Source organism: Clostridium sp. MCC344 (assembly GCF_018785365.1).
Taxonomy (GTDB): Bacteria; Bacillota; Clostridia; order Lachnospirales; family Lachnospiraceae; genus Pilosibacter.
In genome coordinates, this window is sequence record NZ_WQPQ01000011.1 from 1 (window position 1) to 57671 (window position 57671).

A 57671-nucleotide genomic window follows, 5' to 3' on the forward strand; every position below is an offset into this window, starting at 1 on the left:
ATTGAAGATCTGGATCTGAAGACGATGAGCGGGGAACATCATTTTGGAAAAAGTGTTCATGACAACGGTTGGAGAATGTTTACAGATTTTTTGCAGTATAAACTGGAACGGGAAGGGAAGAAGCTTGTCCGCATCGACCGCTGGTATCCCAGTTCCAGAACATGCAGCTGTTGTGGAAAAATAAAACATGATCTGAAACTGGAAGAGCGGGTATATCTTTGCAGCTGCGGAAACCGGATGGACCGTGATGAAAATGCGGCGATTAATATCTGCCGGGAAGGTCTGAGAATATCCGGGATCATATTAGAAAAAAGCGAAAAAGCATCATAAAAAGATATCAGCCAAAAAGAGCCGTGGGACACACGGGGATCGCTCGTGAATGCTTTGCCCAACGGGGCAATCGAACGAGAAGCCCCCACTTCAAGCGTGAGCTAAGTGGTGGGAGTATGTCACGAATTTATTGTATACTATCACTATATAGTATGAAATAGCTTGCAAAGAAAAGGGAAGTATGATTATGCCAAAAGGAACCAATCAGAAATTAAAATTATATCGTCTGGCTCAAATTATGCTGGAACAGACAGATGACGAGCATTATATCACGATGGCAGAGATCATGGAGGCGCTAAGACGATACGACATCACTGCGGATCGAAAAAGCCTTTATAATGATCTGCGTGACCTGTCCTCTTTTGGAATCGAGGTTGAGGGTGAGTCTGTCGGCAATCGTTACCATTATCATGTGGTCAGCAGACCATTTGAACTGCCGGAACTGAAGCTGCTTGTAGATGCCATTCAATCATCTAAATTTATTACAGAAAAGAAAACGAATATTCTGATCAAAAAGCTCGAGAAACTGGTAAGCAAATATGATGCCCAGAAGCTGCAGCGTCAGGTTTATGTATCCGGCCGGATCAAAACGATGAATGAAAGCATCTATTATTCGGTCAATACGATTCATGCCGCTATTTCTGAAAACCGGAAGATCAAATTTCAATATTACCAGTGGAACGCGAAAAAGGAAATGGAATTGCGGCATAATGGGAAATGGTATCATATCAGCCCATGGGGACTCCTGTGGGATGATGAGAATTATTATATGATCGGTTTTGATTCAGAGGCTCAAAAGATAAAGCATTACCGTGTGGACAAAATGCTGAAAATCAATTTATCAGAAGATCCCCGTGATGGAAAAGAAGCTTTCTCAAAACTCAATATGGCAGATTATACCAAAAAAAGTTTTGGCATGTATGGCGGTAAGGAAGAAAAGGTTAAGCTTTTGATCCATAATGATCTGGTCGGGGTTATCATTGACCGATTTGGGAGAGATATCATGCTGTTCCCGGCAGATGCAGATCATGTCACCGCCAATGTAGATGTCCGTGTCAGCCGGCAGTTCCTGGCCTGGGTATTTTCACTGGGCCCAAATGTAAAAATTCTCGGACCGGAGGATGTTGTGGAAACCATGAAGAGAGAAGCTTCCCGGCTGATGGAACAGTACGGAGGCTGATATGTCAGTCCTCCCTCAATCTCACCACATTCCGCGCCGATCGTCTGCGTTCTTCCTCCTGGGCGGCATAATGTTTCCGGGTCGTATTTACGTCGTTGTGGCCCAGGACAGAGGCGACAAGATAGATATCGCCGGTTTCCCGGTAGAGACTGGTACCGTATGTGCTACGTAATTTATGCGGTGTGATCTTCTTAAGAGGTGTGACAAGCTTCGCATATTTCTTTACAAGGTTTTCCACGCTGCGGACATTGATCCGTTTCCGCTGCATGGAGAGGAAGAGAGCATCCTCATTTCCCGGGACCGCATCGATCATTTCCCTCTCATTCAGATAATTTTCCAGCACGTCACGGACCTCGTCGCTGAAATAGATGACGGATTCTTTTCCGCCTTTCCGGTAGACTCTGGCGCCGCAGGTGTCGAGATCCACATCGTTGATGTTTAAGCCGACGCATTCCGAGACACGGATCCCGGTCCCGAGAAGAAGTGACATCATCGCGAGGTCCCGAACTTTTGTTCGTTCATGGTAAAGCTTCTGCTTTTCCGTCAATTTATCGCCTTCCTCAACTTCATCGAGGAGTTTTGCAACCTCATCGATCTCCAGACGGATGATCTCTTTTTCATGAAGCTTCGGCATGCGGACAAGGGCAGCAGGATTCTTCTCGATCTGCTCATTCCGGAAAAAATAGCTGTAAAAGCTCCGGAGAGAGGAGACTTTCCGCATGAGTCCGCGTTCGGTGTTGACAATATCATCACTTGTCTCGCCCGGATGGCATTTCAGGTAGTCGATGTATTCTTCCAGATCGGTTACCGTCAGTTTTTCGAGATCCGCCGGTGTGAGCGTATGAGCCGGATTATTAAAAGTTCCCGGATTCGCCGTCTTTAAAAACTGGAAAAAGATCTTCAGATCATATGCATAGGCAATCCTGGTCCGTGTGGACGTGCTCGTTTCGATCCCGCGGAAGAAGTCAGAGCAGAAAGATGGAAGTTCTTTCTGAAGCTCCCGCAGTTTTTTGATGTTTTCGATATCTTTTTGTTCATGGTAGGAGAGTGTAGCCATCAAAATTCCTCCTTTGTTACAGATGAAGCTTTCGGCAGATCCTGACCGGCAAGATCCTGACCGGCAGCAGGAGAGTGCTGTCCGGGAAGCGCCCATCCATCAATATTACCGGATACCACCGCATGGAACAGCCGTTCTTTGATCCCCGGATTTTCTTTATTTAACTGTTTGGTTAAATTTTTAACATATTCGCGTTTTGTGTGACCATCAGCCGGACACGGATTTTTGCACACCGGAAGCTGATACTTGTTTTTGAAACCGATCACATCCGCCTCGGAGACATACATGAGCGGGCGGATCACTGTGAGTTCCGTGCGGTCCAGAAAGGTCTTCGGAGGAAATGTGTAGAACCGGCCTTCATACATCAGTGACAACAGCATAGTTTCGATAATATCGTCCTTATGGTGCGCGTAGGCAATTTTATTGCATCCGGCGGTCTTTGCCTCAAGATTGAGGGCGCCTTTGCGCATTTTAGCGCACAGAGAGCACGGATTGGACTCATGACGGGTCTCAAAAACGATTTTACCGATTTCGGTAGGGATTATCGTGAGCGGCACCTGAAAGCCGTCGCAAAAGGCCTTTATGCCGCTGAAATCCTGAATTCCGAAACCGAGATCGACCGTGAATGCGTGAAGTGTAAAATGTTTCGGATAAAAACGCTGCAGCTCATGGAGTGCATAAAGAAGAGCCAGGCTGTCCTTACCGCCGGAGACACCGACAGCAATATAGTCTTGATCATCGATGAGATCGTAGTCATCAACGGCCTGACGGACCAGACTTAAAAGACGTTGTAATTTCATAAAAAACCTCATTTCATGGAATATATTGGAAATATGGGTGCTTTTGCGCGGAACTATTCGATAAACTGTTCTTTCACGAATAGTTGGGAATCTATGAATAGAGTACTCTCTTTTTGCGTTTTTGTCAATTGTTGTCAATGTAGGTACTTTTGTCACAATGATGTAGGTAAATTGTCACAAAGTGCTCCTTTTCGACCATTTTGACCTGCTTTTGATGAAAATACTGTGTGCCATTCTGTCACAAAGTCGGCAAATATAGGTAAACTTATCACAAAGTCGACACTTAATATAGGTGTATTTGTCACAAAGTCGTTATTTTGAAGGTCATTTATCACAAAGTCGACACTTTTGTGTGTCCTAAATATCACAAAGTCGTTATTTTCGTATAGGTGAAGTTATCACAAAGTCGTTAAATATGGGTGAAAATATCACAAAGTCGGCACTTTTGTGCGTTCCAAATATCACAAAGTCGTTAAATATGGGTGAAATTGTCACAAAGTCGGCTTCATTCTGAAGCCGACATTTTTCCACTTTCGTCATATCTGTATACATGAAGAATCCCTGAAGAATCCTCTACCATAAGATACCACAGATTATGAAGCCTGTCCAATAGATTCCATATGCGATCCTTCTTGCATCGCCATGAAAGATTCTCTTGCTGCAGCCAACTCTCTTCCATCGCCATTTTCTTTAATTCATTCCAATGATATCGAATATGATCATCGATGCACACTAATTCCCAGTCACTTTCGTTTAAATGTTCCCACGGCAGCGAATCCTGTCTCTGTTCAAGGAAAAGATCCACATAAGCCGGTGTAATTCTGAGCTTATCATATAACCCTGTACATGGACGGGAAATCAGCCTTAGACTTGATTGAAAACTGCCCTCCCTCCTGATGACAGCCATTTGGTATCGTTCCAGAAGTTCTTTGATCATTTCCGACTCATCGATGTTATAAGTCCCTGCCGAGCCTGGACAACTTTATTATTCTCAGCAGATTATTACATACCAATATTGAAGATATCCTCGTCATTGACGGGGATATTCCTCGTTTATGGGCTTCTTTAAACCACAGGTTCAATGACATCTTCCATCTCCTGCCTTATAATCATGTCATAAGGAATTGATACGAAGGAGGCGAACATATCATGAAAATGACTTCGGCTTATGCCAATAAACTGCTCAAGAACCTGGCGGACGAAAAGTCCTACTGGACAGGCAAAGAAATATCATCCAGAACTTATATTGCTGCCATCAACGAGGAACCGGTCATCCCGGAGTATGACTACTCCGCCATGTCAGAGACATTAAATGAAATCGACCGCAAGACCATCATCATCAAGCACGCCCTGAACCTGGCCAATGCCACCGCAAAAATCCCGATCGGCGATACGGAAATGAGCGTTGACAGTATCCTGGTAAGAATGGCACAGCTTAATTCCCGCAGGACAACCCTGGACATCATGCGGAAATGCCTGCCTAAAATGAGGGAAAAAGAATACTCTTTCAACTCCAGGAATGCCGTTCCTGAATACCGCTATACCAATTACGATCTGGATCTGGTAAAACGGGATTATGAACGCATCTCCAAGGAGATCATGGAAATGCAGATTGCGCTTGACCGGTACAATCAGACATTTCTGTTCGAAGTGGATATTTAGATTTATTCCGTACAGGGGACTTTTTAAATGCAAATACGATGGTTAAACGTTCAATGGCATGGATTATTTTGTTATTTTTTATCCGTTGTATCTTAAGGTTCATGGTACGCTAATCAGATAAATAGAAATGGGAATCATCCTCCTGTAGAAAACCCGTGAGAGATCACATCGGTGCCGGGGTACGGTTTCAGGTACCACAGGGTGCGGGATGTAAGTTCCGCATCCTTTTCCTTGCAGACAATCACAAAAAGGAGCATACATGAAAAATTTTCTGAGACTTGGCGGTCTCTCCATTCTGTCCGTCCAGTATATGTACATTGATCATAAAAACTACCTTGCGGATTTCCTGCTCGCGCAAAACCATGTTTCTGTGCACTTCGGAGACGAATTTTCTCGGGAAGATTCCCCGTACCGCATCATTCTTTGCAAAGTCAGAAGGAAGGATACGGCAAAATTTGAGAAATCCATGGAATCGCTCTACAACAAGATGCTGCTTTTCGGACACAACGACTACATGGATTTCTGCCATGACATCATGGAGATCCTTGAGCAGAATCGAGGTGCCGCATGAAGAAATCATTTGTCCCGATCAACAAGCAGAGTAAAAAGGCAAGAAAAGCATATCATTCCGCACAGCGTTCCACCTGGGGCGTCCTGAATCCGGCAACGCGGACCATGCCAAACGGCAGGGCATATAACCGGAAGAAGCAGAAAGCCAACGACAGAAGCGGCAGGGAACCATCCTTCGACTCCCTGTCGCTTCCTTTTTGTCTGGCTCTGCTGATCAATCCCACAGATTCCAGAAATACTTTGTCATAAGCTCCATGCCCCGCCTCAGGCACTGGTCCCGGTACTTACGCAGTTCTCCCTCAGACACCAGCCACTTTTCAGAAATCTCCGCATATTCTGGCACATCGCTCATTGTATACAAACGGAGAGTATGCTCCCGCTTTTCCCGTGCAAGATCCTCTTCCGTTTTCAATTTTTCTCCGAACATGCCGTATTTTGCTATAAATTCTTCCTGTGCCAACTCATGTTCTTCCTCGTACCGATTCTTCTTTCTGCACGTACCCTCATTTGCTTCCCGGAACAGAAATTCCATTCTTCTCAGAATACGGTCCCATTTTCGGATGTTTTCTTCTTCCAGCCCCTCAAAAGAGCCAGGGTAACCGTGGCTGTTAATGCGAAGATCATGAATTATGTTCGGAACAACCGTAAGGAACCATTGATCAATCGACCAGGTATCGCGATAGCAATATCCGTACCGCAGTCGCTGGTAAATGCAGATCAGGTCCTCCTTGTACATGGACAATCTCTTCAGGATCGGTTCATGTTTCATATGCGGCAGAAACACAGAATATGTTTCTTTCCGAATCTTCTTTGTTTTGCATGGATGAGTCCGTTCCGCAATTCTTCTGACATTCATCATTCCATGCACCTCCTTTTCTGCAATACTTCTGATACGATCATTATCGCACATTGCAGAAAAATCCGCATTGAACTTTTGGTTTAACGCAGAACTTATAAGTTCCCTTTGTCTTTTAAAATTTTGCAGCACTCACCGGTTCCAGACTGAAAGTTGATCAGGATGCATGTCACGACATTACGGCATCGCTGATCAGCCAGCACGCCATTGATATTACGTCCAACGAAAAAATGATGCACACGGTTATCACTGCAGCTGATCACATCACCATCAGTACCGACTCCAGTGAGGTGGAACTTTCCCTCATCTTTGGATTCCCGGATGACGAAGAATAAGGAAACAGGGATGTACGGGTCGTTTCCGGCTCGACATCCCTGTTCTTATTCTTTTCCTGGTTTTTTGATTTCCTTAATATCTATCTTCCGGATTTTCTGATTCTTCTGCTGTCTTTGTTTCACTCGCCTGATCAGTTTTAAAGATCATCATTCTTTTGACTGCTTTTTCCTTCTCATAATGATCAAAGCAATCATGCCGATCAAGGATCCTTCCATTAGTATCAGATTCATCCATGTCATAGATTCATCCCCTGTTTTCGGTGTAGAATCGATAGATGATTCATCCGAAGTAGAATTTTCCTGGAGTGTCTCGGTAACTGTGTCCGTCTGCGTCTGCGTTTCTTCCTGACTGGATGTTTCCGTTGTTTCTGTGGTCGTACTCGTCTCGTTTGTTGTTACTGTCCGGGATTTTCTGCTGTTCGTCGAGGAACCTGAATCATCAGAATCATCCGAAGAATCCGAGTGGCTCGAATTACTCGGAGTCTGCTTGTTCGCATTGCTTGGAGAAGCAGGTTTTGTCGGATCTATCGTCCCTGGTTTATCCGTTGTTCCAGGCTTATCCGTCGTCCCTGGGGTGTCTGTTGTTCCGGATTCTTTTTCATATAACAGAGCAAACGGAGAAAATGAATCAACGGTAAATTTGACAAATTTCTTTCCATCAATGACCGCTGTTTCACATTCTTCCTCTTCCGGAATACGGGTTGTCAGTAAATCATTGATATCCGCATTGCTTTCCCGGTCAAGACCTTTAAAGTGAACAATATGGAACTCTGAATCTTCTTTTGCATCTGCAGGGACCGGCCAGTAAATGTTCATTTTCTGGCCATCGGCCATTGTTACATAGGCATTGCCATTATGTGTATCAACCAGATCAAGATATCTGAACTGATAAGCATATTTTCCTTCCGCATTCTTGTTCTGATCCAGATAAGCAGTCAGGAGCGCATCATCAAGGCTGTGATCAACCAGCATTTTTACTCCTGACAGGTCTGCATTGACACCACTCTGATTGATAAAGTACTGCGTATCATTCTGCGCCGCTTCTACCAGCAAAACGTCTTTATTTTCCGGATCAACGCCTAGCTTAGTATAGGAAATCTCCCGATATGTCTGATCTTTATTTCCACGTACTCTTAAGCTTCCACTGTTTAAAATAACCGGATATGTTTGTATGCTTCCGTTAATCTGGATTGTGACGTTATAAAGCTTCGAATCCAGCTCTCCGAAATAGAAATCGACTTTATAATCACGGAACTGATCCGTTTCACTGACAGGGAATTTGGAATCTACGATAACGTTACCAGCTTTATCCGTAAACTGCATGCGAAGCGGTATCTGCTGATCCGTCCCGTCTATTTTACTTGGCATCAGTTTATAAATATAAACGTGCTGTCCATCAACACTTGTCTTGCTGCTATCCTCTTTTCCATATAATTGCAAAGCCCAGTTCCGTGTTGTACTTCCAGAATCACCCTTATAAGTAAGGGCAATTTTATCACTAAGATCCTCTGGCTTTTCTTCCGTACTCCCAAGCTGTTCATTTAATTCATCCGGAAGAGTCAGATAAAATCCGATTTCCGGCAGATCGTTCGTAGCAAATTGACCATCAGAGCCAATTACACCCTCATAGCCATTACCGCCGACGTAAATGGTGATGTCCATCGGGGTAATCTCCACAGCATGCTTTCCGTACAGAACCAGGCTCTTATCATGGGGTGTCCCAGTCGGGACCTGCTTTAAGTAGTCTGTATTGGTAACGATTCTCTTATGATTCTGCTTAAAGTGGGACACATATGGCTCAGCATCAGCAACTGCATAATCCGTTCCATCATATGTAATATTTCCTGGAACTACAACGGCTCTTCCATCCAGCGATTCATCCAGTGTGGATGAAAGTTCATAGTCATGCATATCTTCCGATGCACCGACTAATGTTACAAAACGATTTGTTAAAATTCTGTTTCCAAATCCCTCGCATTTAATCCGGATATCTCCGTTGACGTCCGCACTTACGCCATTCAGGTACAGATCACCATCTTGATCAATTGCATTGCCATAATAAACACGTTCTGTCGGATCATCCTGCGTCGGATAGCCATCCTTAGCTTTGTTGTTCACAATTGTGCCGCCAAGTACATATGCTTCAGCTTTTTTCTTTCCAGTTATATCGGAATTGATTGAAATAGCACCACCCCAACCAGCTTCATTCTTCTCAATTGCACCGTCTGTCAGATAGAGCTTGTCACCGCGTCCTGATAAATAGATACCGCCGCCTTTGCTTCCAATATTTGTAGCTTTATTCTCAGAAATAGTACCGCCTGTTATTTCCAGATTATTGGTATAGTTTTCTGCATTATTGCTTTCTAAATAAATGGCACCACCACGACTTCTTGCTTTATTCTCTGTTATAGCAGCATCATCTGAAATCTGAATTTCTGCATTTCCCTGAAAATAAGCATCTGCAACATAAGCAGAAACAGCACCACCGCTGATAGCATAATTGTCTGATATGGAACCACCAGACATTTCAAAAACATTTGGAACGTTCGATGCTTTTGGCGCCCCAAGAATCGATATGGCACCTCCAAACGCACTGGCTTCGGCAGTAGCTGCATTATTCTTAATTTCTCCACCATTCATGATAAGCTTCGCCGGTTTATCGTAGGTTATGTCATAATCAGCTTTACATGCTCGAATCATAATGGCGCCGCCATGTGCACTTGCAGATCTGTCTACTCCGTTAATATTGTAAATATCTCCAACGGCTTTATTATTGCTTACTTCACCTCCGTTTATTACCATTTCACCGCTTACATATACTGCACCGCCCCATTCTGCGGAACAATTTGTAATTTTAGATCCATCCTCCATTGTCAGCGTTGCTTTGCCATCTACGACAATGCCGCCACCCCAGTCGTTGGATCCTGTAGTTCCATCTTGGTTGATTGCCCGGCCGTTTGTTACGGTCACTCCATCAGCAAGAGTCAGGCTGGCACCGGAGCAAACTCTCAGACACCGCATATCCTGATCCGCAGCATCTATCGTCAGATTTTCAAATACCATTTTCGTCTGGTCTGAGCCACCCGTTTCATCACCTATCTTGATCATATAATTGTCTTGCTTCGGCTTCGGTTTAATGGCACTTGAATATGTAATCGTATGTTTTTCATCACCAGAAATACTTTCCAGTGTCACAGACTTATCGCCAGTCAATATCGCCGGGCACTGCAATACAATATCAGAAAGCAAATAAATGGTACCTCCATTTTCAGCCAATTCATAAGCTTTCTCCAAAGTTTGAACCGCAGTGTCCGCGCTCGTACCAGCCTGAGAATCGTTTCCTCCTGCATCAAGATAAATTGCATCGGATACCTGAGCACCTCTTGCAAGCATCAACGGATCAATCTTTGTGTTCGAAGGTTGCATCGTTTCCTGTTTGGTTCCATTACTTCCGCTTGCCTTAGTTTCTGTGGCATTTCCAGGCGTTGCGATTCTTAAATCTCCAGTTTCGGGATTTTTTGCTTCTGCGCTGTCTTCATCTGTTGCTGCTACATTCCTCCGTTCTGTATGATCCTCAGCTGCAACGGCATTTCCATACATTAAAGTACATGCCATGCTGATCGACATTGCAAAAGCCAGCCAACGTTTTTTCATAATCCTTTTTTCTTCTTTCTTTTTTCTGCTGTATTCAGTCCTGAATTTTCTCTCGTCAACTCAGGACAAGTTTCTTATGATTTTTTTAATTCCCTCCTCTTTTTCTTAAGATTTATCTGGTGCTAGTCTTATACTCCCCTAGGTATTTTTTGTTTATAAAAATGGCCCAATCTGGTCAAGATTTAATGAAGCCACTTACGATAAATCTTTTATCTGCAAATTAACAATGCATTCTCTTATCGAGCGGCCATGCCAGAGTAAATCCATATCATTTCCGTTTAACTTAAGAAGTATTCAATTTACATACATATTACATTATATCACTATAATACTGTAAAGCAATAGTTTTCCCTTCCCTTTTTCGTAAGCGGCGGATTATTCGCATAATTTCTCTGATCCATAACTTTAAATCCGGATAAAGAAGGAACAATGAATGGATACGTCACCTCTCATTATGAGTCCCTGCCTCATGAGCCGACAGAGTGGTAACGACTTTGTATCATGTTCTACCCACATAAAATTCGACTTTGTGCCATGTCTATCTACATTGACATTATCTTCTGCGTGTGATTGATGAAAATGGAAGAGTCAAGACTGCAACTACTGATCAGATTGATACCGACTCCGAAGGTGGAAAGATTCGTGATGTGGCATACGATTCCAATTATCCATTAAAGTGCGTCGTCGATTTTTATGCACTGAACATCAAACAGTTGACATACGAGAATGCGGACTCCGCAGAAATGAATCATCATGGCATGCGCAAACACAACAGCTATCTTATCAATAATGCTTATGTCATCAGCAAGTTGTCCGGCCAGCCTAATAATTTTCATGAAGACAGCTGATATACAGAAAAAGAAAGAACACCATATAACGCTGTTGTTGATGTGATCCGCAACTGGCTGACCCGTACGGAAGCGATAACGGACTGATTTCTCTCAAGCAGGATTGGCGTGAAGAGACAGACCTCGGCACCAAGCAGTCCTTTAACTACCATTTTGGAGAGTATATTACCTATTATTAAATCGTAACTACAAAATTACAACATCCCCCCCAAAAAGAACAAGCGCCGGAAGACAGAAGTTGCCCCTGGTGCTTGTTTTTTATCATCCACTATAGAAAATCTGTGAGCAATCACATCGTTGTCAGGATATGTTTTCAGACACCATAGATTACATGATGTAAGTTCTTAGGTAATTATAAAAAGAACATACATGAATATGATGCTTTCCGGGCATGACATTTGTCCAAATCTGCAAGCAGAGTAAGCGAAAATCGTGAAGAAGTGACGACTTTGTGACAAGTCCACTTACATTTACCAGCTTTGTGATATTTGCAACGCAAAAACGCCGACTTTGTGATATTTGCAACGCAAAAAATGTAGGTGAAATTTGCCACAATGATGTAGGTAGTTTCCGGAAATCCAGCCTTTATAACATAGTCTGTTTCTGCAGGATCTATAACAAACACCCGCTTTCCGGCCGCCTGCAATCTTTATCAAGACCACATGCATACCGGAAAGCGGGTGCTGTATCATCTCATATTTTAGTCCAGAAGATTTCTGTAATACGGCCAGTTCGCGTTCATAACACCGATCGTTACATTGTTCGCGGAACCCGTCTCATGGACACACTGGATCTGTCCGTTTGAGGTGAATCCAAGGAACATGATCACGTGCGGCGTTGATCCGGTGATCACGACGATGTCACCAGGCTTCAGATCCCGACGTTTTACCTGACGGCCAAGCGTCTTTAAGCCCTCCGTGCCTTCATACGGCAGGTGTGTTCCCGTAACGGACCAGTATACCCAGTTGACCCATCCGGAGCAGTCGAGTCCCTTTAAGATACGTCCTTTGTGATCCGGGATCGTGACAGAACCGAAATTGTTGCCGGTGTAATTCTGGGCGCTGGCTTTTCCGCCCCAGTAATACGGGACTTTTCCGACAGACTGGAGTGCATACCGGATAATGTCCTTTCTCGTCTCCGACAGGTCTTTCGGAAGTTTGCTCATGTAGGTGTCGATCTCAGCAGTGGAAAGCGGCGCTCTCGTTCCCTCCACGACTACGTTTAATCCGTAAGTCGCTGTCCAGTCCTGACGGTTGATATGACTTACGAAAGAAGTCATTCTGCGGTTCCAGCCTTCCCAGCCGGTTCCGTCTGCGGTTACTGATGCAGTCTCTCCCACCGCATTTCCCGCATCATCGATGCTGTAAAGGTTTGCGCTCTCGCTGAGGGTCCGGATGATCGCCGTGATCTTAAGATCGACATGTCCCGGGCAGATCAGCGCATGGGAAGCGGCCGCATGGACGGTGTACTGCTCCGCTGTTTCAGCTTGTTCATCAGAAACAGGGATGAGCTCCGGATCGGTTTTCGGATCCTCACTTTCCTCGGATGCTGCTATCTCCGCAGGTGCTGCAGTTTCCGCGGCCGCATGGACGATATAATCGGAGCTTGCATCGGAATCTCCGTTGTCACTGACACGGATAACCTTTACCGTGGTCTCTTCCGCTGCCTCAGAAGAAGGTGCTGTTGTCTGCGGCGCTGTCTCCGCCTGTGTCGAAGGTGCCGCTGTCTGCGGTGTTGTCTCCGGAGCTTTTGTCGTCTCAGCCGCTGTAGTGGAATCTTCCACACGGACGATCGTCGTCTTCTTCTTCGTCTCCTGGATCACGCTCTCTGCTGTCTCAGCCAGGGAATCCAGGGCACTCGTGGTCGACTCCTTTGTCTCAGCTCCTTCTGTGTGGTTTGCAGCTGACGGCGGTACCGTTGTTGTCTCAGCTGCCGTTGTGGTGCCTTCCGACGCCCCCTGCGCGGAGGAGGCGGACGAAGAGCTGCCGCTGTAGCTCTCCCCGTTCACGGAAACCGTGTCTCCGGCCTGGTCGATGACCTCATCTCCCACATCTGTCCGGATCTCGGTATCGATATTCCGCCCGGATACGAATGTATCCTCTCCTTCCAGCTCAGAATCTCCCTCTTCCGCGGACGCGTTCGGATCCACACAGCCATCACAGTAGTAGACGTTTCCCAAAACTGCCTGGTAGGAATGTGATTTTGTCCAGAGATCATTGACGTAGGCACGGATCGAATCAAGGTCCGTGATCCCGTTGTAATAAGCATATACACTCGCCATGGAAAGAATGTCCTGGGCATTGGAGACCGCGGATGTGACCTCTCCGTCTCCGTTGTAGAACGTGATCTTTACATTCTTAAAATGTTCCACATACCAGGTGGACGGATCATTTTTATTCTGGGTCTTTGATGTCGGATTGTACTGTCCGAGAACGGAGGATGCCTTGCGTCCAAAGGCAGGCGCCAGCTTTACCGGTGCCGTATTTGCCATATCGTAGATCGCAGCAAACCATTTGGAATCCTTCTGGATCAGCTCCTTCATCAGGATCTCCGCATAGCTTGTCTCCGATCCCTCTGCGTACATATTTGCGAGATTTAATTTATACGGGGCCGGAGCATCCGGGTCGATCTCCGCTGTGGTCTCCTCAGTCTCTCTCTCCGTCGGATCCTCGAGGATATCAAAGGTCTCCGGTTCTGTGATCCTCTCTGTACTGATCTCAGCCGGGGCGGCCACCGGAATATATGGCACCATCGCGGAAAACGCGATACAGGTGCACAAAGCCATCGCCAGAAGCGGTCTTGCATTCTGTCTGCGCGTCACCCAGCGCATACAGTCCGCCGCGATCTTTTCGACCTGTTCACGGATCTTTTCTTTATCGAAAGGTAATTTATGAAAATCTAAATGGTCTTTGAACTTCATTTTCGAGCGTACATCTCCTGCATTATGTAAATATAACGGTGTAAGTATAACATATAGAGGAAGGAAAATTGTTTAATTTTTTTTTAATTTTTCTCATCCCGCCGATACACCAAAACCAGTCACCAATTGACTTTCCTGACATTTAATACTATAATCCTATCAAATTGGCTCTGCCTGGAAACAATGAAAACAGATTCTTTCATCAGGAAATGGAGATGATATATATGTGTGGAATTATCGGATACTGCGGTCCTTTAGATGCGCAGACAGTATTGCTAGACGGCCTTACCCAGCTCGAATACCGTGGTTATGACAGCGCCGGGATCGCCCTGTTTGATGAGAACTCAAAGATCCATTTTATCAAAAAAGTCGGAAAAGTTGCCGCTCTCCGCAAGGTGTGCAAGGAAAATCCGGTCGTGTCCCACTGCGGGATCGGTCATACCCGCTGGGCAACGCACGGCGGCGTCACCAGTGAAAACGCCCATCCGCATGTTGCAGGGAAGGTGACGATGATCCATAACGGCATCATAGAAAACTATCACGCCCTGACGGAAAAATACCGCCTGGAAGGAAAACTTCACTCCCAGACGGACACGGAAGTTGCCGCAGCAACCTTAAACGAGATCTACAACGGTGACCCGATCCCGTCGATCCGGAAATTTTTAAACCAGCTGGAAGGCTCCTACGCCTTCTGTATCATGTTTGAAGACCGTCCCGGCGAGATCTATGCGGTGAGAAACGTAAGTCCGCTCGTAGCGGCTTACACGGCTTCAGGCGCCATGATCGCCTCCGACCTGACCGCACTTCTCCCGTACTCAAAGAAATACTTCGTTGTTCCGGAAGGAAAGCTCGTACAGCTCACCGCCTACCACGCTGATCTCTACGAGCTTGACGGCACAAAGACTGAGCCTGAGATCCTGGAGGCATCCTGGAACACGGACGCTGCCATGAAAAACGGGTTCCCTCACTTTATGATGAAGGAGATCCACGAGCAGCCGGAAGTGTTAAAGAAAACGATCCTGCCGCGTCTCACAAAAGGTCTCCCGGATCTCACCGACGAGAAGATCCCGGATGAGCTCTTAAAACGGATCACAAATATCCGCGTCATCGCCTGCGGAACTGCCATGCACGCCGGGATGGTCGCAAGAGCCCTGATCGAGCCACGTCTCAGGATCCCGGTCACAGTGTCCATCGCCTCCGAGTTCCGCTATGAGGAGCCGCTGATCGATGACTCCACGCTCACGATCGTGATCTCCCAGTCCGGCGAGACGATCGATACCCTGGCGGCGCTGCGCCTCGCGAGAGAATGCGGCTCCACCGTGATCTCGGTTGTAAATGTAAAAGGTTCCACGATCGCCCGCGAAAGCGACTATGTGATCTACACGCATGGAGGCCCTGAGATCGCCGTGGCGAGCACGAAAGCCTACACGGTACAGATTGCCGCCCTCTATCTTCTTTTCTGCCGTATGGCGCTTATACGCGGCGTATACACGGAAGAACATGCAGAGCAGTTCATGAGTGACCTCTTAAACTGTGCCACCTCCATGGAGACCATGATCCGGGAGGAAAATACGATCAATGAGATCGTCACCCATATCGTAAACTACCCGGATGTCTTCTTTATCGGCCGCGGAATGGACTACGCATTCTCCCTGGAGGGCGCGTTAAAGCTGAAAGAGATCTCCTACATTCATGCGGAGGCTTACGCAGCCGGTGAGTTGAAGCACGGAACCATCGCTCTGATCACAGACCATGTTCCGGTCATCGCGATCGCGACCCAGAAGCATATTTTCGCAAAGACGATCTCGAATATCCGCGAGGTGAAAGCGCGAGGTGCTTATGTGATCCTCCTCGTCACGGAAGATACCGCTGTCGACGAGGGCATTGCAGACGTGATCATCCGCATTCCAAGGGAAGATGACAAATTCACCGTGTTCCCAATCGCCGTTGTCCTTCAGCTCATCGCCTACTACGCTTCCGTCCAGAAAGGTCTTGATGTGGACCAGCCGAGAAACCTGGCAAAATCCGTGACGGTGGAATAAATAAAACAAGTTTATACAAAAAACCACCGGTTCAGGCAGATACATCCTCGCCCGGACCGGTGGTTTTTTACGCTTTATTCTTCTTTTTTATCCATTCTGATCCTTCTGTACGTTCGCCGGATGGCTTCCGTCAGAACCACTATTTCTTATAAGCGCCCTTGATCTTCGCAAATTCCTGGATCATCTTCACAACTCCGTCATATCCGATCTTGCTGCTGTTCATGCAGAGATCATAGCTCTTGGAATCGCCCCAGCGCTTGCTGGAATAATAGTTATAGTAACTGGAACGCTTTTTATCGGTCTTGATCATGAGATCCTTCGCCTGAGATTCCGTGATCTTATGGCGCTCCATCAAAGTCTTGATCTTCACATCCTCATCGGCGGTGATAAATACCGATATCACATTCGGGTAATCCGCCAGCGCGTAGTCAGCGCAGCGTCCGATAATTACGCAGGATTCTTTATCCGCAAGATTTTTGATCGTATCAAACTGCGCAAGGAAGATCTTATGGTTGATCGGCATATCCATATATGCAGAGTTCGTATATCCAAGGGAATACGTATCCATTACCAGAGAATATAAGAAACTGCTCGTCGGTTTCTCGTCATGGGTCTCAAACAGCTCTTTGCAGAGACCGCTCTCTTTTGCAGCCAGATTCAGGAGCTCTTTGTCATAACATTTTATACCGAGTTTTTCTGCTAACGCCTGCCCGATATGTCTTCCTCCGCTTCCGCATTCTCTTCCGATCGTAATAATAAGGTTATCACTCATATGCCACAGCTCCTTTCTGTCATCAAGCTTTCCGATAGCTATATTATACAAAAATTATAGGCGATATGCAAGAGTTATTCCATAAATTTTCTGAATTTTTGTATCAGTATATGCATAAAGCAGAATAAAAAAAGCCGGGAAAAATTATCCCGGCAATTTTCTTAAAAGCTCCTCAAAATACTCCGGCAGCGGCGCCGAAAACTCCATATATTCCCCAATCCGCGGATGAACGAACCCTAAAATCCCTGCGTGCAGTGTCTGCCCCTGGAGCTTATACGGACATTTTGCCGGACCATAGACGGCATCCCCCAAGAGCGGATGTCCAATGCTCGCCATGTGGACACGGATCTGGTGCGTTCTCCCCGTTTCCAGGCGGCACTCGATATGGGTGAAATCCTTGAATCTCGCGATCACCCGGTAATGGGTCACCGCGGATTTTCCGTTATTGTAATTGATCGCCATCTTCTTCCGGTCTTTCGGACTTCTTCCGATCGGCGCGTCGATCACGCCCTCATCGTCCTTTAAAACGCCGTGAACGATCGCCTGGTAGCGGCGGGTGATCGAATGTTCTTTCAGCTGTGCTGCGATGGAATTGTGGGCGAGATCATTCTTGCAGGCGATGATGACGCCGGTCGTGTCCATATCGATCCGGTGGACGATCCCCGGGCGCAGAACCCCGTTGATCCCTGAGAGATCTTCCTTACAATGGTACATCAGCGCATTCACCAGAGTCCCTGTGTAATGTCCTGCTGCCGGATGGACCACCATGCCCTTCGGCTTGTTCACCAGGATCACATCGTGATCCTCATATAAGATATCGAGCGGGATATCCTCCGGAACGATCTCTGGCTCCACAGCCTCCGGCACCTCGAAGGAGATCGTATCCCCCTCTGCCGCCTTGTAGCTCGCCTTCACCGGGCGCCCGTTTACCATGACTTCCCCGGATTTTAACAGCTTCTGCAAAAACGAGCGCGACAGATCTTCATACTGTTCCGCAAGGAACTTGTCGATCCGGTCTCCAGCCGTCTCCTCGGTCACAAAACATTCTTCTCTCACTGCTCATTCTCCTTTTTTGATGAGAGGAAGGAAAGCTCATCCTCCTTGTAGAAAAAGCCGATCAGCAGGATCAGAAGTCCGGCCGCGCAGACCACGTAGCAGTCCGCCACGTTAAAAATCGGGAAGTCGATGAGGCTAAAATAGAAGAAATCCACCACGAACCCCCGTACCGCACGGTCGATCAGGTTTCCGACAGCTCCGGAAAGGAGAAGGATCATGGCGATATAAAGAGGCAGGTACCGGCTTCCGGACGGAAGTTTTGCCACAAAGACAAGGACCGCGATCACAACGGCCGCAGCCACCAGGAAGAAAAACCACTGTTTTCCCTGGAGGATCCCGAAAGCCGCTCCCCGGTTTTCCGAGTATAAAAGCTCAAAGACTCCCTTGATCAGCACCAGCGGTCCGTTGACGCGCAGCGTGCTGTAAGCCATACTCTTCGCCCACTGGTCCAGGGCGATGAGCAGGGCAGAACAAACGGCAAGAATGCCGTAGCGTTTTCCGATCGTATTCATAAAACACTCCTATCTGAAAATGGCTGCAAGGGCGCGCTCCATCTCCTCTTTTGTGACGGTCCGGTCGATGTAGGCATGTCCCACACGGTCCAGAAGGATGAACTTGATCACGCCGGCCTCCATCTTTTTATCATTTTTCGTCGCCGCGATCACTTCCTCCGGATCGAGACCGGAAACAGATGTCGGTATGGAGAAATACTCCATCAGTGCCCGGTATGCATTGATCTCATCCTGGTTCACAAGACCGCGCTCCTTACAGATATTCATGGCTGCAAGGGCACCGACCGCAACACAGTGACCGTGGAGCATCGTAAAATTCTTTAATTTCTCGATGGCATGCCCCAGCGTATGACCAAAGTTTAAGGTCGCACGCTCATTCTGCTCGGTCGGATCGATCTCAACGACCTCACGTTTGATAAAATCGCTTCCCTGGATCAGAAGTTTTAATGTATCCGCATCCTTTGCGAGGATTTTTTCTTTGTTGGCCGCGATCCAGTCAAAGTATTCCCGGTCACGGATCAGACCGTGTTTGATGACCTCTCCCATGCCGCCGGAAAACTGGTTGTCCGGAAGTGTGCGAAGAACGGACACGTTCGTGTATACAAGTTTCGGCATATGGAAAGCGCCGACCATATTTTTGTAGGAATCAAAATCAACCCCCGTCTTTCCGCCGATCCCGGAGTCCACCTGGGATAACAGGGTTGTCGGGATCTGGACAAAATCAACGCCGCGGAGATAGGTAGCTGCGACAAAGCCGCAGAGATCGCCCGTAACGCCGCCGCCCAGTGCGACGAGAAGATCTTTCCGGTCATAGTGGTTTAAGATCAGATGTTCGTAAGCTCCCTGGACCGTCTTTAAATTCTTGTTCTCTTCCCCTGCCGGGAACACATAGGAAGTGACCTCGCGGCAGCAGCCGAAGAGGATCCTTGTCACCTCATCGAGATAGATGTCAGCGACATTGGAATCCGCGATGATGCAGATCTTCTTCTTTTCGGTGCCGAGAACGGAGATCTCCTTTGCAAGTGAATCAAACGAGTCCTCCAGGACAATATCATAAATAGTCTTCCCGTCCATGTGGACCGGGATCCGGTTTACATGTTCTTTGATCATAAGGATAACCTCCTATTTGTAGCGGTACACCACGACGGATGTACGCCCCTTTTTCGTAAGATTTCCCGGCTCTCCGAACCGGAATTTTCCGACCCCGCGGATTGACAGGATCTCTCCGCCCCGCAGGTTTAACGATACATTTGTGCAGACAGCTCCGTTTACGGAAACCTTCTCACCTTCAATATAGACTGCTGCCTTTGTCCTGGAAAGTCTCGCGCACAGTGCGACGACCGAGTCCAGGCGGACCGAGCTCACCGTTCCGGAAACCTCCTCCGTCTCCGGTTCCGGGAGATCCGAAAAATCCGACGTGATCTCTGTGATAACAGAAGTGTGCCGGATCATCGTGAGGTTCTCCGCAAGGTATCTGCTCATCTTTTCCATGACAAAAACCCAGGCATTCCCCTCCTGCAGAACAATATCTCCGATCATGGACCGCTCGATGCCGAGATTCATGATCGCACCGAGATAATCTCTGTGTGTCAGCTCCTCCGCAAAACGCCGGTTCGCGGGCGCGATCTTTAAACACACAAACGGCGGAGCGTAGAGTTCCTCCTCGTAGGACGCCAGAAAACATAAAACCTTCCGTTCAGACATCGGAAAGCCGCCGGAAAGTACGAACTTCACCGGCGGCAACGTAGCCGACATATTCTGGAAGACAGTCTGTTCTGCAAGTGTCAGAAAATCTGTGTGAAGCGGGATATCGCGGGAGTAGGCATTCTGCGCCAGTTCCTGGATCCGCTTTTTAAAAAGCTGTTCTTCCTTTTCCATATCGATCCTTTTTACAGATGAATGTTGAGTCCGGATACGTCTAAGTTTCCTCCGGAAAGAAGATCCTGGAAGTCACCGGACAGTTCAACGGACTGCGGGGTCGCAATAAAAATGTAATTGGAAATCTTCTGGAGATTTCCGTTCATGGAATAGGTGGATCCGGATGTGAAATCGATGATCCGCTGTGCGGTCTCGGTGTGAATCCCCTCCATGTTAAGGACTACTGCCTTTCCGGCAAGCAGATAATCGCAGATCTCCTTTGCGTCATCCAGGGATGTCGGTTTGATCAGAGAAACCTCCATCCCGTTTCCGCGGCGCATCGGAACGACTTTATTGTTGTTTGTGGCGCGAGGTAAGAATCTCGGTTTCTCCTCCTCATAATCATCCAGATCATCGGCTGCCTGTTTCTTAAAAAGGCTCTTTCGTGCCGGTTTTTCATCCTCATAATCGTCATCTAAGAAGTAATCGTCATCTTCATCGTCGTTCAGACGCATCGTATCCATAATCTTGCCTAAAAAGCTCATATCTAGTTCTCTCCAATCTATCTGGAACCAAAGATTCCGGTCCCTACTCTAATCATGGTTGCACCTTCCTCAACAGCCACCTCGAAGTCGCCGGTCATACCCATGGAAAGCGCAGTCATAGTACCATTATCAATGTTTTTACTTTTGATGTCAACATATAATTGATATAATTCTTTAAAATATTTTCGATTTTCTTCCGCGTCTTCGACGTTTGGAGCGATCGTCATCATCCCCTTTACGCAGACATGCGGGAATGCCTGGATCTCTTTCAGGTTCGGGATCACATCCTCTAAGAACATGCCGAATTTGCTCTCCTCCCTCGCTACGTTGACCTCGAGGAGCACGTTTGCGATCATATCACGCTTCGCCGCTTCCTTCTCGATCTTCTCTGCGAGATGGACGCTGTCACAGGAGTGGATCAGGACCGCCTTATCGATGACCTGTCCGACCTTGTTTGTCTGGAGATGTCCGATCATATGGAATCTCGCATCCTCCGGGATCTGCGGACGTTTTTCCGTGATCTCCTGCACCTTGTTTTCACCGAAATCACGCTCCCCGGCCTCATAAGCTTCCATCAGCATGGAAACCGGCTTCGTCTTGCTGACGGAGATCAGGGTAACTTCCTTCGGGTCTCTTCCCGCACGAAGGCAGGCCGCATTCACGCGTTCTCTCACATTTTTTATATTCTCTGCAATTGACATGATAAAACCTCCTACTGATAGATGATCATTCCGTTTCCGGTCACGGCATTCGCGTCAAGGACAATGTGGTCGTAGACGGACAGACCGTAGTCCGTTCCCTTTTTGATCGTGTAATATTCATCATTCGAAGAAAGAATCTCAATTCTCCGGAATACCGTATAACCGCGGTTGATATTGTAGACACCCTGTACAGACTGGGTCATTCCGATCTGATAGCGCTCCCCGGAATCATCCTTCGTGAGGAAGTCCCCGGCTTTCAGCTCGCTGTTTTCCCCGGCGTCCACGTAATAATATTCGTCATCCGCATAGTAGATCGTACACGGAGTGACAACTCCCACCGTCTTTCCGTCCGCATATGTCTCTTTCCGGAAACCGCTCTGAGAGACTATCGAGGTGTCGGAAGAGTCTTTCTTCCCGCTCACATAGTAGTCTTTCGGGATCACATAGAACGTCACATCGGTCACGGAACTTCTCGGGATCTTGAGTCCGCGCACTTCATCCGTCACGATCTCAAAGTCCACATAGCGGTCCGATACAAACTGCTCCATATATTTGGAAAAATCGAGTTTTCCGTATGTTTTTCCGTCTCCCCCAGTCACGGTGGAGAATGCCCCCGAAGTCTCCAGGTCACGCCCTGTAAACTTTACTGTCAGGGATGTCTTCCCATTATAAGTGGTAAGATCTTCATCGGAAAGTGGAAATACGATCGACCAGTCCTCGGAGGTAATGATCTTATAAGCCGGAGCCCCCGTCTCCACGAGCTGCCCGGAACGGATCCCGGATTTTTTATAGCTGCTCTTGTCAAACATCTCAGCAGTCACCTGGTTTGGTGTCAGAGTCTCCATCGAATCAATGGAGTACGAAACAACACCGGCCACATCGGACCGCACCTGGGTAAAATTCCCGCCGAGTTCTGAGATCGCGCTGTCCAGATTTTTCAGTGTATCCACGCTGACATACTCCAGGACTTCTGAATCCAGAGTATTCTTTGTATCATAGATTTCGCGGAAATCCTCGTTGGTGAATGTCTGGCTGAAGCTCGACAGCTGTTTTTTTAAAGAAGCAAGATTCTCCTTTGAGAGCGCGACCGATCCGTCTGTTTTCTCCGCGAGCAGAGCCGAAAGTGTTCCGGTCTCATCGATCGAGTAGACTCTTGTGCCAACGGCTGCTCTCTTTCCCTCACGCATATAGAAGTTGATGTTTCCGGCACGGTCCGTATATTTCGGCTCCTCCGTCCGGAGAATGATCCCGGTGTGCCTCGTATCATTTACGATACTTCCTTCCACAACTTCATAAAACTCCACCTTGTCCCTGCGAAGGTAGGTATAGAGATAAAACGCCATATATAAGAAAATGAGGGCAAAAATGATCATGCCCACATTGATATTCAGGGGCCGGCGATAACGAACGACTTTCCTGTTCTTTTTCTTCGCCAATTGATAAAACCTCCCAACGGTCATATTCCGCTTTATGATACCATCATTCAGAAAAAAGTTCAAGCGGACAGACAAAAAAGCAGAAAAAAGCCGGTCCACGGAAAATTCCGAAGACCGGCCTGCAATTTATCTCTGGATCGAGATTATTTCTCTTCTTCTTTCTTTACTTCAACCGGACGGTTGATGCGTGCTGTGATCTCAGCCTTGATATTTGCGATAAATACATTCAGATCCTCTGCACCCTCATCGCCTTTGAAGCGGCTTCTTACGGATACGGTTCCGTCTGCCTGCTCTTTCTGTCCGACAACTAACATGTACGGGATCTTCTGACCCTGTGCCTCACGGATCTTGTATCCGATCTTCTCGGAACGGAGATCGATCTCGGAGCGGATATCCGCTGCGTCAAGAGCTGCCTTGACGGATTTTGCGTACTCCTCGTATTTCTCGGAGATCGGAAGAACCTTGACCTGAACAGGTGCAAGCCATGTCGGGAATGCGCCTGCAAAGTGCTCGATCAGGATACCGATGAAACGCTCGATGGAACCGAAGCATACACGGTGGATCATGATCGGTCTGTGCTTCTCACCGTCAGCTCCGATGTACTCAAGTTCGAAACGCTGCGGAAGCTGGAAGTCAAGCTGGATCGTACCGCACTGCCATGTTCTGCCGATCGCGTCTACCAGATGGAAGTCGATCTTCGGGCCATAGAATGCGCCGTCGCCTTCGTTGATCACATAGTCGAGTCCAAGGTCATCAAGCGCACCCTGTAAGGAGCTTGTTGCAAGCTCCCAGTCCTCGTCGCTTCCCATGGAGTCTTCCGGTCTTGTGGAGAGCTCTACATGGTACTTGAATCCGAACAGGGAATATACCTGATTGATGAGGCCTGCTACGTTCTTGATCTCGTCGCGGATCTGCTCCGGAGTCATGAAGATATGGGCATCATCCTGTGTGAAGCAGCGTACACGCATAAGACCGTGAAGCTGACCGGATTTCTCATGACGGTGAACGATACCAAGCTCGCCCATACGGAGCGGAAGGTCACGGTAGGAACGCGGCTCGGAAGCATAAACAAGAACGCCGCCCGGGCAGTTCATCGGTTTGATCGCGTAATCTTCGCCGTCGATCACAGTTGTATACATGTTGTTCTTATAGTGATCCCAGTGACCGGATGTCTCCCAGAGACTTCTGTTTAAGATGATCGGTGTGGAGATCTCTACATAACCGGCTTTTTTGTGGATCTCGCGCCAGTAGTCAAGCAACGTGTTCTTTAATACCATTCCCTTCGGAAGGAAGAACGGGAATCCAGGACCCGCATCGCTCATCATGAAGAGACCGAGCTCTTTGCCGAGCTTTCTGTGGTCACGCTTCTTCGCCTCTTCCATCATGGTAACGTAAGCTTCCAGGTCTTCCTTCTTTGCGAAAGCTGTCGCATAGATACGTGTGAGCATCTTGTTCTTTTCGCTTCCGCGCCAGTAAGCACCGGCGATGTTCATGAGCTTGAATGTCTTGCCGACTTCCTTTGTGTTCATGAGGTGCGGGCCTGCACAGAGGTCTGTGAACTCGCCCTGTTTGTAGAAGCTGATGATCGCATCTTCCGGAAGATCCTCGATGAGCTCTACTTTGTACGGCTCATTCTTTTCTTTCATGAATTCGATCGCCTGCGCTCTCGGAAGCTCGAAGCGCTCTAACGGAAGAGCTTCTTTGATGATCTTCTTCATCTCAGCTTCGATCTTTGCGAGGTCATCGGATGTTACCGGCTCATCGCGGTCGATATCGTAGTAGAAGCCGTCAGCGATGGACGGACCGATCGCAAGCTTTGTCTCCGGCCAGAGTCTCTTGATCGCCTGAGCCATCACATGGCTTGCTGTGTGGCGGAGTGCTGCAAGACCTTCCGGATCCTTTGCTGTGAAGATATTTAATGTGCAGTCCTTGTCAACAATCGTGCGCAGATCCTTTACTTCTCCGTCGATCTCTGCGACACAGGCCATTCTTGCAAGGCCTTCGCTGATATCTTTTGCGATGTCGATGACAGCCATCGGCTGTGCGTACTCTTTAAAAGAGCCATCTTTTAATGTTACTTTCATGGTCATTCTCCTCTTTCTTGTGGAAAAATTTTATGCTGTTTTCCGTTTCGCGAAAAAAAAGTCCCTTGACTGTACACGAAATACAGTCAAGGGACGAGATTACCCGTGGTTCCACCCTGCTTATATAGAAAATCTATACCACTTCATTTGATGATAACGGAATCACCGTTCCCGATTAAGGGACACTCCAGGGCGGTCTTCGGTTCGTTCCGTGCAGGATATTCTCACCAAACATATCCCTCTCTGAGCATTTTCCGAACGTACTCTTCCTGTCAACGTGTTATTTTTTTCACTTGTAAATCAGTATATCACCGGAATCAGATTTGTCAAGATTTATTTGCTGTAATTTTCCGAGTTCCTTCGCAGACCGCCAAAGCTCGCGGTTCCTGCTGTTCATGGTCCCGAAGACTGTGAGCGGGCAGAGAACGGCTTCGCAGGAATCCAGAAGTTTTTCTGCCTGAAGATACGCCTGCTCTCCCACCGGCTCAAACGGGATCTCGGAGACCACCTCTGCCGCCAGCGCCTTCGCCGTCTGGTACTCCACATCATTTTCATGGATGACCCCGGCCGCAAACGCGATCCCGGCTCTGTTTAAGGCGTGGTACACAGGGATCCCACTCCCCATCCCGCCGATGACAAACACCTTCGGAGTTCCGTCTGTCCGCGGAAGCTCCGGAAAACCAAGTGAAGTCAGATAGCTCCCGTGTCGGATCCCGTAGAGGTTCGCGATATACTCCTTTTCAAAGACTTCCTCCGGGGTTCCTGCTCTTCCGATCGTCCCGTGTTCTGCACAGAGCACGTAATCGGAGATCCGCTCCGCAAGGTCCAGCTCGTGGAGCGACATGAGGATTGCCATATTTCTTTCGTGAACCAGCCGTTTCAAAATATCAAGGAGCTCGAGTTTATGCCGGATATCAAGAAAGGAGGTCGGCTCATCGAGGACCAGGAGTTCCGGTTCCTGGCAGATGGCGCGAGCCAGAAGAACGCGCTGCTTCTGTCCATCACTCGTGTTCCGGAACAGGATGTCCGCAAGGTCTTCGCACTGCACCATGGAAAGGGCGTCCCGGACTTTTTTCTTATCTTCCCCGGACAGGATCCCGAACCGGCCGGTATACGGATACCGCCCGGCAGCGGCCACATCAAAACACGTCATAAGCTCCGGATCCGGCCGCCCGGTCATGACCACGGCAGTCTTTTTCGCAAACTCATGGTCGGAATATTCCCCGATCCCCCTGCCGTCCAGATAAACACTCCCGCCCAGAGGAGAAAGCTCACGGATGATGCTCTTTAAGATCGTGGACTTTCCGGCCCCGTTCGGTCCGATCAGCGTGACGATGGAGCCGCGGCGGATGTTCATGGAAATATCGGAAATGATCGGTTTTCCGCGGTATCCGACGGTCAGGCAGTCGGCTGTCAGGTAGGTCTTCATACGTTCTCCTTTCATGCTGCTCACAGGCTGATAAGCTGTGGTCTACAAGCTGCTCCATACTTTCCCGGTATCAGCGTTTTGCCCTCTTTATCATCATCACGATCACCACCGGCGCTCCGAACACTGCGGTCACGGAACTGATGGAGAGCTCCGTAGGCGCGAATAATGTCCTCGCCAGCAGATCGCTGAACAGGCAGAAAACAGCCCCGCCGAGGAAGCATCCCGGGATCACAATGATCGGCTTCGCGGTCTTAAAAAGCTGCCGGATCACATGGGGCACCGCGATCCCGACGAATGAGACCGGACCGGCAAACGCAGTCACTGTGGCTGAGAGGATGCTGGACAAAAGGATCAGTTCGATCCGGAACCGTCTGATATTGACTCCCATGTTTCTCGCGTAGACTTCTCCCAGCTGGTAAGCTCCCATGGCTTTTGAGAGCAGCATGGAACCAAGAAACGCCGCTGTGACTACAAGGGAGCTGATCTTCACCCCATCCATCGAGATCCCGGAAAAGCTTCCCATGGACCAGTTGTGGAGATTTACGATATTCGAATCATCCGCGAACGTCACGATAAAATCCGTGGCCGCAGAACAGATATAGCCGATCATAATGCCGCTGACCACCAACATGGACATCTGAGGGATCTTTTTTGAGACCGTCAGGACAAAGCCCATGGACACCATGGCGCCGAGAAATGCCGCAAGGATCATGGTCCAGGAATTCATGATCAGTCCCTGTCCGAGGAACACGACCATAAAGACCGATACGACAAGCTTTGCTCCGGACGAGATCCCGAGGACGAAAGGTCCTGCGATCGGATTTGAGAAAAATGTCTGTAAGAGAAAACCGGATACGGAGAGTGCTCCGCCGAGGGTCAGGGCAGCGAGCATTCTCGGAAGCCGGATATCAAAGAGGATATGCCGGACCATATCGGTCCCCTCTTTCGCAGTCAGGGCCGCGAGGAGATCTGCTGCCGATACCCGCACGCTGCCGACCGCCAGGCTCAAAAAGCCGAGTCCTCCGAGCAGAACGATCAGGAGCAGATAGGCGCGGATGATCCGCTTTGTCTGAACTTCCATAGCTTCCATGTCTCCTTTCATCGACCGCGGTTTTTAAGCTGTTTTGTAACTATTCAATAGGTCAGCGCACTTGCTGCGCTGACCGTAATAAAACACAGGCTTGAAGGCAAAAATCCCATCAGCGAAGCCGATTTGGAATGGATTTTTGCTCGTAACTGTGAGGGTACTGAACAGTTACGTTGTTTTTTATTTCAGCTGGTGCAGATACGTGAACGCATACTCCCGGTTTCCGGAGAACACTGCATTCATGTCCCGGATCATGTCCCCGAGCCCCATGGTCTCCTGGAACATGTTTTTCCCGGTACACCAGACATTGCCCTCTTTCACCGCCTTGAAATCCGCAAAGAGCTGATTTTTTGCACACAGTTCGTCGATCGTGGTAAGTTCCCCGTCGATCGTGCTGTTGTAGATCAGGACATCCGCGTCTTTTGCGGCGGCATAGAAAGACTCAAAATCCATGTTCATCGTGGAAAGCGCATTCTCACCGGTCCCGGCATTTTCCGGCACATACGTTCCTCCGGCGATATCGATCATCTTCGCGATATAATCCCCGTTCTTCCGGACATTGACGCTTCCGGAATTTGTCACATAGAAAAATGCAGCTGTCTTTCCGGACGGTTTCATGGCGAGGACATCCGACAGAGCATTCATATTTTCCTGAAAGATCTGATCGGCCTCCTCCTCTTTTCCCGTCAGAAGACCATAGAGGCGGATCCACTCCATTCTCCCGAGCGGATGACTCTCATAGCTGGACCGCTCCACGAGGACCGGGATCCCGAGGCGTTCCAGCTGTTCCTTGACCTCCGGGGTATGGTAGATCATCGTGGATTCCACTGCAAGCTCACAGGAGCTGCTTACGATCGTTTCGTAATCCGGTGCGCTGTACTTTCCTGCATAGGCAATCTTTCCCTCTTCCATCGCAGTTTTCGCCTCCGGAAGGTACCATCCGGTCTCCTTTGTCCCGGAAAGTGCAATGGAATCCAGGGCATCCAGGCGGATAAAATCATCCATGGCAGAGGTCGCCACAAGATAGATATTTTTTACCGGTTTATGAAGGACCGTGATCGAAGCCGGAAGTCCGTCAGGCGCGGACACACCTTCCGGCAGCAGGAGAAACTGATCCGCATCCCCGATGGTGATGAGGGCGATGCCGTCCTCATAATAGTCTGCTGAAAACTGGTCGGCGTAGAGAAGATCCATGGAGCCTGTCGGGGACATCTCCTCCCAGTTAAGAACCGGCAGATCTTTGTTTTGCTGAGCCTGAAGATTTTCCTCACTGCCATCCACGGAAGCGGTCGTGTGGTTTTCCCCTGTAGACGGCGCGGCCGTCCCGGGTTCCGTTTTTTTCGAACAGCCGGAGCAGGCAAACGCAGCAGTCATGAGGATTGCCGCAGCCAGAACAGATCTAAAAAGTGTATAACGCACCCGCGTCCTTCTTTTCTGCTTCCTGGGATCAATTTGTCTTCTTTCCATGTTTACTATTTCTGCTCCTCCAGGGTACTGGAATCAAAGGTCAGCGTATACTCGATCTCATGAGGCGTGCTCATGGCAGTTGTATCCGCAAAGATCGTAAGCGGGCTGTCAAATCCAGCTACCGGGATCACAAATGTGGAGTTTCCCTCTGTATTGACCGGGAGGAATTTCTCTTCCTCTACCCGCACATAGTCATAATTGGAGCTGCTCCAGATGATCGTCGCCTCCGCTTTTCCGTCTTTGATCTCGATCACAGCCGGAGATTCCACGGATGCACGTCCGGATCCGCCGCTCAGGGAGACTTCCGCGGTGTAAGTTCCATCCGCAAGGGAGAGATCCTGGACGGTTTTTAAGGAAGAATTGAGAAGCGCGTCTGCCGGGATCCCGGATGCCTCAAAGACAAGCTCCCTGTCATACCATTTCTCTTTTTTCTTGCTGAATGCAGCGCACGGAAGCACCTCATTTAAGGCCTTGACCGGAACAGTAAAGCTGTGTGTTCCGTCAGAATTCTCCTCGAAAGGAATCCGGTCTGTCTCCGCGGTCTTTGCAGCCTCCTCTCCGGTTCCCATATAGACATACAGGTATCCGGTCCCGCCCATCGTCATTTTCGCGGTCATGGCGCCGTCTTTGACTGTCAGCGTACAGGATGTGATCTTAAACATGGAAGAGCTGGACTCCACGGAAATCTCGTAGGTTCCCTCTTTCAGATCCTCTGCAGATACCGGGACGAGTCCCGTCGTGTCAAGTGTCTGTTCTGCGGCAGTCTCCTCGCCGGAAGCAACGGCTGCCTTTGTCTCATCGGCCGAAGCAGTTTCCGCTGTTGTTTCCGCCGTGGTCTCTGCAGAAGCAGCTGTCGTTTCTGTCGACCCGGACTGTCCGCAGGCTGTGGACAGAGCGCAGACAACTGCGAGTGCTAATGAAAATTGTTTTAATTTACGCATAAAGTTTTCTCTCCTTTTGTAACCAGAAATCATCGGGGCATCCTGGACGGTTTCCTGAAGTTCCTTTCGCAGGCTGGAGTTTCCCGCAAGTGCACCTCCCGGTTATATAAAAAGGCGGCCGAATCCTCGACCGCCCATATCTAAACATTCTTATTTTGCGAGACTGTTCACTGCAGCCTGGGCATGCTGTACGAAGAGCTGCTGGATCGGCTCAAGCTCACCAAGACCTCTTACAAGGCAGGTTACCTCATAGCCTGCAGCCTCAAACTGGCTCTTCCAGGAGTCATCGTCGTCACCGGCCATATCGTTGTTTGCGTGGTCACCGGCTACGATCATAAGCGGCTCAAGAACAACTTTCTTGTAGGAACCTTCCTTTACCTGATTGATGACATCTTCACAGGACGGAGTTGCCTCAACGGTACCTACATAGTAGTTGTCAAAGCCCTCTTCCTTTAACATATCCTGCATTTTCTGGTAAACGGCGTTGGAATCAGCCTCTGTGCCGTGACCCATGAAGCAGATCGCGGTCTCACCGTCATCGTACTCTTTTGTTGCGTCTGTGATCGCGGAGATCACTGCCTTGAAGTCATCATCAGAAGTTAAGAGCGGCTCACCGACAGCAACCTGCTCGAAAGCGTCGGAATTATCAGCTAACTCGTTTACAAGATCTGTGTACTCAAGACCGTTCATAAGGTGGGTCGGCTGTACAACGAGAGTCTTGACACCGTTGTCAACAGCGCGGTTTAAAGCCTCTGTCACGTTATCGATCGAAACATTGTCTCTCTTTTTTACATGGTCAATGATGATCTGGCTTGTGAAACCTCTTCTTACGGAGTAATCCGGGAATGCATTTTCGATCGCATTCTCGATCGCGCCGACTGTCAGTCTTCTGCTGTCATTGTAGCTTGTACCAAAGCTCACAACAAGAAGTTCTTTCTCGCCGATCTCATCCTGATTTCTTGTGTTATCCATGGAAGCGTCTCCTGTATTGTAGTTTTCCTCGTCCTCTTCTGCAGCTGCTGTCTCTGCGGCTGTAGTCTCCTCAGCTGTTGTCTCTGCAACGGTTGTGGTCTCCGCAGCTGTTGTCGCTGCTGTCTGGCTTCCGGAGCATCCGGAAAGGATCGCCATGGATACGGCTGCCGCTGTCATAACGGCGTAGATGTTTGCTTTTCTCATTTACTCTTCTCCTCGCTTGAAAAATGATTTTTTAAGGTCCCCGGCTGGTTTTTCCCCTCCAAACGGACATCCGGCAGGTTTCCTGGCTCATCCATCATCATGCATGAAACGCCTTCCCGGCAGGTTTCGCCAGTGACTGTCCGCATAACACGGACAAGATTCATGCACTCCGGATCTACAGTGACGGGCTCGCACAGGCGTCTGACCTGTTTCCCTTTTAACTCTCAGAGATCGCCGTTTGGGATATCGTACAACCATCCTCCGGCGGTCTGTGACAGCACCGCATGTAAATAGACCTGTGTCGTTTATCATAACACCTTGGCAGTAAAAAAGCAACCGGATATCCCGACAATATTCACATCCGGTCCCGATCAATGGATACCCTGCGGGATTTCCGATCTGAAAATCCCCGGTCATCGGGTTTCTGCAAATATTTTCCGAAATATCCGATTACTTTTGATCATTTTTTCTAACTGAATCCCCGGAACCGGACCTTGATCAGTGGGCTTTCCGGTTGATGAACTCGGTCTTTGTCTTTGAATATGTGAACTTCTGGCTGCTGTAGAGCCCGTAATATCCCGACAGTGTGAAGCTGATGGCAACGGCAACCGCAAAATACGGCATCGCCTCAAAACCGAAGAGCTCGAAGCCGAGGAACATGGTCGCGATCGGGCAGTTTGTGACGCCGACGAAGGTGGCGAGCATGCCTGCTGCCGCACACAGGGACGGTTCAAAGCCTGTGAGCAGTCCGAACGTGCACCCGAATGTGGATCCCACTGCCAGTGTGGGAACGATCTCTCCGCCCTTAAAGCCGCCGCCGAGGGCCACCGCCGTGAAGACCATCTTGAAGAAGAACGCCAGGTATCCGGCATCTCCTTCCACCGCCTGTTCCACAAGATTAAATCCGGCTCCGCAGTAATCCCTGCCGAACACCAGCGCGAGTCCGATGGAAAGGACTGCTGCCACAAGAATGCGCAGATAAACGTTGTCGATCTTTTTCTTGTAGAGATGCTGGGTCTCATGGAGCAGGATGCAGAAGCAGACGCTTAAAAGCGCACAGGCCAGTCCGAGTCCGACGGTGTAGAGCGCCGGTACAAGGGAAAATTCCGGAACATGGAGGATCTGGAACGCTTCCCCGTGAAGTCCGAGCGCACCGGAAATCTGGGCACCGATGAAGGAGGCAAAGACGCACGGCACGAGAGCCGCGTAATAAGCGACACCGATGCTGATGACCTCGATTCCGAACATAGCGGCAGCCAGAGGCGTCCCAAAGATCGCCCCGAAACAGCCGCTCATGCCGCTCATGATCATGACTTTTTTGTCCCTCTCATCCATATGGAAGAGATCCCCGAGATAATTTCCGATGCAGCCGCCGATCTGTAAGGCAGCTCCCTCTTTGCCGGCAGACGCGCCGACCGCCTGGCTTAAGATCGTGGAGACAAAGATACACGGCAGGGTCGTCATATGGATCTTCTCGTTGGATGAGATCGACTCCAGGATCAGGTTCGTCCCGCGGTTTCCGATCTCGTGGAACATCTGGTGAAGAAGGACGATCAGAACACCTGCCACGGGCATGAGATACAGCATAAAGCTGTAAGTTTTAAACAGCCGCTGAGCGTAGATGACCCCGTATCCGAAAACGGTCCCGATGAGACCGCAGACGGTTCCCATTACAATAGAGATCGCGGTCCAGCGGAGAAAATACAGGATATTCTTGCTGAGAGCAGTATGAGTTTCGCTTCTGTACATACATTTTCCCCTTATTCAGCAGACCGTCGGGCATTTCACGAAGTTTGACAAATTGATATATGCCTGACCGCGTTCCATGACCGGCGGTCCGTTCATCACACCTCCCGCAGAGGCGGGAGAATCCCTGGTATCATTACATATAAATTCCGGAAGTCTTGGAGATTACCGGGCAGTAGCCCGCTGTTTCCAGAGCCTTGATGATCTGATCCTTGTGCTCAGTTCCGAAGGACTCTAATGTGATCGTAAGTTCCACACCCGCTGCGCGGTTTACATTTGCGAATACGTTGTGCTCGAGCTTGATCACGTTGCCCTGCTCTTTTGCGATCAGTGCAGAAACAGCTGCCAGCTGGCCAGGCTTATCCGGAAGCATCACGCTTACCGTGAAGATACGGTCTCTCTGCATCAGTCCGTTCTGGACAACTGTCGCCATCGTTAAGACATCCATGTTTCCGCCGCTTAAAACGGATACGACTTTTTTGCCTTTGAAGTCAAGATGCTTTAAAGCCGCAACGGTCAAAAGACCGGAGTTCTCGACGATCATCTTATGATTCTCTGCCATATCGAGGAAAGAAAGAGTCAGTTCGGAGTCGTCCACTGTGATGACCTGATCCACGTTTGCCTGAAGATACGGGAAGAGCTTGTCGCCCGGCGTCTGGACAGCGGTACCGTCCGCGATCGTGTTGATCTTGGAGACGGTGGTTACCTCTCCGGCCTCTAGGGATGCCTTTAAGCAGGCAGCTCCTGTCGGCTCAACAGCGATGACCTTGATCTTCGGATTTAAGAGTTTTGCGAGTGTGGAGACGCCTGTACAGAGTCCGCCTCCGCCTACCGGAACGAGAATGTAATCCACAGTCGGGAGTTCTTTGATGATCTCCATCGCAATGCTGCCCTGGCCGGTCGCAACTTCCAGATCATTGAACGGGTGAACGAAGGTATATCCGTGCTCGTCTGCAAGCTCGTATGCATGGGCACATGCCTCATCGAAGACATTTCCGTAGAGGACAACGTCGGCACCGTAGGATTTTGTGCGGTTTACCTTGATGAGCGGTGTTGTCACCGGCATAACGACGGTTGCTTTCACACCGGCAAGTTTTGCGGCATAGGCAACGCCCTGGGCATGGTTTCCGGCAGATGCGGTGATCAGACCGCGGGAACGCTCTTCCGGTGAGAGCTGGCTGATCTTATAATAAGCGCCGCGCACTTTGTATGCACCGGTGCGCTGCATGTTTTCCGGTTTAAAGTAGATCTTGTTCCCGTAGCGCTCAGAAAAATATTCACTGTAGATCAGTTTTGTCTCCTGAGTGACCTTTTTTACGATCTCAGATGCTTCTTCAAATTTTTCGAGTGAAAGTTCCTGCATTTCCATTTGTATTCTCCTTCATATTCATTCCTGATCGATCTCATCGGTGGAACATTTTTCTGTCTTTCCCATAGTTGTCTGCTATACCGGCATTCATCTGGCTGTTTTCTGCCTGAAATGCATCGGTCATTCCGGCTGTTTCGCAAACAATGCGTTTACGAAGTCTTCGGAATTAAATTTCTGAAGGTCGTCGATCTTCTCCCCGACACCGACATATTTGACCGGGATCCCAAGTTCCGACTGGATTGCAACCGCGATACCGCCTTTTGCGGTCCCGTCGAGCTTTGTAAGGATGATGCCCGTAATGTCAGCAGCTTCCATGAACTGGCGGGCCTGGACCAGAGCGTTCTGTCCTGCCGTTCCGTCGAGAACAACGAGTGTCTCACGGTAAGCTTCCGGGTACTCCTTATCGATGATGCGGTTGATCTTTTTTAACTCCTCCATGAGGTTCTTCTTATTATGGAGTCTTCCCGCGGTATCGCAGATCAGGACGTCTGCGTTTCTCGATTTTGTCGCGGAGATCGCGTCGTAGATCACGGCAGCCGGATCGGATCCCTCTTTCTGGGCAATCAGCTCCACGCCGGCACGGTTTGCCCACTCTGCCAACTGGTCGATCGCTGCAGCACGGAAGGTATCAGCCGCCGCAAGAACAACCTTCTTTCCCTCTGCCTTTAACTGGTCTGCAAGCTTTCCGATGGACGTCGTCTTTCCGACTCCGTTGACACCGATGACGAGGACAACGGATTTCCTGTTTTCAAACTCATACGCATTCTCGCCAAGATCCATCTTTGCACGGATGCTGGCGATCAGCGCCTCCCGGCATTTCTCCGGTTCTTTGATATGCTGCTCTTTTACGGTCTTTTTCAGGTCTTCAATGACCGCCATGGTCGTCTGGATTCCCATATCGCCCATGATCAGAGTCTCTTCAAGCTCCTCGTAGAAATCATCATCAATCGCGGAGAAGCCGGAAAAGATGGAATCCATTCCGGATACAATGTTTTCTCTGGTCTTCGTGAGACCTTCCACAAGGCGCGAGAAAAAGCCCTTTTTCTTCTCTTCCATATGAATCCTCCAATTATTTCAGATCGTTTTCGATCAGGTTTACGGAGACAAGCGTGGATACGCCTTTCTCCTGCATCGTGATTCCGTAGAGCCGGTCAGCCGCAAGCATCGTGCCTCTTCGGTGGGTGATGACGATAAACTGGGTATGTTTTGTCAGTTTGTGCAGATATTTCGCATAGCGGTCGACGTTGGAATCGTCAAGCGCCGCCTCGATCTCATCAAGGAGACAGAACGGGGACGGTTTTAAGTTCTGGATCGCAAAGAGCAGGGCGATCGCCGTCAGTGCCTTTTCACCGCCGGACATCTGCATCATGTTCTGAAGTTTCTTTCCCGGCGGCTGGGAGATGATCTGGATCCCCGCCTCCAGGATATCTTCGTCCTCGATCAGCTCAAGACTTCCGTGTCCTCCTCCGAAGAGTTCCCGGAATACCTTGTCAAACTCTGCCCGGATCAGGGCAAATTTTTCTGTAAACTGCTTTCGCATTCCGATATCCAGCTCTTCGATGATCTTATAGAGGGCATCCTGTGCCGCGACAAGGTCATCATGCTGGGTCTTCATGAACTCGTAACGCTCAGAGATCTCTTTATAATCCTCGATCGCATTGACATTGACATTTCCGAGTCCGCGGATTGCATTCTTCCGTTCAGCGATCTGGCGTTTCATATCCGCCGCATTCGTCAGGGTCTCATCCCGGAGAAGCTCCGCTGTTGAGAAGGTGAGACCATATTCATTCCACATATAGTCCACCTGGGAATCCTGGCGTTCCGCAAGCTTGTCGTTCTGGTTCTGAAGACGGATCAGCTCCTTATCGAGATCGGAGATTCTCGCAGAGAGCGCTTCCCGCTTTTCGAAGAAGCCTTTCTGTGCCTCGTTTTTCGCGGCTTTTTCTTCCTGGGCAGCAGCCATCTCCTGACGGTACGTTTCCGCATCCTTTCCGGCATCTTTGATCTTTTCCTTCAGTTCTTCGATCTGTGCCAGACGTTTTTCCACCTCATGCTTACTGTCCGTGTGTCCGTCATGCAGAGACATTCTTTCGGAGAGCAGCCGCTCTTTTTCGTCTTCGAGACGATGGATGTTCTGGTCGAGGAAGGAATCCTGCTGCTTTAAGTTTGCTGCTTCCAGCTGGACTTCGGAGAGCGCCGCAGATGCAGTATCCCGGTCGGCCTTTGCCTGTTCCAATGCGGTGGAATCCGTCCCGATCTTTGTCTCCCGCTCCGTGTTTTCCTGTTCCAGCCGCTCCATCTCTTTCGCGATCGCGGCGAGACTTGCGCGGAGTTCATGGATCTGTTCTTCCAGCTGACGGTTTTCCTGGTTCATGTCCGCGGAGGATTCATAGAGTTCTTCTTTCTTTCCTTCCAGCTGCTTTAACGCGATCTTTGTCGTATTCTCTTCCAGATATTTTTCCTGGAGAGCACTCTTTACCGACTCCAGCTCCCCGCTCTTTTCCTGGAATATGCCTTCCTGGAACACGGTCTCCGCCTGGATCTTATCGACGGTCGTCAGCGCGCGTTTACATGCCTCCTCCAACTCCTCCATCTCTCTCTTTCTTCCGAGAAGATTGCTGGAGTTTCTAAAGGCACCGCCGCTCATGGAACCGCCCGGATTTAAGAGATCGCCCTCCGGCGTTACGATCCGGATGGAGTGCCGGTATTTTCTCGCGATGGCGATCGCATTGTCGATGTGATCCACCACGAGGACGCGGCCGAGGAGATATCTGGCAAGTGCCTGATATTCCGGACGCACGCGGACAAGATCTGCAGCGATCCCGATCGCTCCCGGTTCTTTTAGCGCGCCTGGCGTCTTAAATCCATCCCCGGATGAGATCGCGGATAACGGCAGGAAGGTCGCACGACCGAACTTGTTCTTTTTCAGGTGTTCGATCAGGACTTTTGCGGTCTGCTCGGAATCTGTGACGATGTTCTGGATCGATCCGCCGAGCGCTGTCTCGATGGCGATCTCATATTCTTTCGGAACATCGATCAGATCAGCCACAACGCCGTGGATCCCTCTCACACGGTCCCTGACTTCCATGACACGCTTGATGCTGTTTCCATATCCATCATAACGCTCCGCAAGGTTCCTTAAGGATTCCAGTTTTGTGTGGGCCGTATGGTAATCCTGTTCCGTGTGGCTTAAGTTTCTGTTTAAACGGCGGATCTCTTCGTTCGCCGCCTTCACCTCTTCCTCCAGGGATTCCGCCTGGGAGAGGAGTTTTTCGATCTCCGCATCGATGGCAGTCAGACGCTCGTTCTGCTCTGAGATCTGGTTATCCCAGTTTTCCTCATCACTCTTTACTTTTAAGAGTTTCTGGGCTACCTCAGATCTGCGGACCTGGACCTGCTCCAGCGTGGTGACATCCTTCTGCTTCTTTACAGAGAGTTCTGATTTTTCATTCAGTGCTTCGATCTTTGCACTCTTTAACTCTTCGATGGACTGTTCGAGACTGTCAACGCGGCTGCCGGAAGTATTTACGGTGTTCTCCGCATCGGAAAGTCGTTCTGACACTTCCCGGATTCTGGTCCCGAGAGCCTCTCTCTCCTGCCTGATCGATCCCTGTTCTTTCTCTTTGGCCGCCAGCTCCTCATCGATGGCAACCGTCCTGTTTTTGATGTGCTCCGCATTCAGTTCCTCTGTGCGGATCTGCTCTTTTATGACATCGATCTGTCCTTCCAGGTTTCCTGCGGACAGTTTCGCCTCATTTTCGGCATTCTGCTTTTCCGTGATCTTTTCGTCCAGCAGACGGACCGCCTCGGAGATCCGGTCATATTCCTCTTTCAAAGCTTCGGCAGCGGCTTTGGAATCTTCCATATCGCCGTTTACGGTGTGCTCTTTCTGTGCGAGTTCCCGTTTCTGCTCCTCGATCGCTTTCAGGTCTGCGAGGAAGAGGTTCACATCGAAACGCTTCAGCTCTTCCCGGAGTCTTAAATACTCTTTCGCCGTCTCCGCCTGTTTTGCAAGAGGTCCCACCTGCTTTTCAAGTTCGCTCAGGATATCCGATACGCGGACGAGATTCTGCTTCTCATCCTCGAGTTTTTTCTGGGCGATCGCCTTTCTGCGCTTAAACTTTACAATCCCGGCCGCCTCATCAAAAAGCTCTCTGCGGTCTTCCGGGCGTCCGCTTAAGATCTTATCGATCTGTCCCTGCCCGATGATGGAGTAGCCTTCCTTACCGATACCGGTATCATAAAAAAGCTCATTGATATCCTTCAGCCTGCAGGCGCTTCCGTTTAAGAGGTACTCACTCTCACCGGAGCGGTAGATCCGCCTGGAGACCGTCACTTCATCGTAATCGATGGCAAGCTGGTGGTCGGAATTGTCCAGGGTGATCGCCACATAGGCAAATCCCTGGGGTTTTCTTGTCTCTGTGCCGGAGAAGATCACGTCCTGCATGGACGCACTTCTGAGCTGCTTTACCTTCTGCTCACCGAGCACCCAGCGGACCGCGTCGGCAACATTGCTCTTTCCACTTCCGTTCGGACCAACGATGCCGGTGATTCCGTTGTGGAATTCAAATACGATCTTATTTGCAAAGGATTTGAATCCCTGTACTTCGATACTCTTTAAATACATGCGTTATTTTCCTATTTCTATAATGTGACCATTCCGGTCCTCACGGGTCCCGATCTTATTTGATCCTGCAGATCCCGTGGTAAGCTGCAACCTGCTCGGCCGCTTTTTTCGTGCGTCCCAGACCTCTGCCGATCTCCTCATCGCCGATCTTTACGCACACCTCGAAGGACTTGTTGTGATCCGGTCCCTCTTCCTTTATCAGTTCATAGACAAGTGTTTCTTTGCACTTTGCCTGAACCATTTCCTGCAGGATAGTTTTGCTATCGTAAAAGAGCTGCTTATGTTCGATATCATTTAAAATGAATTTATGGATAAACTCTTTTGCATTAGCAAGACCACCATCCAGATAGATCGCACCGATCACTGCCTCCATCGCATCGGAGACAACAGACGGACGTTTTCTTCCTCCGGTCAGGTCCTCGCCCTTTCCGAGCAGCAGATAATCACCTAACGGGATCACTTCCGCGCAGTAAGCGAGCGTCGGCTCACAGACAAGACTGGCACGGAGTTTTGTCATCTCGCCCTCCGGCATGGACTCATAAGTGTGAAACAGAAAATCGCTGGAGATCACCTCGAGCACGGCATCGCCCAGAAATTCCAGGCGCTCATTGCAGCGCGTCTTATCCCAGTGTTTTTCGTTCGCGTAGGAACTGTGTGTCAGGGCGTGAGTCAGAAGTCCCGGATCTTTGAACCGGTAGCCGATCACTTCCTGAAGTTTTTCTAGTTTTTCTTTCATTCGATTTGCCTTTCTTCTGCCATGTATCGCAAAGAAGGTGTCTCTTTGCGGAGACACCTTTTCCTGCTACTAATTTAATGCGTTTTTGATCGCCTCAACAGCATCGCCGACACTCGCGATCTTCTCAGCTTCCTCAGTCGGGATCTCGATGTCAAACTCTTCTTCGATTCCCATGATGATCTGGAATACATCCAGAGAATCCGCGCCGAGATCGTCAACGAATGTTGTATTCATTGTGATCTCCTCCGGATCAATGTTGAGAACCTCTGCGATGATCTGCTGTAATTTTTCGAACTCCATAATTTCCATCCTCTCTTATTTTGCTTTTTACGGAGACACAAAACTGTGCCGTTCCATATATTTAATTTTTGCATCCGGACTGTTGCCGGTTGTCTTCTGATGTAATTTTATGCGGCGATGTGAACTGCCGCATATTGGTGTTTTTCAACCTGTCTATGCAGTTTCTTCCGGTGCAAGGCATTCCCGGATCTTATCCGAGATCTCATTCTCCTTGAAGGAGATGCACTGGATAATCGAATTCTTTACTTCTTTTGCCTTGGAGCTTCCGTGAGTCTTCACAACGAGTCCCTTTAAGCCCAGGAGCGGTGCGCCGCCGTATTGGCTCGCATCAAAGCTCTTCAGCGTGGATTTTAACGCCGGTTTGATCAGAAGAGCTCCGATCTTGCTTCTTAAATTGCTCATCAGGCCTTTCTTCACCATTGTCATCATCGTTGCGCCGACGCCCTCATAGAGCTTTAAGATCACATTTCCGACAAAGGCCTCGCAGACGATCACATCCGCGCCGCCGTGCGGGATCTCACGGGCTTCGATACTTCCGATAAAGTTGATATTTTTACATTCTTTTAAGAGCGGGAAGGTCTCTTTCACGAGAGCATTTCCCTTCTCCTCCTCCAGACCGATATTGACGATCGCCACTCTCGGATTTTCGATTCCCATCACATATTTCATATAGAGGGAACCCATCTGGGCGAACTGTACCAGGTGGGACGGTCTCGCGTCAACGTTTGCCCCGCAGTCGATCAGAAGGGAAACTCCCTTTTCCGTCGGGATCAGCGGTGCGAGCGGCGGGCGCTCTACGCCTTTGACGCGGCCAACGATGACCTGGCCGCCTACGAGGACGGCTCCTGAGCTTCCCGCAGATACAAAGCCGTCAGCCTCGCCGTTTTTCACGAGGTTCAGACCAACTACAAGGGAAGAATTCTTTTTCTTACGGATCGCATTGACCGGCGGTTCTCCCGTCTCGATCACTTCCGGGGCGTCAACGATCTCGATCTGCTCTTTTTTATAGGTATATTTCGAGAGCTCTTTTTCGATGACATCTTTCTGTCCTGTCAGACAGACCGTAATGTCGTTCCGCTCTGTGACCGCGTCAACGGCACCCTTTACGATCTCTCCAGGGGCGTTGTCTCCGCCCATGGCGTCTACTGCAATTTTTATCATGTATTTTCTCTCCAATTCCTGCCCGCGGCGGGAAGTTCTTCTAAATATTCCCCATACGCGGATCATCCCATCGAACACCGCAAAATGATACGGCTGCTCTCAGGGACTTTTATAGTAACTAATATACTAAATACCATTCATAAAATCAATACTTTTTTCGTGAACAGAATATGTTCCTTTTTTAACATTTTTCGCAGTCAGGTTTTTCCGAACGGGAAGTCCCCTGCAATACCGCTGCGGCTGCAAATTTTGACGATTCAGAATGCAAAGCACCGGAAAACTCATACATTCCGGCAACAAGTACATTATATATAGAAGAAACAGGATTGCTGCGGCTGCACCGCTCCGGAATGAACAAAAAGGGCCATGGCAGCTGCACCGGAGCTCCGGCCAGCTGTCATGGCTTCTTTTATTATCCCTGCACAAGTTTTCGGATCATCTCGCTCACCTGCGCCGGGTTCGCTTTTCCTTTCATCTCCTTCATGACCTGTCCCATGAGGAATCCGATGACTTTATCTTTTCCTTCCTTCAGCTCTCCAACCGCTTTCGGGTTTGCGTCCAGGATCTTTTTCACGGTCTCCTCGAGAAGACCGGAGTCGCTCTCCATCTTCAGTCCGTGTTCCTCCACATAGACAGACGGATCCACGTCGGACTCGAACATCGCAGCGAACACCTCTTTCGCAGTCTGGTTATTGATCACACTCTTTTCAAGGAGTTCGATCAGTGCTGCCAGATGCTCTGCGGAAAAGACGATCTTTGATGCCTCCATCTCCTTCTCCTTTAAGAGACGGAGTGTCTCCCCGGTCAGCCAGTTTGCCGCTTTTTTCGGAGCTGCTCCGACTTTGATCGTGTTCTCAAAGAGCTCTGCAAGCGCCTTATCGGCAGTCAGGATATCGGCGTCATAGGCACTCAGACCGTACTCCGACTGATATCTCTTCGTTTTCGCCTTCTTTAACTCCGGCTGTGCCTTGCGGATCGAGGCGATCCAGGCATCGGAGATATCGATCGGCGGAAGATCCGGGTCCGGGAAGTAACGGTAATCCTTTGCATCTTCCTTGGAACGCATCGCGTGGGAAGATTCCTTGTTGTCATCCCAGCGTCTCGTCTCCTGAATGACGGCACGGCCGTCCTCGAGAAGCTCGATCTGGCGTTCCCGCTCTCCCTCGATGGCATGGGCGATCGCCTTGAAGGAGTTTAAGTTCTTCATCTCGGTTCTCGTTCCGAACACCGGACTTCCCACCTCGCGGACAGAAAGGTTTACGTCGGCACGCATGGAACCTTCCTGGAGACGGCAGTCGGAAACACCGAGATACTGCATCGTGGACTGAAGATGTTCCAGGTACTGGATGACCTCGTCGGCACTTCTCATATCCGGCTCCGACACGATCTCAATTAACGGCACGCCGCTTCGGTTGTAATCGACTAAGGAACTGTCGGTCCACTCATCATGGACCAGTTTTCCGGCATCCTCCTCCATGTGGATCTCATGGATCCCGATCCGCTTTGTTCCTGCCGCCGTCTCAAGCTCCACGTAACCGTCATGGCAGATCGGCAGATACAGCTGGGAAATCTGATAGTTTTGCGGGTTATCCGGGTAAAAATAGTTTTTCCGGTCAAATTTACAGAACTGGTTGATCTCACAGTTTAACGCAAGTCCGGCGCGGAGAGCGAACTCCACAACCTGCTTATTTAATATAGGAAGAGATCCCGGCATACCTGTACAGATCGGGCACACATGTGTATTCGGCGCAGCGCCGAAATCTGTTTTGCATCCGCAGAAGATTTTTGTCTTTGTGGCAAGTTCTACATGGACCTCAAGACCGATGACTGTTTCATACTGTTTCATGATAAGGTCTCCTTTCTGGCAAACGGAAGTGTCCATTCACCGCGGACATGTTCGATGGCGGATGCCGCTGCAAATAATGTCTTTTCCCTGAAGCAGTCGCCGAGAAGCTGGACGCCGATCGGGAGTCCTTTTTCGTTTACACTGCATGGAACGGTGAGTCCCGGAAGACCCGCAAGGTTGACAGCAACCGTATAGATATCGCTCAGGTACATCTTCATCGGATCGCTCAGGGAGGTTCCGATCTTCGGAGCCGCCGTCGGAGCTGCCGGTCCTAAAATGATGTCATACTTCGCAAATGCCTCATCAAAGGCTTTTTTGATCAGTGCACGCACCTTCAGAGCTTTCAGATAATATGCGTCATAATATCCGGAGCTTAAGACGAAGGAACCAAGCATGATCCTTCTCTTGACCTCCGGTCCGAAGCCCTCGGATCTTGATTTCTTGTACATGTCATGAAGTCCCTCGTAGTCCTTTGCCCGGTAGCCGTACTTGACGCCGTCAAATCGCTCTAAGTTGGAGCTTGCCTCCGCGGCCGCAATGACATAGTAGGCCGGAATCGTATATTCCATGAGACCGAGATCAAAGTATTCGACCTCCGCCCCGCATTCTTTCAGGTAAGCCGCACACTGTTCCACCGCTTCCCGCACATCTGCGTCAAGACCGTCGGACAGGTACTCTTTCGGGATCCCGATCTTCATGCCGCGGACATCTTTTCCGATCGCCGAAGTGAAATCCGTATCCTCCCGCTCCATGGAAGTGCTGTCCTTCTCATCGTGGCTTGTGATCGTCTCAAGAAGCGCTGCACAATCGGCCGCATTCTTTCCGACCGGTCCGATCTGGTCGAGAGAAGACGCATAAGCGACGAGACCGAAACGGGAGACGGTTCCGTATGTCGGCTTGATCCCCGTGACGCCGCAGTAGGAACTTGGCTGACGGATCGAACCGCCGGTATCGGAGCCGAGAGCCGCAAAGCACTCACCCGCAGCGACCGCCGCACAGGAGCCACCGGACGAACCGCCCGGAACGTGTTCCGGATCCCACGGGTTTCTCGTAACCTGAAATGCAGACGTCTCTGTCGTACTTCCCATCGCGAACTCGTCCATGTTTGTCTTTCCGAGGATCACCATTCCGGCATCCGTGATCCGGGTGACTGCCGTTGCGTCATAGAACGGGACGAAGTTTTCCAGGATCTTTGACGCACATGTCGTCTTCATTCCCTTTGTACAGATATTGTCTTTCACTGCGATCGGGACCCCTGTAAGCGGCCCTATATATTTTCCTGCGCGGATCCCCGCATCCACTTCTCTCGCCCGTGCCAGGACCTTCTCCTCATCCACGGTGAGGTATGCGCGGATCTTCTGATCTTCCTTCGCGATCTGTTCCAGGGACGCTTTCGCGGCTTCCTCGGAAGTGATCTCGCCTGCTTTTATCTTTTTTGCCAGCTCTGTGGCGGAAAGTTCCAGTATCTTCATATCCGTCTCCTCCTAACCGATCGTCTTCGGAACAAGGAACTGTCCGTCCTTTTCCTTCGGTGCATTTTTCATCAGCTCTTCCCTCGGGGTGCTCTCCAGGACAACGTCCTCACGGAACACATTTTTGATCGGGAAGATATGGGTCAGCGGCTCCACATCGGAGGTATCCAGCTTATTTAACATGTCCACATAGTCCAGCATCTGCTGAAGATCGTTTCTTGATTTCTCTTTTTCTTCATCCGTCAGATGAAGTTTTGCCAGGATCTCGATCTCATCCATGGTCTTATCGTTGATCATCTCTGCCATAATTATCCGTCCTTCCTGAATGGTCTGCGTTTTTTCCATCACGGTTTTAATCTTGTCATGTCTCTCGGGAACAGGCACGCCTCACGGACGTTGTCCTCGCCGATCATCTTCATGGTCAGACGCTCAAGTCCAATCCCGAGACCGCCGTGCGGCGGCATTCCGTATTTGAAGCAGTCGAGGTAATCTTCCATTCCCTCTGTATCCATGCCTTTCTCCTCGATCTTCTTTAAAAGTGTCTCATAATCGTGGATCCTCTGGCCGCCCGTCGTGATCTCAAGGCCACGGAATAAGAGGTCAAAGCTCAGGGTAAATTCTTTGTTTTCCGGATCATCCATCGCGTAGAACGGACGTTTCTTTGACGGATAATGGGTAACGAACACGAAATCTGCACCGTACTCCTCTTTGAAGTACTCACCGATCAGTGCCTCTTCCTCCGGCTCCAGATCGTGCGGGCTTCTGATCTGTCTGTCATACTTCTCAGCGATCAGGCGCTTCGCCTCATCAAAGCGGACATACGGGATCTTTTCCACGTTCGGAAGTTCGATCTTTAAAAGTGCAATCTCTTTCGCGTAATCTTTCTTCAGAAGTTCTACCACATACTGGAGCATCGCTGTCTCCATTCTGCAGATGTCCATGAAGCTGTCGATGAATCCCATCTCAAAGTCAAGACTCGTGTACTCGTTTAAATGTCTCTTTGTGTTGTGTTTCTCCGCACGGAACACCGGACCAGTTTCAAAGACTCTGTCGAAAACGCCGACCATCATCTGTTTGTAGAACTGCGGGCTCTGTGCCAGAACTGCCGGTCTGTGGAAATACTGGAGCTTAAAGAGGTTTGCGCCGCCCTCTGCGGATTTTGCACCGATCTTCGGGGTATGGATCTCGGTGAATCCCTGGCTTGTCATAAATTCACGGAAGCCGCGGCAGATGCCTTCCTGGATCCTGAATTTTGCACGCTCACGGACATTTCTGAGGGCAATGGCACGGCGGTTTAAGTTCGCTTCCAGCGATGTCGGAAGTTTCCATTTGTCGATCGCGATCGGCATCGGCTCTTCCGGTTTTGAGAGGATTTCTGCGTCCGCAAGGTGGATCTCGATCCCGTGCGGTGCACGCTCTTCCCTGAATACGGTTCCTGTCACGCGAACCGCCTGTCCTTCACGGATCTCTTTGAGCGTCTCACTTCCGATCCCGTCCTGGACTACGGTCTGTAAAAGACCTTCCCGGCTTCTTAAGATCACGAAGGAGATCTCTCCCATATCGCGGATGCTGTGTACCATTCCTTCTGCGGTAACTTCGGTACCAACGGACTCTTCTCTTTCCAGTTCTTCAAGAGTTTTTACTTTGCTGTCTTTTAATCCTGTTACAAACTCCATAATCGGTTCCTCCTCGTTTTGTGGGGTAATTGAGGCTTTCAGAGTAAGCAAAAATCCCGCCCCGGAGAATTTTGCTCTTATCATTCTCCGGGACGGGATCTTTTTATTTCCCGCGGTACCACCCGCATTGCATTTTCATGCCACTCATGAGTCGCCGCTTTCGCTGTCGGACCATCATCCTAACGACTCGGCCGCGTAACGTGCGGCTTGCGTGCTGTCCTACCATCGGTTCCGATATCGAGCAGCCGGCTCCGGAGCGTTCCCGCCTTTCTCATCTCTTCCGCGCTCTCAGCTGTCACACGGTTCTCTGTAAAGTTCTTCGAAAGGGAGTTTCCTTCAACGCCTTTGTTTGATATTTTTTTGATGTCTCTTGTTTTATCAGAGATTTTTGATTCTGTCAAGTGCTTTTAAAGAATTTTCATAAGTTCCGAATGCAGTAATCCGGAAATATCCTTCACCAGACGGGCCGAAACCTGCACCAGGAGTACCCACGATTCCCGCATTGTCTAACAGGAAATCAAAGAAATCCCAGGACTTCATGTTATTCGGGGTCTTTAACCAGATATACGGGGAGTTTACGCCGCCGTATACGGTATATCCGGCATCCTTTAAGCCGTCATAGATCGTCTTTGCGTTCTTCATGTAGCGTGCGATCTGCTCAGCAACCTGTACTTTTCCCTCCGGAGAGTACACTGCCTCGCCGGCACGCTGAATGATATACGGAGTTCCGTTGTACTTGGAACCCTGACGGCGCATCCACATCGCATTTAAGCTCACATCGCCGCACTTTAAGTCCTTCGGGATCACGGCAAAACCAAGACGCATACCGGTAAATCCGGCTTTCTTGGAGAAGCTGCGGAGCTCGATGGCACATGTCTTTGCGCCCTCACACTCATAGATGGAGTGCGGAATGCCAGCCTCAGTGATATATGCCTCGTAAGCAGCGTCATAGATGATCACAGCGCCGTTCTTGTTTGCAAAGTCTACCCATGCCTGGAGATCTGCCTTCTTGATCGCCTCACCGGTCGGGTTGTTCGGGAAGCAGAGATAGATCAGGTCCACGTGCTCCTTCGGGAATTCCGGAAGGAAACCGTTGTCTGCAGTACACGGCATGTAAACGATCTTGTCAAAACGTCCGGTCTCGCTGTTGTAGAGACCGCTGCGACCTGCCATAACGTTGGAATCCACGTATACCGGGTATACCGGGTCGCATACTGCGACTACGCTGTCTAAGGAGAATAATTCCTGGATATTTCCGCAGTCACACTTTGCACCGTCGGATACAAAGATCTCATCTGCGGAGATGTCACAGCCTCTCTCCTGGAAATCCTCTTTTGCAATGATATTTCTTAAAAAGTCATAGCCCTGCTCCGGAGCATAGCCGCGGAAGGTCTCCGCATGACCCATCTCATCGACAGCTTTGTGCATTGCCTCGATGATCGCCGGAGCGATCGGCTGAGTCACATCACCGATACCAAGGCGGATGATCTCCTTTTCCGGATGCTCTGCCTGGAATGTGGATACTCTCTTCGCGATATTTGCGAACAGATAGCTGCCCGGCAGTTTGGCAAAATTTTCATTGACTTTAAACATGGTCTCAATCCTCTCTTTCTGTCTGTAAATGCATTTAGGATATTTTTCATGAATAAATATACCACACAAATGCAGGAACTGCGATAATAATTTGGCTAACGCATTAACTTTTTTTAATGATAAACAGTTAAAGTCAAACCATTAATCTTCCTGGATCAGCATTGTGACCATATGGGCGCTCTCCGCCATGGTCCTTCCTGTATCCATGCTGGTCTTCTGAAGATACCGGTGTGCCTCCGGCTCAGAAAGATGGTTCCGCTTCATGAGAAGCTTTTTCGCACGTCTCAAAACCCCCTGCTCCTCAGCACTCTCAACAAAACCTGCAAAGAGCGGATGTGCATGGTTCGGTCTTGACTTGAATTCCGGATGTGCCTGGATCCCCACATAGAACGGGTGATCCGGGAGCTCGATCATCTCAACGATATGTCCGTCCGGGGACTGTCCGGAGAGCATCATGCCGTGAGATGTAAAGTCATCACGGTAGTCATTGTTGATCTCAAAACGATGTCTGTGGCGCTCGTTGATCATATCTGTTCCGTAGAGGGAATATGCTTTCGACTTTTTATCAAGGACACACGGATAGGAGCCGAGACGAAGCGTTCCGCCAAGGTTCTCCACGCCGTTCTGATCCGGCATCAGATCGACAACCGGATGGGTTGTCTCCGGATCCAGCTCGGAACTGTTTGCATCCGCATAGCCGAGAACATTTCTCGCAAATGCCACCATGGCCATCTGCATGCCGAGACAGATCCCGAGGAACGGGATCTTGTTCTCTCTCGCATAGTTTGCAGCCAGGATCATGCCTTCGGTTCCTCTGGAGCCAAAGCCGCCCGGGATGATGATGCCGTCAACACCGGCGAATGTATCGTCGAGAGCTTCCGGTTTTAAGAACTCGGAATCAACCCATTTGATCGTCACTTTTGTGCGGTTTGCGATCCCGCCGTGCTTTAACGCCTCCATGACACTCAAGTACGCGTCATGCAGTTGGATGTATTTTCCTACCAGTGCGATCGTGACCTCGCTTGTCGGATTCTTTAATGCATCGACCATCTGTTTCCAGTCACCAAGCTGCGGTTCCGGACACGGAAGATTGAGGCATTCGCAGACCACATGAGCCAGGCGCTCTTTTTCCATGGCAAGCGGCGCTTCATATAAATATTCTACATCCAGGTTCTGGAGAACATGGTCTTCCGGAACGTTGCAGAATAAAGCGATCTTGCTCTCGATACCGTCCTCGAGCGGAACCTCTGTACGGCATACGATCACATCCGGGGAAATTCCCATTCCCTGAAGTGCCTTGACGCTCTGCTGGGTCGGTTTCGTCTTTAATTCTCCTGACGCCTTTAAATACGGAACGAGTGTCACATGGATCAGAACGGAATTCTGATATCCGATCTCGTGGCGGAACTGGCGGATCGCCTCCAGGAACGGCTGGCTCTCGATATCGCCGACGGTGCCGCCGACCTCGATGATCGCGATGCGGTCCTCGTCCGGGGATTTCGCGCGGTAAAATCTCGCCTTGATCTCATTTGTGATGTGGGGGATCACCTGTACGGTACCTCCGCCGAAGTCTCCGTGGCGTTCTTTCTGAAGAACCGTCCAGTAGATCTTACCAGTGGTCACGTTGGAATTTTTGTCAAGGCTCTCATCGATAAAGCGCTCATAATGTCCAAGGTCCAGGTCGGTCTCTGTTCCATCGTCGGTGACGAACACCTCTCCATGCTGGATCGGATTCATGGTACCCGGATCAATATTAATATAAGGATCGAACTTCTGCATCGTGACCTGGTACCCTCTTGCCTTCAAGAGACGTCCAAGGGATGCGGCTGTAATACCTTTGCCGAGTCCGGAGACAACGCCTCCCGTGACGAATACGTATTTAACTGCCATACCTTACCTCCAAATGTATATTGTGAATGTGGGGAACTTGTAACTGTTCAGTATTTTTCACAGTTACGGGAACTTTTCCTATGATGTGCGAAAACTGTCTGCTTCATGCTCATGCAACATTGCATGAAAAAAAGGTGACAGAAGTACTAAGACTCTGACACCTTTGTCTAATCAATCACATCATATGAAACTCATTTTTACGCAGGGATAATTGCTCATAGGTTTTGTTGCTGCGTTAAAAAAATATGGAACTACTATATTCCATTTTTTCGAATTTGTAAAGTAGTTTTTTTACAGTTTTCAAAAGTTTTTTATCCGGAATCACAGGACCACTTTCTTCTTTATCCGGGTCTTGCGGCGTCATCAGGTATCCCGCCAGACTGGTGAAGCAGAAAAACTTAATAATAGGAACGCTGTCTGTGATCGGAAAAATTTTTAAAAAAATGTGTTGACAAATCCCGGAAAATGAGTATATTATACCACCATAAGAGCAAGGGCGCTTGGGTGCATGATACATACACCCCGGCGCCCTTCTCGCATTTCACGGATCTTCCCCACAAACCCCCATTTGGGATCCGCGAAATGATGACTGTCTGTTCCATACCCCGGAGCAGACAGCAAACTTTGTATAATTTCCCGCAGACAGGGAGCAAGGAGGTTCCCCAGCGGAGTTGAAAGGAGAAATATCTATGAGCAAAAGTATTCCTGAACTGTATGGCAGTCTTGTATTCAACGACTCCGAAATGAAAGCACGTCTCCCGAAGGATGTCTACAAAGCCCTTACAAAAACGATCAACAGCGGTTCCCATCTGGAGCTGGATATCGCGAACTCTGTTGCAGTCGCAATGAAAGAATGGGCGCTCGAACACGGTGCTACCCACTTCACTCACTGGTTCCAGCCGATGACAGGCATCACTGCTGAAAAGCATGACAGTTTCCTCTCTCCGACCGGTGTTGGCGAAGCAATCATGGAATTTTCCGGAAAAGAACTTGTAAAAGGTGAGCCGGACGCTTCCAGCTTCCCGTCAGGCGGCTTACGCGCCACCTTCGAAGCCCGCGGATATACCGCATGGGATCCTACCTCTTTCGCATTCATCAAGGGACATACACTCTGTATCCCAACTGCCTTTTGTTCTTACAGCGGCGAGGCACTCGATAAAAAGACTCCGCTGCTCCGTTCCATGGAAGCCGTCAGCAAAGAAGCTACCCACTTACTTCACATTTTAGGAAAAACAGACGTCAGACGCGTCAACACCACCGTTGGTGCAGAACAGGAATATTTCCTGGTCGATAAAGACTGCTACCGTCTGAGAAAAGATCTGATCTTCTGCAGACGTACCTTATTTGGTGCTCCGGCTCCGAAGGGACAGGAAATGGATGACCATTACTTCGGTTCCATCAAACCGAGAGTCGAAGCTTTTATGGAGGACCTGAACGAAGAGCTCTGGAAACTCGGCATCCCGGCAAAGACAGAACACAACGAGGTTGCTCCTGCACAGCATGAGCTTGCTCCTGTCTTTGAGACCGTCAATGTTGCCGTTGACCACAACCAGCTCGTTATGGAGATGATGAAGAAGGTCGCTGACCGCCATGGTCTTGCGTGCCTGCTCCATGAAAAACCGTTCGAGGGCATCAACGGAAGCGGTAAGCACAACAACTGGGCACTCTCCACAGATTCCGGCGAGAACCTGTTAAATCCGGGAAAGACACCGGCTGAGAACACACAGTTCTTACTGTTCTTAGCAGCTGTTGTTGAGGCTGTTGATGATTACGCCGATCTGTTAAGGATCTCCGTTGCCACAGCCGGAAACGACCATCGTCTCGGCGCAAACGAGGCACCGCCAGCTGTTGTATCCATGTTCTTGGGAGAAGAACTTGAGGCTGTTGTCGATTCCATTAAATCTGATACATATTTTGAAGGAAAGGGCGCTGTTCAGATGTCCATCGGACCGAAGGTGCTCCCGCACTTCACAAAAGACAACACGGACCGTAACCGTACCTCACCGTTCGCCTTCACAGGAAATAAGTTTGAGTTCCGTATGCCGGGCTCTTCCCTCTCCCTGTCCGGTCCGAACGTGATCTTAAATACAGCCGTTGCCGAGTCCCTCGCCGGATTCTGCAAAGTCCTGGACGGACTTACCGGGGAGAACCTCGATTCCGCAATTCATGAGCTCTTAAAAGATACCTTTAAGAAGCATGAGCGGATCATCTTCAACGGAAACGGCTACACAGACGAATGGCTTGCAGAAGCCGAGAAGCGCGGTCTTCCGAACTTCAAGTCCACACCGGAGGCTCTTCCGCATTTCATCGACGAGAAGAACATTGAGCTCTTCACAAAACATGAAGTCTTCACAAAAGAGGAGCTCTTCTCCCGTTACGAGATCCTTCTTGAGGATTATGCGAAGACTCTCCACATCGAGGCAAAGACTATGGAGGAGATGGTTCAGAAAGACTTCCTTCCGTCCCTGTTCTCCTATGTGAATGACCTTGCATGCACAGGAAGCTCTAAAAAAGAGCTCGTTCCCGGCATTACAACAAAGGCCGAAGAAAAGCTGATCACAAAGCTCTCCGGGCTCGCAGATGTGATCTCTGATGAGCTCGATACCTTAAAGGATATGATCGGTACCGCCGAAGGTATGGATGACTACTTAAAGGCCGGCACCTACTACCACGATACGATTCTTACCGAAATGGAAAAGATCCGTCTGGCTGTCAACGATGCGGAAGTCCTGATCCCGGAGGATTATCTCCCGTATCCGACATACGATGCATTGCTCTTCTACATTTAATTGTTTTGCTCATAGGGAAGACCGCCGGTTACCAGAGAAATCTGAACCGGCGGTCTTTTCGTATCACATTTTAAAAAAATTTCCAGCGTCACTTTCTTATCCGTTCTGACACCTCTTTATGAAAGTTTAACTTTCTTGAACTCTTCCATGAAATCAACAATATAGTTTGCTGTGGTCTCGAGCATTTCCTTGCCCCACTCTTCTGTAGCGGTACTTGGATGATCCGGTCCAATCCAGCCGCTGTCGGTAACATGCGGAGTTTTGCGAAGAATCTCAACGGTAACTCCCTTATACTCAACAGAACGGAAACCGGTTGTCTTCAGATTCTCAGACAGATGCTTAAACTGGAGTTCACCACCTATCTCACTCTTATCAACTAAAGACGGATCAATTCCAAGAATCGCAGCCGTTTCCTCACCACCGCCGTGGCCGCCTTTCCACGCCGGGTTCATATCCCATGCCATCAGCCACCAGTTAAGCATAGCAACCAGACAGCCCTTATCCTCGAATTCCATGCCAAGGCGCTGAATCATCTTGATGTTTCCGCCGTGTCCGTTCAGGAAAACGAATTTTCTTGCGCCGTGACGATACAGACTCAGGAAAACCTGACGGCAAAACTGATAGAGTACCTCGTCGTCAATATCAATTGTACCAGGATACGGAGCAAAATTGGGGCAGGAACCATATGGAATGGTGGGAGCAATCAAAACATCACTCTTCTTCTCAATTTTCTCCAACAAGTGCTCCGGAATCAGTGTATCGGTTCCAAGCGGCATGTGACGGCCGTGACACTCAATACTGCCGATAGAAACAAGTACCATATCATTTTTTTCAAAATATTCCTGAGCTTTCGGCCATGTCAAATTTTCAAGTCTCATAGTTTCTTTCCTTTCATATATGATTTTATAATTTATCTTAACGGTTAATAATTTACTGTTCCTCTTTAGTATTGGCTTTATTATCTGACATTTTTGGGGCTTTCAAGCATTTCTTTATAAAACAAGTATAGTCTATGGTAATAGGATTGTCAATATTTCCAATCGACAACAATAGCTTAGCAGAAAACGAATCATAAATTTAGGATGTCGATTTGTGGTTTTTACGCCATCGACATCCTTAACACCAATATATATTTGTTTTTCAAAAAGCAAGAAGCCAGACACCGCAGGATCTGACTTCTTGCTGTAGGCGAAAAAATCCCCCGGTGGAAAACCACCGGAGGATCTCATAATTCTTAATTAGTCTTCAACTTTAACGATTTCACGCTTGTTGTAGCTGCCGCATGCCTTGCATACTCTATGAGGCATCATTAAAGCACCGCACTTGCTGCACTTTACTAAGTTCATAGCGGACATTTTCCAGTTCGCTCTGCGGCTGTCTCTTCTCGCTTTGGAAGATTTATTCTTAGGACAGATAGACATGGTTACACCTCCTTAAACTGTTTGAAAATATCCTGGATGGCTGCCATCCGCGGGTCAGGAACCCATGTATCACAGCCGCAATCTCCCTTGTTGAGATTTGCTCCACATCTACTGCAGATTCCCTTGCAATCATCCTTGCAAAGGACCTTCATAGGCAGGTACAATGATAACTCATTGCAAACCAGCATATCGGCATCCAGATTATAACCAGATAAATAAGATTGTTCATCCAAGTCCTTCACTCTGTCCTCATCGGAAGCATTCATATCGATCTCCTGGTCAAACTCGATATCTGTGGTGTAATTCACCGGTTCCAGACATCTTGAACAGGGAATCGCAAGAGTCACGGAAGTATTTCCCGTAAGACTCAGCTTTCTGTTTCCAAGGTTTTTTACAGTGATCTTTACCGGGTTCGCAGCGACCACCGGATACTCAACTCGGGAACCCTTGTAAGCTTTCGCTTCAAACGGTACTTCCCAGGTTTTCTCTTTGCCTTCCAGAGTAAAAACTTCAGATAAATTAATCAGCATATTATGTTTCTCCTAATACGCACTAAGATATTATATATGAACAGGAACAATTTGTCAACAATTTTTCTAATAAAATATTAAATTTTAAAAGCTCTATTTTTCATGCATTTCTGCGCTCAAACCATATTCTTGTGACAAATTCTTAACCGCGCCAGAGCGCGCATTAAGAGCACCAGAAACGAATATTTTCGTACCTGGGATAAGAAACCCCAGCGTAGTTCCAAAGCCGTCCTGAGGGCGTTAAAACCTCCAGACAGCACAGAAGCCAACCCGCTCATCTCCTGCTCTCACAGGGTTCTGAACGGGTCAGCGTCATTGCTAATCGATCAAACCGTATGCTGATTCAGATGAGAAAGCACTTATGCAAGCAGGCTTGCAGCCCATCTTTTCATCGAGACCGGCGCACGGCTGAACTGTACCCTGAATTATTTTACAAGAGCTAAAGTCTCTCTTGCAATCGCAAGCTCCTCGTTTGTCGGGATAACCATAACTTTAACTTTGGAATCCGGTGTGGAGATTACGATATCTTTTCCTCTTACGCTGTTAGCCTCGTCGTCGATCTTGATGCCAAGGTAGGATAAATGCTCGCAAACAGCTTTTCTCATGGACTTGCCGTTCTCACCAAGACCTGCTGTGAATGCGATCACATCTACGCCGTCCATAGCTGCTGTGTAAGCACCGATGTACTTAACAACGCGGTAGTTGTACGCCGCAAGAGCTTTCGCTGCGCGGTCGTTGCCAGCCTCAGCTGCTTCCTCGATGTCACGGAAGTCGCTGGATACGCCGGACAGGCCAAGAACACCGGACTTTTTGTTCAGAACGTTCATAACGCCTGCGATGTCGAGGTTCTCTTTCTTAGCGATGAACTCCATGATAGCCGGATCCATATCACCGGAACGAGTTCCCATGATAAGTCCCTCAAGTGGAGTGAGACCCATGCTTGTATCTACGGATTTGCCGTTCTTTACAGCGGAAAGGCTTGCGCCGTTACCAAGATGGCAAACGATGATCTTTAAATCTTCGTACGGTTTTCCGGCAACCTCAGCAGCTCTCTTGGACACGAAGCTGTGGGAAGTTCCGTGGAAGCCATATCTTCTTACTTTGTACTTCTCGTAGTACTCGTACGGAAGGCCGTAAAGGTAAGCCTCCTCCGGCATTGTCTGATGGAATGCAGTATCGAATACAGCTACCATCGGTACGTTCGGCATAAGCTCCTGGCAAGCGCGGATACCGATCAGGTTTGCCGGGTTGTGAAGCGGTGCAAGATCGTTGCACTCTTCGATTGCTTTCATAGCCTCATCTGTGATCACTGTGGAAGAAGTAAACTTCTCACCGCCGTGTACGACACGGTGACCAACAGCGCCAACCTCTGCAAGGCTTGCGATAACGCCGCTCTTCTTGTTTGTGAGAGCGTCTAATACCATCTGGATCGCCTGTGTGTGTGTCGGCATCGGGGAAACGGTAACTTCCTTCTCTCCGCCTGCCGGCTGGTATGTGATCTGGCTTCCTTCGATACCAATTCTCTCGCAGAGACCTTTTGCAAGAACTGCCTCTGTATCAGAGTTGATTAACTGGTACTTTAAGGAAGAGCTTCCGCAGTTGATAACTAAAATATTCATGACAGATAAAACTCCTTGTGATTATAAAATAGAATCTGTGTCTTCCGGTCTCCGGAACGAAGACTGGATATTACAGTTGTTGCCAAAAAGGGAACGCCGTTTCCTCTTGATCGATTTTGCGTCGTTCCCCATTGTTGTTAAGTAATTATAGATTAAGCCATCTGAGCCTGTACAGCTGTAAGAGCTACTACACCAACGATATCCTCAGCGGAGCATCCACGGGAAAGGTCGTTGACCGGTCTTGCGATACCCTGGAGCATCGGGCCGTAAGCTTCTGCTTTAGCAAGTCTCTGAACCAGCTTGTAACCGATGTTGCCGCAGTCAAGGTTCGGGAAGATAAGAACGTTAGCATGACCTGCAACTTCGCTTCCTTTTGCTTTTGCTTTTGCTACGGACGGAACAATCGCTGCATCGAGCTGTAACTCGCCGTCAAGGTCAAGCTGCGGGTACTTCTCGTTTGCGATCTTTGTAGCCTCTACAACCTTGTCTACAAGAGCGTGCTTTGCGCTGCCCTTTGTGGAGTGGGAAAGCATAGCTACGATCGGCTTCTCACCAACAAGTGCGCGGAAGCTCTTAGCGGAGCTGTCAGCGATTGCAGCGAGCTCTGCAGATGTCGGATCCTGGTTTAAACCACAGTCAGCGAATAAGAATGTGCCGTTTGCACCGTACTCGCAGTTCGGAACGTCCATGATGAAGAAACCGGATACAAGCTCTGTTCCCGGAGCTGTCTTTAAGATCTGAAGAGCCGGTCTTAATGTATCAGCTGTTGCGTGGCAAGCACCTGCAACAAGTCCGTCAGCGTCTTTTTCTTTTACCATCATAACGCCGTATGTGATGTAATCTGTCTTTAAGATCTCCTGTGCTTTCTCGAGAGTCATACCCTTTTTCTCTCTTAATTTGAACAGGGTCTCTGCGTAGTGGTCAAACTTCGGATCAGTATCCGGATCTACGACCTTAAGACCAGTAAGGTCAACTTCCAGCCAGTGAGCACCATCCATGATCTTTTCCTCTTTTCCGATCATGATCAGGTCAGCGGTCTTCTCCTTTAATACCTGTGCTGCAGCAATAAGAGTTCTCTTATCGTTGCTCTCCGGCAGAATGATTGTCATTACATCCTGTTTTGCCTTTTCTTTCATAAGATCAATAAATGCCATGATGATTGACTCCTTCCTCAATATGGGTTTTCATACGTATTTTTATTATATCGCAGCTAAATACTGGATACAAGACTATATTCTCCAATTTTTTGCACTTTTTTCAATACCTCTCGTTAAATTTAAAACAATGCGGTAAAAAAACGGGCACAGCGGAAGTTTGACCGGAAGCAGCTGCCTGCCTATCGGGAAATTTTATCGAACGTTCCGGTAACAAGTGAAAACACGCTTCGCGAGTTTCCCCTTGTTATCGCGACAATCGCCATGGTCTCGCGCAAGCACGGACTTTGGCTCGTTGTGCGCGTAAACAAACAGCTCCGGTCGACCAGGAATACTGATTGCCGGAGCTGTTTGTATCTTTTATCTTTTCTCTGCAGGACCGCAGTCATATTTATTGTTCGCATTGCTGCAGCAGTCTCTGTCAG

At 49.1% G+C, this 57671-nt stretch carries 45 protein-coding genes, 1 riboswitch and 1 other annotated feature; of the genes, 7 read left to right on the forward strand and 38 right to left on the reverse strand.

Annotated elements, in window-relative coordinates; genetic code table 11:
* On the forward strand, positions 1 to 330 hold a 330-nt coding region (locus GPK90_RS02150), incomplete at its 5' end, for an RNA-guided endonuclease TnpB family protein (RefSeq protein WP_215702036.1).
* A 187-nt stretch (positions 331 to 517) separates the two neighbouring features.
* On the forward strand, positions 518 to 1510 hold the full coding sequence (locus GPK90_RS02155; protein ID WP_118650168.1) for a helix-turn-helix transcriptional regulator: 993 nt from the start codon (positions 518 to 520) through the stop codon (positions 1508 to 1510).
* 4 nt (positions 1511 to 1514) lie between these two features.
* Here the strand turns inward: GPK90_RS02155 and GPK90_RS02160 are convergent, their stop codons facing one another.
* The 3 genes from GPK90_RS02160 to GPK90_RS02170 all read right to left on the reverse strand — a co-directional run bounded on the left by GPK90_RS02160 (position 1515) and on the right by GPK90_RS02170 (position 4304).
* On the reverse strand, positions 1515 to 2567 hold the full coding sequence (locus GPK90_RS02160) for a tyrosine-type recombinase/integrase (protein WP_118650169.1): 1053 nt from the start codon (positions 2565 to 2567) through the stop codon (positions 1515 to 1517).
* On the reverse strand, positions 2567 to 3367 hold the full coding sequence (locus tag GPK90_RS02165; RefSeq protein WP_243015937.1) for a tRNA 2-thiocytidine biosynthesis TtcA family protein: 801 nt from the start codon (positions 3365 to 3367) through the stop codon (positions 2567 to 2569). The genes GPK90_RS02160 and GPK90_RS02165 overlap by 1 nt, the downstream gene beginning before the upstream one ends.
* A gap of 505 nt (positions 3368 to 3872) precedes the next feature.
* A complete protein-coding gene (locus GPK90_RS02170) occupies positions 3873 to 4304 on the reverse strand; it encodes a hypothetical protein (protein ID WP_118321051.1) in 432 nt (143 codons plus the stop codon).
* A gap of 212 nt (positions 4305 to 4516) precedes the next feature.
* Here GPK90_RS02170 and GPK90_RS02175 point away from each other — a divergent pair, with 212 nt between their 5' ends.
* From GPK90_RS02175 to GPK90_RS02185, 3 genes are all read left to right on the forward strand, one after another.
* Positions 4517 to 5029, forward strand: a complete 513-nt coding sequence (locus GPK90_RS02175) for a hypothetical protein (protein WP_182428161.1) — start codon at positions 4517 to 4519, stop codon at positions 5027 to 5029.
* 259 nt (positions 5030 to 5288) lie between these two features.
* Entirely contained in the window at positions 5289 to 5600 is a 312-nt protein-coding gene (locus GPK90_RS02180) for a hypothetical protein (RefSeq protein ID WP_118321053.1), read from the forward strand.
* Positions 5597 to 5848, forward strand: a complete 252-nt coding sequence (locus tag GPK90_RS02185; protein ID WP_118321054.1) for a hypothetical protein — start codon at positions 5597 to 5599, stop codon at positions 5846 to 5848. Before GPK90_RS02180 ends, GPK90_RS02185 begins: the two co-directional genes overlap by 4 nt.
* Here the strand turns inward: GPK90_RS02185 and GPK90_RS02190 are convergent.
* The 3 genes from GPK90_RS02190 to GPK90_RS02200 form a co-directional block, all read right to left on the reverse strand.
* Positions 5814 to 6458, reverse strand: coding sequence for a hypothetical protein (locus GPK90_RS02190; protein WP_118321055.1), 645 nt, complete (start codon positions 6456 to 6458; stop codon positions 5814 to 5816). The genes GPK90_RS02185 and GPK90_RS02190 overlap by 35 nt on opposite strands.
* A gap of 479 nt (positions 6459 to 6937) precedes the next feature.
* Complete coding sequence (locus GPK90_RS02195; RefSeq protein ID WP_215702037.1) at positions 6938 to 10444, reverse strand: LPXTG cell wall anchor domain-containing protein; 3507 nt, start codon at positions 10442 to 10444, stop codon at positions 6938 to 6940.
* A 1548-nt stretch (positions 10445 to 11992) separates the two neighbouring features.
* On the reverse strand, positions 11993 to 14212 hold the full coding sequence (locus GPK90_RS02200; protein ID WP_215702038.1) for a C40 family peptidase: 2220 nt from the start codon (positions 14210 to 14212) through the stop codon (positions 11993 to 11995).
* 224 nt (positions 14213 to 14436) lie between these two features.
* Here GPK90_RS02200 and glmS point away from each other — a divergent pair, with 224 nt between their 5' ends.
* The gene (gene glmS / locus GPK90_RS02205) at positions 14437 to 16254 is read left to right on the forward strand and encodes a glutamine--fructose-6-phosphate transaminase (isomerizing) (protein WP_215702039.1); all 1818 of its coding nucleotides are present in this window, start codon (positions 14437 to 14439) and stop codon (positions 16252 to 16254) included.
* 139 nt (positions 16255 to 16393) lie between these two features.
* Here glmS and GPK90_RS02210 read toward each other — a convergent pair whose 3' ends face one another.
* The 27 genes from GPK90_RS02210 to pyrG all read right to left on the reverse strand — a co-directional run bounded on the left by GPK90_RS02210 (position 16394) and on the right by pyrG (position 49733).
* Positions 16394 to 17026, reverse strand: a complete 633-nt coding sequence (locus tag GPK90_RS02210) for a cytidylate kinase-like family protein (RefSeq protein ID WP_215702040.1) — start codon at positions 17024 to 17026, stop codon at positions 16394 to 16396.
* Between the two features lie 144 nt (positions 17027 to 17170).
* The gene (locus tag GPK90_RS02215) at positions 17171 to 18082 is read right to left on the reverse strand and encodes an RluA family pseudouridine synthase (protein WP_118533039.1); all 912 of its coding nucleotides are present in this window, start codon (positions 18080 to 18082) and stop codon (positions 17171 to 17173) included.
* Positions 18079 to 18594, reverse strand: a complete 516-nt coding sequence (gene lspA / locus GPK90_RS02220) for a signal peptidase II (protein WP_118321062.1) — start codon at positions 18592 to 18594, stop codon at positions 18079 to 18081. The genes GPK90_RS02215 and lspA overlap by 4 nt, the downstream gene beginning before the upstream one ends.
* 9 nt (positions 18595 to 18603) lie before the next feature.
* Positions 18604 to 19704 carry a 3-dehydroquinate synthase gene (aroB, locus tag GPK90_RS02225; RefSeq protein ID WP_215702041.1) on the reverse strand — a complete coding sequence of 367 codons (1101 nt, stop codon included), beginning with the start codon at positions 19702 to 19704 and terminating at the stop codon, positions 18604 to 18606.
* Positions 19705 to 19716: 12 nt separating this feature from the next.
* Complete coding sequence (locus GPK90_RS02230) at positions 19717 to 20472, reverse strand: YlmH family RNA-binding protein (protein ID WP_215702042.1); 756 nt, start codon at positions 20470 to 20472, stop codon at positions 19717 to 19719.
* Between the two features lie 11 nt (positions 20473 to 20483).
* Complete coding sequence (locus GPK90_RS02235) at positions 20484 to 20996, reverse strand: cell division protein SepF (RefSeq protein ID WP_118298034.1); 513 nt, start codon at positions 20994 to 20996, stop codon at positions 20484 to 20486.
* A 17-nt stretch (positions 20997 to 21013) separates the two neighbouring features.
* Positions 21014 to 21697: a YggS family pyridoxal phosphate-dependent enzyme gene (locus tag GPK90_RS02240; protein ID WP_118298033.1), complete on the reverse strand. Its 684-nt coding sequence runs from the start codon at positions 21695 to 21697 to the stop codon at positions 21014 to 21016.
* A gap of 11 nt (positions 21698 to 21708) precedes the next feature.
* Entirely contained in the window at positions 21709 to 23133 is a 1425-nt protein-coding gene (locus GPK90_RS02245; RefSeq protein WP_182426852.1) for a biotin/lipoyl attachment domain-containing protein, read from the reverse strand.
* A gap of 143 nt (positions 23134 to 23276) precedes the next feature.
* Positions 23277 to 25217 (reverse strand): threonine--tRNA ligase, encoded by a 1941-nt coding sequence (thrS, locus tag GPK90_RS02250; RefSeq protein WP_215702043.1) that lies wholly within the window; start codon positions 25215 to 25217, stop codon positions 23277 to 23279.
* An 86-nt stretch (positions 25218 to 25303) separates the two neighbouring features.
* Positions 25304 to 25502 (reverse strand) — a binding site (T-box leader).
* A gap of 4 nt (positions 25503 to 25506) precedes the next feature.
* On the reverse strand, positions 25507 to 26646 hold the full coding sequence (locus GPK90_RS02255) for an ABC transporter ATP-binding protein (protein WP_215702044.1): 1140 nt from the start codon (positions 26644 to 26646) through the stop codon (positions 25507 to 25509).
* Between the two features lie 70 nt (positions 26647 to 26716).
* A complete protein-coding gene (locus tag GPK90_RS02260; protein ID WP_215702045.1) occupies positions 26717 to 27727 on the reverse strand; it encodes a FecCD family ABC transporter permease in 1011 nt (336 codons plus the stop codon).
* A gap of 186 nt (positions 27728 to 27913) precedes the next feature.
* Complete coding sequence (locus GPK90_RS02265) at positions 27914 to 29152, reverse strand: ABC transporter substrate-binding protein (protein WP_346011200.1); 1239 nt, start codon at positions 29150 to 29152, stop codon at positions 27914 to 27916.
* A gap of 53 nt (positions 29153 to 29205) precedes the next feature.
* Positions 29206 to 30141 (reverse strand): hypothetical protein, encoded by a 936-nt coding sequence (locus GPK90_RS02270; protein ID WP_215702047.1) that lies wholly within the window; start codon positions 30139 to 30141, stop codon positions 29206 to 29208.
* Between the two features lie 150 nt (positions 30142 to 30291).
* Positions 30292 to 31317 (reverse strand): sirohydrochlorin cobaltochelatase, encoded by a 1026-nt coding sequence (locus GPK90_RS02275; RefSeq protein WP_118533023.1) that lies wholly within the window; start codon positions 31315 to 31317, stop codon positions 30292 to 30294.
* A 55-nt stretch (positions 31318 to 31372) separates the two neighbouring features.
* A riboswitch (cobalamin riboswitch) is annotated at positions 31373 to 31583 on the reverse strand.
* 232 nt (positions 31584 to 31815) lie between these two features.
* On the reverse strand, positions 31816 to 33066 hold the full coding sequence (locus GPK90_RS02280) for a chloride channel protein (RefSeq protein WP_215702048.1): 1251 nt from the start codon (positions 33064 to 33066) through the stop codon (positions 31816 to 31818).
* Positions 33067 to 33199: 133 nt separating this feature from the next.
* The gene (gene ilvA, locus GPK90_RS02285) at positions 33200 to 34432 is read right to left on the reverse strand and encodes a threonine ammonia-lyase (protein ID WP_486463591.1); all 1233 of its coding nucleotides are present in this window, start codon (positions 34430 to 34432) and stop codon (positions 33200 to 33202) included.
* A gap of 120 nt (positions 34433 to 34552) precedes the next feature.
* Positions 34553 to 35488 carry a signal recognition particle-docking protein FtsY gene (gene ftsY, locus GPK90_RS02290; protein WP_215702049.1) on the reverse strand — a complete coding sequence of 312 codons (936 nt, stop codon included), beginning with the start codon at positions 35486 to 35488 and terminating at the stop codon, positions 34553 to 34555.
* Between the two features lie 13 nt (positions 35489 to 35501).
* Entirely contained in the window at positions 35502 to 39059 is a 3558-nt protein-coding gene (gene smc / locus GPK90_RS02295) for a chromosome segregation protein SMC (protein WP_215702050.1), read from the reverse strand.
* Between the two features lie 55 nt (positions 39060 to 39114).
* Positions 39115 to 39795, reverse strand: a complete 681-nt coding sequence (gene rnc, locus GPK90_RS02300) for a ribonuclease III (RefSeq protein ID WP_215702051.1) — start codon at positions 39793 to 39795, stop codon at positions 39115 to 39117.
* Positions 39796 to 39864: 69 nt separating this feature from the next.
* Positions 39865 to 40095: an acyl carrier protein gene (gene acpP, locus GPK90_RS02305; RefSeq protein WP_015554516.1), complete on the reverse strand. Its 231-nt coding sequence runs from the start codon at positions 40093 to 40095 to the stop codon at positions 39865 to 39867.
* A gap of 153 nt (positions 40096 to 40248) precedes the next feature.
* Positions 40249 to 41256: a phosphate acyltransferase PlsX gene (plsX, locus tag GPK90_RS02310; protein ID WP_118298022.1), complete on the reverse strand. Its 1008-nt coding sequence runs from the start codon at positions 41254 to 41256 to the stop codon at positions 40249 to 40251.
* Positions 41257 to 41668: 412 nt separating this feature from the next.
* Positions 41669 to 43102 (reverse strand): Asp-tRNA(Asn)/Glu-tRNA(Gln) amidotransferase subunit GatB, encoded by a 1434-nt coding sequence (gene gatB, locus GPK90_RS02315; protein ID WP_215702052.1) that lies wholly within the window; start codon positions 43100 to 43102, stop codon positions 41669 to 41671.
* Complete coding sequence (gene gatA, locus GPK90_RS02320) at positions 43099 to 44574, reverse strand: Asp-tRNA(Asn)/Glu-tRNA(Gln) amidotransferase subunit GatA (RefSeq protein WP_215702053.1); 1476 nt, start codon at positions 44572 to 44574, stop codon at positions 43099 to 43101. Before gatA ends, gatB begins: the two co-directional genes overlap by 4 nt.
* A gap of 12 nt (positions 44575 to 44586) precedes the next feature.
* Positions 44587 to 44880, reverse strand: a complete 294-nt coding sequence (gene gatC, locus GPK90_RS02325; RefSeq protein WP_118298020.1) for an Asp-tRNA(Asn)/Glu-tRNA(Gln) amidotransferase subunit GatC — start codon at positions 44878 to 44880, stop codon at positions 44587 to 44589.
* A gap of 38 nt (positions 44881 to 44918) precedes the next feature.
* A complete protein-coding gene (aspS, locus tag GPK90_RS02330) occupies positions 44919 to 46250 on the reverse strand; it encodes an aspartate--tRNA(Asn) ligase (protein ID WP_142411584.1) in 1332 nt (443 codons plus the stop codon).
* Between the two features lie 378 nt (positions 46251 to 46628).
* Positions 46629 to 47843: an LL-diaminopimelate aminotransferase gene (locus GPK90_RS02335; protein ID WP_215702054.1), complete on the reverse strand. Its 1215-nt coding sequence runs from the start codon at positions 47841 to 47843 to the stop codon at positions 46629 to 46631.
* A 141-nt stretch (positions 47844 to 47984) separates the two neighbouring features.
* Entirely contained in the window at positions 47985 to 49733 is a 1749-nt protein-coding gene (gene pyrG, locus GPK90_RS02340; protein ID WP_215702055.1) for a CTP synthase, read from the reverse strand.
* Between the two features lie 689 nt (positions 49734 to 50422).
* Here pyrG and GPK90_RS02345 point away from each other — a divergent pair.
* Positions 50423 to 52522 carry a glutamine synthetase III family protein gene (locus tag GPK90_RS02345; protein ID WP_215702056.1) on the forward strand — a complete coding sequence of 700 codons (2100 nt, stop codon included), beginning with the start codon at positions 50423 to 50425 and terminating at the stop codon, positions 52520 to 52522.
* 116 nt (positions 52523 to 52638) lie between these two features.
* On the opposite strand, the gene GPK90_RS02350 is transcribed toward GPK90_RS02345, so the two are convergent.
* The 5 genes from GPK90_RS02350 to pta form a co-directional block, all read right to left on the reverse strand.
* Positions 52639 to 53400: a creatininase family protein gene (locus tag GPK90_RS02350; RefSeq protein ID WP_118298013.1), complete on the reverse strand. Its 762-nt coding sequence runs from the start codon at positions 53398 to 53400 to the stop codon at positions 52639 to 52641.
* Positions 53401 to 53760: 360 nt separating this feature from the next.
* Complete coding sequence (rpmF, locus tag GPK90_RS02355; RefSeq protein ID WP_015554505.1) at positions 53761 to 53943, reverse strand: 50S ribosomal protein L32; 183 nt, start codon at positions 53941 to 53943, stop codon at positions 53761 to 53763.
* Positions 53944 to 53945: 2 nt separating this feature from the next.
* Positions 53946 to 54473, reverse strand: coding sequence for a YceD family protein (locus GPK90_RS02360; RefSeq protein WP_215702057.1), 528 nt, complete (start codon positions 54471 to 54473; stop codon positions 53946 to 53948).
* Between the two features lie 425 nt (positions 54474 to 54898).
* Entirely contained in the window at positions 54899 to 56092 is a 1194-nt protein-coding gene (locus GPK90_RS02365; protein ID WP_015554503.1) for an acetate kinase, read from the reverse strand.
* Between the two features lie 152 nt (positions 56093 to 56244).
* Complete coding sequence (gene pta / locus GPK90_RS02370; protein WP_117470288.1) at positions 56245 to 57246, reverse strand: phosphate acetyltransferase; 1002 nt, start codon at positions 57244 to 57246, stop codon at positions 56245 to 56247.
* Positions 57247 to 57671 lie beyond the last annotated feature (425 nt).

Bases quoted from the DNA above. Each gene is read 5' to 3' on its own strand.
- GPK90_RS02155 (WP_118650168.1), top strand. From the start codon at position 518: ATGCCAAAAGGAACCAATCAGAAATTAAAATTATATCGTCTGGCTCAA.
- GPK90_RS02160 (WP_118650169.1), bottom strand. From the start codon at position 2,567: ATGGCTACACTCTCCTACCATGAACAAAAAGATATCGAAAACATCAAA.
- GPK90_RS02165 (WP_243015937.1), bottom strand. From the start codon at position 3,367: ATGAAATTACAACGTCTTTTAAGTCTGGTCCGTCAGGCCGTTGATGAC.
- GPK90_RS02170 (WP_118321051.1), bottom strand. From the start codon at position 4,304: ATGATCAAAGAACTTCTGGAACGATACCAAATGGCTGTCATCAGGAGG.
- GPK90_RS02175 (WP_182428161.1), top strand. From the start codon at position 4,517: ATGAAAATGACTTCGGCTTATGCCAATAAACTGCTCAAGAACCTGGCG.
- GPK90_RS02180 (WP_118321053.1), top strand. From the start codon at position 5,289: ATGAAAAATTTTCTGAGACTTGGCGGTCTCTCCATTCTGTCCGTCCAG.
- GPK90_RS02185 (WP_118321054.1), top strand. From the start codon at position 5,597: ATGAAGAAATCATTTGTCCCGATCAACAAGCAGAGTAAAAAGGCAAGA.
- GPK90_RS02190 (WP_118321055.1), bottom strand. From the start codon at position 6,458: ATGATGAATGTCAGAAGAATTGCGGAACGGACTCATCCATGCAAAACA.
- GPK90_RS02195 (WP_215702037.1), bottom strand. From the start codon at position 10,444: ATGAAAAAACGTTGGCTGGCTTTTGCAATGTCGATCAGCATGGCATGT.
- GPK90_RS02200 (WP_215702038.1), bottom strand. From the start codon at position 14,212: ATGAAGTTCAAAGACCATTTAGATTTTCATAAATTACCTTTCGATAAA.
- glmS (WP_215702039.1), top strand. From the start codon at position 14,437: ATGTGTGGAATTATCGGATACTGCGGTCCTTTAGATGCGCAGACAGTA.
- GPK90_RS02210 (WP_215702040.1), bottom strand. From the start codon at position 17,026: ATGAGTGATAACCTTATTATTACGATCGGAAGAGAATGCGGAAGCGGA.
- lspA (WP_118321062.1), bottom strand. From the start codon at position 18,594: ATGAATACGATCGGAAAACGCTACGGCATTCTTGCCGTTTGTTCTGCC.
- aroB (WP_215702041.1), bottom strand. From the start codon at position 19,704: ATGATCAAAGAACATGTAAACCGGATCCCGGTCCACATGGACGGGAAG.
- GPK90_RS02230 (WP_215702042.1), bottom strand. From the start codon at position 20,472: ATGGAAAAGGAAGAACAGCTTTTTAAAAAGCGGATCCAGGAACTGGCG.
- GPK90_RS02235 (WP_118298034.1), bottom strand. From the start codon at position 20,996: ATGAGCTTTTTAGGCAAGATTATGGATACGATGCGTCTGAACGACGAT.
- GPK90_RS02240 (WP_118298033.1), bottom strand. From the start codon at position 21,697: ATGTCAATTGCAGAGAATATAAAAAATGTGAGAGAACGCGTGAATGCG.
- thrS (WP_215702043.1), bottom strand. From the start codon at position 25,217: ATGAAAGTAACATTAAAAGATGGCTCTTTTAAAGAGTACGCACAGCCG.
- GPK90_RS02255 (WP_215702044.1), bottom strand. From the start codon at position 26,646: ATGAAGACCTACCTGACAGCCGACTGCCTGACCGTCGGATACCGCGGA.
- GPK90_RS02260 (WP_215702045.1), bottom strand. From the start codon at position 27,727: ATGGAAGTTCAGACAAAGCGGATCATCCGCGCCTATCTGCTCCTGATC.
- GPK90_RS02270 (WP_215702047.1), bottom strand. From the start codon at position 30,141: ATGCGTAAATTAAAACAATTTTCATTAGCACTCGCAGTTGTCTGCGCT.
- GPK90_RS02275 (WP_118533023.1), bottom strand. From the start codon at position 31,317: ATGAGAAAAGCAAACATCTACGCCGTTATGACAGCGGCAGCCGTATCC.
- GPK90_RS02280 (WP_215702048.1), bottom strand. From the start codon at position 33,066: ATGTACAGAAGCGAAACTCATACTGCTCTCAGCAAGAATATCCTGTAT.
- ilvA (WP_486463591.1), bottom strand. From the start codon at position 34,432: ATGGAAATGCAGGAACTTTCACTCGAAAAATTTGAAGAAGCATCTGAG.
- ftsY (WP_215702049.1), bottom strand. From the start codon at position 35,488: ATGGAAGAGAAGAAAAAGGGCTTTTTCTCGCGCCTTGTGGAAGGTCTC.
- smc (WP_215702050.1), bottom strand. From the start codon at position 39,059: ATGTATTTAAAGAGTATCGAAGTACAGGGATTCAAATCCTTTGCAAAT.
- rnc (WP_215702051.1), bottom strand. From the start codon at position 39,795: ATGAAAGAAAAACTAGAAAAACTTCAGGAAGTGATCGGCTACCGGTTC.
- acpP (WP_015554516.1), bottom strand. From the start codon at position 40,095: ATGGAGTTCGAAAAATTACAGCAGATCATCGCAGAGGTTCTCAACATT.
- plsX (WP_118298022.1), bottom strand. From the start codon at position 41,256: ATGATAAAAATTGCAGTAGACGCCATGGGCGGAGACAACGCCCCTGGA.
- gatB (WP_215702052.1), bottom strand. From the start codon at position 43,102: ATGAAACAGTATGAAACAGTCATCGGTCTTGAGGTCCATGTAGAACTT.
- gatA (WP_215702053.1), bottom strand. From the start codon at position 44,574: ATGAAGATACTGGAACTTTCCGCCACAGAGCTGGCAAAAAAGATAAAA.
- gatC (WP_118298020.1), bottom strand. From the start codon at position 44,880: ATGGCAGAGATGATCAACGATAAGACCATGGATGAGATCGAGATCCTG.
- aspS (WP_142411584.1), bottom strand. From the start codon at position 46,250: ATGGAGTTTGTAACAGGATTAAAAGACAGCAAAGTAAAAACTCTTGAA.
- GPK90_RS02335 (WP_215702054.1), bottom strand. From the start codon at position 47,843: ATGTTTAAAGTCAATGAAAATTTTGCCAAACTGCCGGGCAGCTATCTG.
- pyrG (WP_215702055.1), bottom strand. From the start codon at position 49,733: ATGGCAGTTAAATACGTATTCGTCACGGGAGGCGTTGTCTCCGGACTC.
- GPK90_RS02345 (WP_215702056.1), top strand. From the start codon at position 50,423: ATGAGCAAAAGTATTCCTGAACTGTATGGCAGTCTTGTATTCAACGAC.
- GPK90_RS02350 (WP_118298013.1), bottom strand. From the start codon at position 53,400: ATGAGACTTGAAAATTTGACATGGCCGAAAGCTCAGGAATATTTTGAA.
- rpmF (WP_015554505.1), bottom strand. From the start codon at position 53,943: ATGTCTATCTGTCCTAAGAATAAATCTTCCAAAGCGAGAAGAGACAGC.
- GPK90_RS02360 (WP_215702057.1), bottom strand. From the start codon at position 54,473: ATGCTGATTAATTTATCTGAAGTTTTTACTCTGGAAGGCAAAGAGAAA.
- GPK90_RS02365 (WP_015554503.1), bottom strand. From the start codon at position 56,092: ATGAATATTTTAGTTATCAACTGCGGAAGCTCTTCCTTAAAGTACCAG.
- pta (WP_117470288.1), bottom strand. From the start codon at position 57,246: ATGGCATTTATTGATCTTATGAAAGAAAAGGCAAAACAGGATGTAATG.